Genomic DNA, 56,318 nt, shown 5'->3' on the forward strand with positions numbered 1-56,318 from the left:
TACATTGCCATTAATAAAGATACACCAGATGAAGTTGTGAATAAGATGCAGCGTGCGTTTGATGAGCTGATTGAAGAAGGTGTGCGTAAAAGGATTGTGGATTCCTATCTGGGAAGATGATGGCAGCTTGTATGATTTGCGGCTTTTATTTTGATTTGATGCTGTGTTTCTGGTGAATGATTCGAAACGTATTTTTAGGGATGTTTATTGACGCAACTGGGCAATCTGGGCAAGATGTTGTAATTTTGGGGTTCAGGTCTATTTACCGTATGTCTATTTTTGCCGGAGTTCTTGTTCATGAAAGCCATTTTATGCAGAAGGTCCACCACCTGGATTGTATTGCTTTTGATTGCCCTTCTTCCGCTTCCTTCCATTGTCAGTTATATGCAGCGTTTTGTGGTCAGAAACGGTGTGGTAACGGCTTATCGCTATGATGTCCGTGCACCTATTGACGGTGTAGTGGATGCTATTTCCATTGTACCGGGCATGGTTTCGCAGGGCGGACCTGTGTTGCGCATCGGTAACCGCAGAACTTCCGGGCAATACGAGACTCTTGAAAAGGAACTGCTTGCCCTTGAGGAAAGCCTTGTTGTGAGCCGCAGAAAACTTGACGGTTATATGGACAGGCTTATCAGGGATATTGATCAGAGTCTGGCAATCCTTTCCGCCCGCATTAAAGGGGAGAAGGCCGCGCTCAAGGAGGCCAAACACCGTCGTGACCGTATTGCAAAGCTTGTCAAAGCTTCGGTCGCAACCAGTGAAGACGAGGATAAGGCGGAGTCGGAATTTCTTAAGGCTGATGCTAAGGTTAAGTCTACTAAACTTGAAATCGGTCAGCTGAAGCATCGGCGGGGGATGCTAAGTCAGGGAATGCTGCCTAACGATCTTTCTGACGGGGCGTTGCAGGTTCAGAAACGCATTAATGATCTTGAGCAGAATATTCTGGCCTGCAAAAGGCGGATGAGTGAGACGGAAAACGCAGGCGGAGCCGATGATGTGTTGAATACCCGCCATACACGTGCTGCGGTTACACTCCCTGAGACTGCTGTGGTCTGGGAAATGGATGTTCAGGACGGTATGGAGGTCACCAAGGGTGACAGGCTGCTTTCATATATAGATAGAAGCAGGCTTATGGTGGAGGTGGCCGTAGATGACGCTACTCTTGAATTGATTGTTCCGGGGCAGCCGGTAAAAATCAGACTTTACGGCAGGACTGATTTTATTGAAGGCAAGGTCAGCCGGGTTATGGGTTCCGGCGGAATATGGCACTCCAATCTTTTTGCCGCCGGGATCAAGGATCGTTCCGCACGTGACGGGCGGGTGCTGGTGCTTATTGATGATCCGCTGCTTTACAAGCGGGTGGAAAAGTTTTGCGGGGTGGGGCGTACCGCCTATGCTGAATTCGAGGGAATAGGACTCATGGAGCAGTATTTCGGAGTATTCCTGCGATGAGCGGTTCTTCTGTCAATTTGACTCCTGATCAGCTGGCCAAGGAAAAGGCGGTGTTCTGGGCTGTTGTGCTTGATGCTGCTATTCTGGCTTTTTTCGCCGTGGCAGGTTTGCTTTCCGGTTCCATGACGGCTCTGTCCGAAGTGATCAGGATTCTGCTGCTGCTGACCATCGAGGTGGTTTCTTACGTTGTGCTCAAACGGGCCCACCGGGGCAGGTTTATGGAGTTTGAGTACGGTATCGGCAAGATTGAGCGTATTACCAATCTGTTGGTGGCTTTTGGACTGCTTTTAAGCGGTCTGTATATCCTTTCCAAGGTTTTCACCATGGATGACGGGGCACCAATCTCTACCAATATAATGATGCTGGCCATTATCAGTGCTGCGGCCAACCTTATGGTCAACTATTACTTTTCCGTTGCATTTATCCGTTCCAATGAAAAAGAAAGCTCGGTGATTATCTCTTCGCAGATTGCCGCGCGTATAGCCAAGACTGTGGCTTCGATAATAGTACTGGCTATCCTGATGATTACCCTCTGGCTGCCTGATCCGAAGTCTGCGCGTATGGTGGATCTGTTCGGTTCATTGTTTATGGTCGGCTATATGGTGGTCATTGCTGTGGGGTTGATCCGGGAAAGCCTGCCGGAGATCCTTGACCGTACAATTCCAGAACCGGAGCATTACCAGTTGTTGCGCATATTGGCCCGCTATTTTGACAATTATGACGGGTTCAACGGCTACAAGGCCCGTCGATCAGGCAAGGATTTGTTTATTTTGATCAATCTCGGATTTAATTCTGATCGAACAATTGGTCAGATTGAAGAGCGTCTGGCCCCAATTCGCAAGGCCGTGGAATCGGAATTGCCCGGTTCTTCAGTAAGTATTGAGCCGCAGATTATCCCATCCAGGTAGTAAAGTTTAGACTTTTTGCGAAATTGATTGTGCTCTATTCCTGTATATTGGTATAAATAAAGAGGTGCTTTTACGAGTGAATCTCTTTGACGGGGGCAATCTATTTATGCGCTTTTTCGTTATCTTATTTATTGTCGTTTCTGCTGTTTTCAGCACTTCTTCTGTGCAGGCATCCAAAGGATTGTCATTCTATACCCACTTTATCAAGCCGTTCGCTTATGAGGAAGAAGGCAGGATTTGCGGTTTTGCTGTGGAAGTTGTCCGGGAGATGATGAAATTGACCGGACAATCCTGTGAAATTGAGATGCTTCCGTTCGCACGCGGGCTTAAGCTGGTGCAGTCCTTTCCGGAAAAGGCTTTTTTCATTGTTGCTAAAAGACCGGAAAGATTGGGCTCTGTAAAATGGGTCGGTCCATTGGTGACCAGCGGCGTATATTTCTACAAGGCTAAGGGGAAGCAGTTTGAGGCTGATTCTCTGGAAGAGATGAAACAGCTTGAATCTGTTTGCGTGGGGCGGGGAAATGCGGATCACACTTATCTTGAATCATTGGGATTCGAAAACCTTGTGCCGGTGAATAACCAGATGGTTTCCCTGCAGTTGCTGGTTAAAGGACGGGTGGATGTGACTCCGGTCAGCGAGATGGTTATGCCTGCCATGGCCCAGCAGGCCGGGATAGATGTTTCCAAAATTGAATCTACCGGAGTGAAGTTGTATGATTCTGAATTGTTTTTGGTTTTTTCAAAGGAAACCCCGGAGTGGACCGTTGCCAAATGGCAGGCGGCACTGGATGAGTTGAAAAGAAACGGGACCTACAGGGGTATTTATTCAAAATATATTTTGCAGCAGTAGCTATTTTTACGTCTAATATTTTAATTAGCGGGGTGTTCCAGTCGGGAATACCCTTTTTTTGTGAAAAAAGCCGATGGTTCAACGCTTATTTTGTATTGGTGTACAATAATGTAAAATTTGTGTGAGGTGGCTTCGTTTTTATGGGGTGTAAAACGTATAAAATTTAAAAAAATAGCAAAAAATAAGAATTAAATTTAACTAATAACGTTTTTGTCGAATGTAATCTTTGTTAAAACTTTTCCTTAGACAATTTTATGCATTTGTGTGTGTTTTTTGAGCGCACTATTTTTGAGGGATTTGGTTCTGTGTTTTGTAACTTGCCGTTATTTTGAGGTTTTTAAGTTTGTTGCCGACAGATGGCATGCAAATTGATAAATCCGCAGAACCAAATAAAAAGACTATAAGATAAAGGGGTAGTAACAATGTTTGAAGCACCATATTTACTTTTTCTCGGAGATGCTCCTGATGCGCTGGGCGCGAAAATGGCTCAGGGTATTTATGACTGGAGACCTGAAGCTGTTGCCGGACAGTTTCGCATGGAAGGCTGCAAGGCCGATCTGGGTATCAAAGACCTTTCTATTAAAGAAGCTGTTGAAGCCGGGGCCAAGACTCTGGTTGTGGGCGTTGTGAACCGTGGCGGTATTATTTCCGACAGCTGGAAGACCGTGCTGGTGGAAGCCCTCGAAGCCGGAATGGACATTGCCTCCGGTCTGCACACCCTGCTGCGTGATCAGCCGGAGCTGGTTGAAGCAGCGGAAAAGAGCGGCAGCAAACTGCACGATGTACGTATTCCCACTGTAAATTATCCCATTGCCAACGGTAAGAAACGTACTGGCAAACGCTGTCTTGCCGTTGGTACCGATTGCTCCGTGGGTAAGATGTACACCGCGCTGGCAATTGACCGCGAAATGAAAAAGCAGGGGCTCAAATCTACCTTCCGTCCCACCGGACAGACCGGAATCCTTATTGAAGGTAACGGCGTTCCTCTTGATGCTGTTATCGCCGACTTCATGGCCGGCTCCATCGAATACCTCACCCCGGACAATGATGCCGACCACTGGGATATCATCGAAGGGCAGGGCAGCCTGTATCATGCTTCCTACTCCGGTGTGACCATGGCACTGGTTCATGGCGGACAGCCCGATGCCCTGATTCTCTGCCACGAACCCACCCGCGAACATATGCGCGGCCTGCCCGATTACCAGCAGCCCACTCTTGAAGAGCTGCGCGATACCGCACTGACTCTCGCCAAGGTTGTAAACCCTGAGTGCAAGGCCGTGGCTGTTTCCGTAAATACCCAGCACATGGCTGAAGACGAAGCCCTGGCTTATCTTGCTGAAGTTGAAAAGCAGCTGGGACTGCCCGCTGTTGATCCTTTCCGTCAGGGTGCTGGCCGTCTGGTTGAGGCGCTGGTATAATGAAAATCTCGGTTGTAAAAGATGTTTTCCCGCTGGCGCAGGTTTTCACCATTGCGCGCGGGTCGCGGACCGAAGCTGTTGTGCTGCGGGTCGAGATTGAAGAAGACGGTTTTATCGGGCGTGGGGAATGCGTTCCCTACGCCCGCTACAATGAGACTGTTGAGTCCGTTACCGCTCAGATTGAGAGCCTTAAAACTCCGCTGAGCCGTGAAGATCTGCAGTCCGCACTGCCCGCAGGAGCGGCACGCAACGCCGTGGACTGCGCTCTCTGGGATCTTGAAGCCAAGAAAGCCGGGACTCCAGCATGGCAGTTGGCAGGAATAAGTGAACCCACCCCGGAAGTTACTGCTTACACCCTCTCTCTTGCCACTCCGGAGGAGATGGAAAAGCAGGCAGCGGAAAATGCTGCCCGTCCTCTGCTCAAAACCAAGCTTGGCGGCGGTGTCGAGGATATTGCCCGTATTGAGGCTGTGCGCCGGGGTGCTCCTGATTCCCGCATAATAGTTGATGCCAACGAGGGCTGGACTGCTGATGTTTATCGTGAAGTGGCTCCGGTACTGGTTCGTCTCGGCGTGGAAATGGTTGAGCAGCCCCTTCCCGCCGGCGATGATGACGCTCTGCTGGAGATTGAAAGGGTTCTTCCTGTCTGTGCCGACGAATCATGTCACGATCGTGAATCCCTGCCCGGACTCAAGGGTAAGTATGACATGGTCAATATCAAGCTGGATAAGACTGGAGGTTTGACCGAAGCACTCAAGCTCCGTGAGGCTGCTTTGGCAGAGGGCTTTAAAGTTATGGTCGGCTGCATGGTCGGTTCTTCGCTGGCCATGGCACCTGCCGTGCTGGTTGCCAGTGGTGCGGCTGTTGTGGATCTTGACGGGCCTTTGCTTTTGGCCGAAGACAGGGCACATCCTTTGGAATACGATGATAAATTTGTTTTTCCCCCGCAGAGTGAATTGTGGGGCTAGTTGTTAATCTTACATATTGGAATAAGTGAATAAAATGAGCCGTACTGTATATGTAAATGGTGCTTACGTGCCTGAAGAAGAGGCTAGTGTTTCTGTATTTGACCGCGGTTTCCTGTTTGCGGATGCAATCTACGAAGTTACCGCTGTTGTGGATGGTAAAATCTGTGAGTGGGATGGGCATATTGCCCGCCTTGAGCGTTCCCTTGGTGAAATCGGCATGGGCATGCCCATGAGCGCAGAAGAATTGCTTGAAGTTCACCGTGAGCTGGTCAAGCGCAACGACCTTGAAGAAGGCGCAATCTATCTGCAGGTTACCCGCGGTGCTGTTGACCGTGATTTTATCATGCCCAAAGGTCTGGAGCAGACCGTAGTGCTTTTTACTCAGGCCAAGAAGCTGACCGGTGAAAAATCCGGCCTGCGTGTAATTTCTGTCCCTGACATCCGCTGGGGCCGCCGTGATATCAAAACCGTACAGTTGCTGGCTGCTTCCATGGTCAAAACCGAAGCCAAGAAGCAGGGCAAGGATGATGCATGGATGGTTGAAGAGGGATTTGTTACCGAAGGTTCTTCCAACAACACCTATATTGTGACCAGTGAAGGAAAGATCATTACCCGCAACCTTACCAACTCCATCCTGCCGGGCATTACCCGCAAATCCGTGCTCCGTCTTGCGGATGAGCTGGATATGGAGATTGAAGAGCGTCCTTTTACTATTGAAGAAGCCCAGAATGCAGTGGAAGCTTTCATGACTGCCGCAACTTCCTTTGTTACCCCGGTAATTGAAGTGGACGGCGTTGAGCTTGGCGACGGCACTCCCGGTCCGGTGACCAGACGTCTCGGTGAAGTGTACATAGAGGAAAGCCGCAAGGCTTCCTGCTAGATATTTGCGCAGCTTGGGGAAGCTGCGCGCTCCTGAACAGACTTCAGTCTGTGTTAATTGCTTAAAAGGCGGTCCGTTTCAATTGAAGCGGACCGCCTGTTTTTATGGCAGGTCTGCTAGTGGGAGCGGGCGGCTTAAAAGTAGGTTGTGAAGGTAGGGAATGCTATGTTACAAATTCATCAATGCATGTATCAAATTTAAAACATAATGGCCGTGCGTTTGCGGATCATTTTAGAAAAAGTGCCGTTTTAATTTGCGCTTTATGTTTTGTGTTTTTTTTGAATTCCCCTGTTTCTGCACTGGATAAAAAGGTTGTAGTCGTTAACAGCTACAATAAAGATTTCAAGTGGGTGGAAGAGCATAACGGTGTATTAAAAAGGGGCGTGGCCGGCAAAGCCGAGATCTCATTTTATTATCTTGATTTCAAAAGACTCAACAAAAAGGACTGTGACCGCAGGGTAGCAGAAGCAAAAGCTGCAATTGAACGGGACAAGCCGGAAGTAGTGGTTGTAACTGACGATTACGCACTCAAGTCGCTTGGGCAGTTTCTTGTTGACCGTGATATTCCGGTTGTTTTTTTGGGAATAAACGGCAATGCCCGCAAATATGTGGATAATGTCCGCAAGATTACCGGGGTGTTTGAGCGTCCGCTTGTGAAACGGTCCATTGCCTATCTGAAGGAAATCGTTGGGCCGGGTAAATTTCTGGTACTTATGGATGACAGCTTGAGCTCAAGGGTTTTTGTGCGCGAATCATTAAATGACCAAACTACTCTGGATGTGTCGGGTGCCCATGCTGATATTGAGCTGGTCAGAACTTTCAGCGATTGGAAGGCGAAGGTGAAAAATGCCCTGAATGCCGGGTATTCATGTCTGGTTATCGGGACCTATCACATTTTTAGAGACGAGCAGGGAAAACATATTTCCAGTGAAGAAGTTATCCGTTGGACGTCCATGCACTCACCGGTTCCTATTTTCGGCCTTTGGGATTTTTCCGTGGGCAAAGGCAAGGCTGTAGGCGGGTACGTTCTTTCCGGTATTGATCAGGGCCGTGAAGCCTTGAAGATGGTCAAAAAGATATTAGCCGGGGAAAACATAGAAAGTATCCATCCGGTCATCGGCAAAAAAGGGCTGCTTCTGTTCAGCGGTCCAGAAATGAAACGCTGGGATATCCAAATACCAGATTCGTTGACCTCAAAAGGGTATCAGATCAAGGTGATCCGCTGATTATCCCAGCATCCGCGCTGCTGCCAAGGCGCATTTCTCTCCGTCCATGGCTGCGGAAATGATTCCACCTGCATAGCCAGCTCCCTCTCCGCAGGGAAAAAGTCCTTTAATCTGCACATGCTCAAGAGTCTCGCGGTCACGCGGGATGCGTACCGGGGAACTGGTGCGTGATTCCACTGCCAGTACCTTGGCTTCATTTGAATCGAACCCCTTGAATTTTTTGCCTAATGCCTCAATGCCGTTGCGTAATGCTTCTGCTTGAATAAAGGGCAGCAGTTCGTGTACCGGGGCGGAGTATGCTCCGGGTATGTACGATGTCTTGGGGATGGATTTTGATACGCGTCCGGCAATGAAGTCGTTGACGCGCTGGGCCGGGGCCTGCTGGGTTTTGTTGTCTCCGGCTGCAAATATCTTTTTCTCTGCTGCTGCCTGATATTCCAAAGCGCAAAGCGGGTTGTCAGGGTTTTCCAGATCTTCAAGCTTAACTTCCGCCACCAGCCCGGCGTTGGCGAAAGGGGCGTTGCGTGCGGCAAGACTCATGCCGTTTAGCACAAGTTCCCCCGGTGCGGTGGAGGCCGGAACAATATAGCCACCCGGACACATGCAGAAGGAGAATACCCCGCGCCCCATGGCCTGCGTTGAAATGCGGTAGCTGGCCGCGGGCAGGTTTTCGTGGCGCGGTGACTGGTGGTAGAAAATCTTATCTATCAGCGGCTGGGGATGTTCGATGCGTACTCCCAGCGCGAAAGGTTTGGCTTCGATTTTAATGTTCTGATTGTTGAGGGCATGGAAAATATCCCGTGCAGAATGTCCGGTGGCGAGGATTACCGCATCCGCCTTTATTTCATTGCCTGCGGCAACGACTCCGGTCATGCGGTCTCCATCAAGAATGAAAGAATCAACGCGGGTGTTGAAATGGATTTCGCCTCCGCAGGAAATTATGTCTTCACGCATTCTGCCGACAATGCGCGGCAGTACGTTGGAGCCGAGGTGCGGGTGGGCGTCAATACGGATATCACCCGGTGCGCCGTTGGCAATGAGCAGATCAAGGATGCGGCCCATATTTCCGCGTTTGGTGGCCCGGGTGTAGAGTTTTCCGTCAGAATAGGTTCCGGCACCGCCTTCTCCGAAACAGTAGTTGGAGTCGGGGTTGATCAAACCTTCGGTGTAGATTTTTTTCAGGTCCTTGCGGCGGTCATTTACCATGCGTCCGCGTTCAAGGATGATCGGCTTGATGCCCTGTTCCAGCAGGGTCAGGGCGGCAAAATATCCGGCAGGTCCGGCCCCGGCAATGACGACCTGCCTGCCGTTCAGGGGCAGGGGGGTGAAAACGGATTCCTGCGGTTCCACGGATTCCGGGTCACCGATGCCGACCTGCAGTACAAAGTGAGGTTTGCGGGAACGGGCATCGATAGAGCGGCGCAGCACACGGGTGGAAATGTTTTTATCGTCCGGCATTCCGGCGGCCTTCAGGGCTTCCTTGCGGATCGTGCCGGGGTTATTGATCTGGCCGGGATTGATTTTAATCTGTACTTTTACCTGCTTCATTGCTGCGTCCTCATTAATTATAGAAGTCCGCCTACCTCTACTGACTGGCCTGCTAAAGTCAACGATAAATTATGTTCTGCGGGAGCAGTACATATTTTCATCCTTTTGTCTGATTTCCAAGTTTCCTGCTTCGGTTAATTTCTTTTCACGAGTTGTGCGGAAAACCAGATTTAAATTTGTATGTACACATTCGCGGTCTTGGTGATCCCATTGCTTTTCCCGATGCCCACCGTATGGAAGAAGCCCTTGAGCAGGCCCGTGAACTGGGTAAAAAATTGAGCAGCTAAAAAAGAATGTAGGCTAAATATGAATATAAAAGTAATTTCAGCTGTATTTTTTGTCCTTTGTCTTTGTGTCGGAACAGTCTTTTATCCTCTTCCGGCAAGGAGTGGTGATGCCATCCACAAGGTCGCTTACAAAGGGCAGGTCGAGAAGATGAAGAGCCTTATTGCCGGAGGAGTGGATGCTTACTTTGTTAAAACCCGCACAATAGTTGTCTTTTGAGATTGAATAACGAAGCCGTCACTCTAATAGTGGCGGCTTTTTTCTGTTCTTGTTTCGGAAAAAGGATTTTTTAAAGGTAAAATTTTAGTGATTGTGAAAAATGGTGTAAAGTTTGGCTGAATGTGAAAAAAAGAATTAATAAAAAACTGTTGACGAGGTGTTTTTTCGGCGTATGGTTTGAATAAAGTCTTACAAAAAGGAGTTAAGAAGTGGTTTTAGAATTGTACTTCGCACTTACCCTATTGTTTTTTATTTCTGTGAATGCTGTAGCTGAGGTAGAGCAGTATGTTGAGGATAGTGGTTTGCTAAGGTTTAAGTTTTTTGATGATTTAGTTGGTTCGGTAAAAAGCAGGGTAAATAGATTTTATCATTGTGATGATGAGTTTTATTGTTTTTTTAAGAAAGATGCATTTGACTTGAATTAATATGACTTGAAATTGCTTCATGTCAAATTCAGAAACCCCGCTTCAGTTTAGGAGCGGGGTTTTTGTTTGGCAGGTTGCCCCGCCCGGTTCTGGATTGCTTGAGAGAAGAATGGAAGAAATACAGGTGAGAGTTGATTTTGCAGGAGTGAATAGTGTTATTTTGAATAAAATTGAATCTGCGCTCAATTTTAATATCTACGTGATTCAAGGGTTTTGTCGCGGAGAAGTGGATGGCGATATAAATGTGAAAAAAAGAATTAATCAAATCTCATTGACGAGGTACTTTTTGTGCGTACACTGAAATTAAGTTCTTAAAAAGAAATCTTAAAAATGATTTTTGGTTGTATTCTTAAGTTGTAGGAGCGATTTTATGTTTATGTGCTGGTTGTGCGGAATTGCAAGGTTTGTTGAAGATGCTTTTTTTGCCAATGCTGAAAAGGCAGTCGTTGTTGTTGAAAAGACCAGTCGTGAAGATAAACTATCCAATCGTTACAACGATAAGTATTAACATATTTTAATAGTATCTCCTCCTAAGATTAAAGGCCGTGGTTCTGGTGAATCACGGCCTTTGCTTTTGATAGGTGGTGAAACTAATCGCAGCCGTGGGCCAGCCGGATAACTTCGGCGCGCATGCGGGCCTTGGAGTAGAGGGCAATGGCTGCCACTGCGCGGTCGCAGACCGGAAAGGTGGGGACCCCGTTTGCGAGCAGCATATCGCGCAGAGGATCGTAGAGTCTGCCTCCGTCCACTACTGCAAGCACCGGTTTGGCACTATTTTCGACGATTTTGATGAGCAGATTCCCCAGCGAATCTTCATCTTCCATGGAAAATGCGGGGATTGTCGGTTCAGCCAGAGTGTGCATGGACGGAGAGAGCGGGTCCAGACCGATAACAATGGAATCCACAGCCGGATCTTTTACAAGAATTTCAGCCATGGACGCATGCACCGCATCGTTCGAACCGGGAGTAAGGTCCAGCGGGTTCTGGATGGTGACCAGACTTTTCAGTTTTCTTTCTATAAGAATTTTATCAATGGATTTAATTGATTTTTCACTGAATTTAGCCAGTTCAATATCATAGTCGTCGGACTGGATGGAATCGGCCATTCCTACGGCTTCAAATCCGGCTCCGCTCACTGCGGCCAGCCTGTCACCGCCAATGGTCTTGCTGCTTAGTTTTTCGGCCAGCATGAACAGATCCTGAAACTCTTGAAAGGTGCGGGCAACAATGGCTCCGGCTTGTTGCACGCAGCTTTCGCAGACCATGTAATCCCCGGCCAGCGAAGCTGTGTGCCCGCTGGTGGCGGTTTTGCCTTCCGGGGTTCTTCCGGCCTTGTAGAAGACTACTTCCTTGCCGTTCATCACCGCCTGCCGTACTGCGCGGCAGAATTCCAGCCCGTCGAGGTCGTTGAATCCTTCGGCATAGACGGCGATGACATCCACTTCCGGGGAATCCTTGAAATAATGGACCATGTCACCAAGGGTCAGGTCGGTCTGGTTGCCCATGGAAATCATATAGGCCGGGTTCAGTTCCGGGCACTGGCTGGTCCGGAAAACCATGAACGCGCCGCTCTGACTGATCAGGGCTGCCCGCTGGTAAGGTGCGTTGCGGTCTTTGGGCAGCTTTTCATCGGGGATGAACCATGTATCGTAGCCGCCGGGCCGGGAAACCACGCCCATGCAGTTGGCACCGATGAATACCGGGCCGCCGTCATCTTCGGCATGCTTGTCATTGATGCTGGCAATGACAAGCTCCGCCCGCTCCTTGCTGTCCTCGGTTTCGCCCATGCCTCCGGGAATGAGCATTACGCTTTTGGCGCAGTTCAGTTCAATGATCTGATCCACCAGATCAGGTACATGAGGGGCAGCAATGGCGACCACAAACAGGTCGAGCTGGTGGTCCAGCCCATCAAGGGAGGGCACGCAGCGAACTCCGTCAATTTCATCGCAACCCTCGCGGATGATGACCACATCTTCCTCGGCGTACCCTTCGGCCAGCACATTATCGAGGATGATGCGTCCGAAATTGCGTCTGGTGGAGGATACACCGATGATGCCGATTTTTTTCGGGTGCAGCAGGTTGTGGATTTTCTGTACCGGGCGGGCCAGCGGCTTCTGGCCTGTTTTTGAAAAACGGCACATGCCGTCCAGCGGAACCATCAGGTATTCGGTGAAGGCAAAGGGGTTGATTTCCAGTTCATCAATGACGAATCCGCTATCCTTATTAGATGGGGAAAAATATTTGCCCATCTCAATAAACGAATCAAAGCATTCAATAAGCTGTTCATCAGTAACGATGCGCCGTTGTCCACGGGTCAGCCCGGCCAGCTTTTTATATGAGATGGTGTTTTTAAAGAGCTGGAAGAAAGATTGTCCGTCCACCATATGTACGGATGCGGCAACAATGGCCTGCCCTTTGCGGAACCTTTCGGCGTAAAGTTCAGTATCCGTTCCGCCCAGACCGGCACTGATGATGGTCCCGAATTCTCTGGTCCGGCGCAGTCCCACGATAAGTTCATTGCCGAAGGAATCGGAATCCGGGGGCATGAACTGGACCTGCAGCACTCCTTTAAGATCGCGGCTGATGGCCTTGACCAGCGCATCACCGTGCAGCCCTTTGTATTCCTCAGGGCCATGGTCCGGGTTGCGTTCAATATATGCGGCGTAGTTTTCCGGTACTTCGTACATCATGCCGCGCACGGCGGAGCGGATTTTGGACGGCTCTTTTTTTACAATGCGTACCCCGCCGACCTCGGTCTTGTGGATGATGGTCGGAGAGACGATTTTCAGCACTGCCTTATCGCCCGGTATGGCGGTCAGTTCTTCGTCGGAAAAACGCGCCCCGCGCGGCAGCAGATTGGCAGCCGGGGGAGTTTCCGCTCCGGAATTGGCCAGCAGGTTGTATACTTCATATTCAAATAGAAAGTCGCGACCTTCATTGTCTGCATTGCTGAACAGGTCGCTGATTGCTTTAAAACTGATTTCATTTTCAATAAACATGAGCACTCGCTTGGGTTGGATTAGTGACTGAGTAACATATGCCATATCTTTGTTGGAAGGTACAAGTTAGGATTATTAATACTGGCTATCAGGGATTCTAAAGACCCATTTTAAAATTTTTTTAAAAAAAACACAGGGCGGACCTGAGTCACCTGATTCAGGTCCGCCCTGCTGCTTATTATGCATTTTGAAGGGGGGCGGAAGAGCTCACGAAGTGGCCGCATAATTCGTTGATTCGTTAATACCGGATTGCTTCAGACTGTTTACTCCCTCTTTCTCCTTGATTCAAATTTTGCACAACATCCAACGTAAGGGGAGGTAAAATTCAAATGACAACGGACTCCGGTTTTCTGGAGGATGAACAGCGTGAAGCTGAAAAGGTCCGTAATGAACAGCGCAGGATTAATGAGCAGTTTCTTTCCGATGTACGGGCCACATTCGGCACTGCGCAGGGCAAAAGGGTGTTCACTTTTTTGCTGGAACAGGGCGGAGTTAATGCGACCCTGTTTTCAAAAGAAAGCGACATCTACCGCAACGTGGCTGTTCATGATTTTGTGATTGAAAACGTACTCGGTCCGGTTATTACCGCAGATGAGGAGATTTATCTTTCCATCATCCGTGAACGGGCTGAAAAAATCAGACAGGAAGAGGAGGAGCGCAAATGATGGATTTCCCGGTGGGTAATGATTCGCAGCCGGACCATTATTCCCCGCAGGCAAAGATGAAAGATGTGGCTGAACCTGTTCTTGGCGGGGATACTCTTGCCGAAGAAGAGGAGCTTGAAGCTCAGCCCGGATCTGAAGTGGAAGAGGCCGAGCAGCTGACTGATAATCCCGTACCCAACGTGCCCGAGGCTTACGAACTGGATTACGGCCTGCCGGACGGTATTGACCCCCATGTGGACCGCCAGTTCCGGCAGTTCGCCCATGAGAACGGGGTCAGCGGGGAAATGGCCCAGAAACTGGTGGATTTTCATAATTCCCTTGAAACGGCCCGGTTTCAGGACCACCAGACCCAGACCGGGGAGTGGGAGCGTGAGACTCGTTCTCTGCCCGGCTGGCACGGCAATAATTACCGCAAGAATATGGGGGTGGCCAACAAGGCTTTGCAGGCATTTGCTTCACCGGCCCTTGCAAAAATGATCCGGGAGTCAGGATATTCCTGTCATCCTGAAGTAGTTAAAACCTTTTACAATGTCGGCAGGCGGCTCACCGAAGATTCCTACGTTGACAGCAACAGGAATACCGGCCGCCAGAAGACAATCGGTGAGATTTTGTATCCCAACCAGCCGATATAAAATGATGACGGTTTGCGAATTATGTTGCGAAGCAGAGTAAAAGTTTTTGGGATTCTTAAGACCTTTTTTCAAAAAGGTCTTAAGCCGCCGGAGGCGAAATCCCATATAAAAAGCGCGTAGCGCAACAAGTCCAGAACGCTAAAAGCGTCATTAAATTCAGAGCTCCCAAGAGGGCCGAATCTCGTAAGGAGAATTAATTATGGCAACTCTTGGAATGAACGCACTTACTCTTGCTGACTGGGGCGGACGTCTCGATCCTAACGGTGATGTGGCTAAAGTCGCTGAAGTACTGACCCACAGCAACGAAATTCTTGATGACGCCGCATGGGTGGAGGGCAACCTGCCCACCGGTCACCGCACCACCGTGCGTACCGACCTGCCCACCGTGAGCTGGCGTAAACTCAACTACGGAATCAAGCCCAGTAAATCCCGCACCAAGCAGATTGACGATACCTGCGGCATGCTCGAATCCTATGCGGAAATGGACAAGGCCCTTTCCGATCTCAACGGTCATTCCTCCAATTTCCGTACTTCCGAGGAACGCGCTTTCCTTGAAGCCATGAATAAGGAGTTCGCCGACACCTTTGTTTATGGCGATACCGCGCTGGAGCCTGAAAAATTCCTCGGCCTTGCGCCCCGCTTCAATTCACTTGAGCACAAGAACGTCGTTAACTTCGGCGGCTCCGGCAACAACTGCACTTCCATCTGGATTGTCTGTTGGTCCGATCAGACTGTACACTTCACCTTCCCCCGAGGCAGCGCAAACGGTCTCGCCCACAATGATCTCGGTGAAGTTACCCTCGAAGACGGCAATGGCGGCAAGTATCAGGGACTGCGCACCCACTACAAGTGGACTCCCGGTCTCGTGGTCCGCGACTGGCGTTATGTGGTGCGTATCGCGTCCATCGATCCCAAGAACCTCGGTTCCAATTCCCTGCGCCATGCACTGATCGAAGGTCTGAACATGATCCCCAATACCAACATGGGCAGAACCGCTATCTATTGCAACCAGACCGTTAAAACCCTGCTTGATATTGAAGCTTCCGACAAAAACAACGTCATGCTCAAGACCGAGAACTGGGAAGGCAAGCCCGTAACCACTTTCTGGGGCTGCCCGGTTCGTCGCGTGGATTCCATCCTGAACACTGAAGCTGCAATTACTGCGTAACCTTTAAATTAAAAGGATTAATAATATGTATCTCGATAAAGAACTTTGTTTTTGTGAGGAACAGGCCGTAACTGCCAGCGCGGTTTCCCAGAATGTAATCAATGCCGGTGAAGATTGCGGTTCCAGCGGTAAAGTGAAGCTGAAGGTGCTGGTGGATGGCGAGGATTTCTCCACCCTGACCAGTCTGCGTGTGGGCGTTCAGGCTTCCGAAACTGAAGACTTCGCGCTCTTTGATACCCTCTTCGAGTCCGGTTCCATTCCCGTGGCGGATCTCAAGCAGGGGTACAGCTTTCCGCTGCCTTCTCTGCCTGTGCAGCACAAGGGGTTCCTGAGGCTTTCTTTTACCGTGACCGGAAGCAACGCCACAGCCGGTAAAATCAGTGCTTATCTGGTCATGGACGATCAGACTAACGTGTAAGGTTGGTGGGTAGTGAAATACGTTTGTAAAAAAGATTGTTATGTGAAGAATCCGCAGGGCAGACTGCAGCTTTTCAAAGTCGGCATGAGCGTTGATTATGCTGCAGGAGCCGAAGTGGCAGAGCATTTTGAGCTTGCGGACGGTGAAAAGGGCAAGGCTGAAGCAAAGAAAAAAACTGTTCGCAGCAGGAAAAAGGAGGCTGAGGATAAGTAGTTATTAATATTTAACAGACCTACTTGATTGAAGATTTCATTCCTCTCCGGTTAACACCTCCGGTCCGTTTGGGCCGGGGGTGTTTTTGTCATAGTATTGTAACATCTTAAACGGAGTGACGGTTGAAAAGTGATTGCACTTAGTTTAGATATCATTCTCTGGAGGGGAGATGATAAAAAAACTTTCAGTGGTGTTAATTCTTTTCGGTGCCTTTGTCGGAACTGCGACTTATCTGACAGAGCAATATATGGATTCTTCTTCTTTTGCTTCATATCATCACTACATACATATTTTTGCAGGGTGTCTGATCAGTGCTGTGGCCTGTTTGTGCTATTACCTGCTGGACAGAAACAGTAAAATCTATTCCGATTTTGAGTTCAATTCTATTTTGCTTAATTCAATATCTGAAATTTCTCCCATAGGTTTTGGTGTGGGAGAAGGTGGAAGGTGTCGCTATGCCAATGAAATATTATGTTGCATGACCGGATATGAGCAGGATGAGTTGCTTGGAATTGAGGTTGGCCGCCTGTGTCCTGACGAAGATGTATTGAAAGAAGTTGGGGAGTTCAGGGACAACTCGAAGCCCGGTGATGTCCGTTCATTGGAGACCAGACTGCTTTGTAAGGATGGCAGCGTTAAGTATATCCTGTTTAAGTTGATATTTCCGGAAAGCAGAAAATGGCGGGGCAAAAGTGTTTTTGCTGTGATGGACATAACTGAACGGAAAAGAATGGAAGATGAGCTTGTAAGGTCTTTACAGGAACTGGAGCGCAGAAAGGATGCTTACAAAGAGGCTCATCGTCTGGAGCAGCAGGTTATTTTGGAAAAGAACAGTTTTCAGGCAAATATGTGCCACGAAATCCGTACTCCTTTGAACGGCATGCAGGGGATGTTACAGATCCTTCAGGAGAACCTTCAGCGGGAGGAAAATCTGGAAGTGGTGCAGCTCGCTCTCGGTTCGTGCCGGCGGCTTTCAAATTTATTGAATGATGTCCTGCATGTTTCCAGGCTTGAAGCCGGTAAGGATGTTGTCATGAACAACCCCTTTGATGTTTGTTCTGTTCTGGAAGAAGTGGGGGAGCTGTTCCGGCCTGCAGCAGAACAGAGCGGGTTGTCTTTTGATATTGAAATTGGGAAGAGTATACCCCATATTTTTATTGGCGATAACCGTAAACTTGTGCAAATTCTTAATAATCTTGCGGGGAATGCGGTTAAATTTACCAGTAAGGGCGGAGTAAGGATCACCGCAGACTTTATCCCCCAGTCGCAAGGGCGCGGTCGGCTTTTATTTACAATAGCCGATACAGGAATCGGCATATCTGATGATGATCTGGAGCGTATATTCAATTCATATTCGCAGGTTGACGGGAGTATTACCCGTAAATACGAAGGGGCCGGACTGGGGCTGACCATCGTAAAAAGGTTGATTCTGGCCATGGGGGGCGGGCTTGCCGTTGTTTCCGAACCTGATAAAGGGACCACGATGTATCTTTCTCTTGGGTTCAGGGTGCCCAGTCCGGGGATTGATTATTAGTTTTTATAGAATAGATTTAGACCGCAAACTGTGCTAGCTGTATATTATGGTTAAAGTCATATGTAAAAATGCATCAGCAAAAGTTTTGCGAATCTGTTTATTTTTTTTGTTGGCTCTGCTTTTTACTTTGCCTGTCCGGGCGGCTGAGGTCCGGCATGTGCTGGTGCTTCATTCCTATCATTCAGGCATGTCGTGGATCACCAATATTGAAAAAGGAATCCGCGATACTCTGCTGGTTCCGCCGTATAAAGATCTTGTCCTTCATATCGAGTATATGGATACCAAACGGTATCATTCACCGGAGCACTACGCACGGATCAAGGGGCTTCTCAAAGCAAAATTTGAGAAAATCGACCTGTCTTTGGTTCTGTCTTCTGATAATAATGCTTTTGATTTTTTATTGGAGAACCGGGATGACTTGTTTCCCGGTGCCCCGGTGGTTTTTTGCGGGGTAAATAATTTTTCCAACAGGCAGATCAGGGATGTCCGTAATTTTACAGGTGTGGCTGAAGTAATGTCTTCGCGGGATACCGTGGCTGAAATTTTACAGCAATTACCAGATACAAAAGAAATATATGTCATCAATGACTACCTGAAAACAGGCCGTGCATGGGAGGCGACCCTGCGCAGGAATCTGGCTCCTTTTGCTGAAAATGTCCGCATAAAATATAACGAAAATTTAACCATTTCCCAATTGCGGGACAAAATACAATCCATGAAACCGGGCAGCGTGGTTCTGCTTGGGGTGTACTATTCAGACCGGGACGGAACATATGTGACTTATGAGAAGCTGGGTAGCATGTTGACCCAGAACAGTCCGGTTCCGGTTTATTGTCTTTTGCGTTTTAATCTTCGCGACGGTGTGATCGGCGGTAAAGTTGTCAGCGGTTATCATCAGGGTGTGATGATGAGTGAGGTGGCCCGCAAGGTACTTGCCGGTGAAAAAGCTGACGATATCCCGGTAGTAAAGGTCGGAGCCAATGCGTTTATTTTTGATTGGCAGGCCCTTGATAAGTACGGCATTCCCGCTTCCAGTATTCCTGAAGAAAGTGTTGTATTAAATGAACCTTTTTCTTTTTACGAAGAATATATTTATCTGGTCTGGAGCACAATTTTTGTTTTTGCGGCAATGGGCATATTGGTGGTTGTTCTGGTCAGAAATGTTGTGACTTTGCGTAAGGTGCGCAGTGATCTTGAGCACTCTGAGCTGAAGTACCGCTCCATATTTGATAATGCTCAGGAGGGAATTTATCAGACCAGCGTCGATGGTCGGGTGCTGGCCGTCAACGATGCCTTTGCGCACATGTTCGGGTATGATTCTCCAGAAGAAGTTCTTCAGGTTTTGGATAGTGTGAGCAAGAAGCTTTATTTGAACGAATCTGACCGGAATGTTCTGCTTACTGCAATGCAAAATGAAGGGACTCTTACAGGTTTTGAGGTGAAGATGAAACGCAAGGACGGCGAAGTAGTCTGGATTACCATGAACGCCCGCAAAACCAAGGCTCAGGATGGAACGGTTATTTTTGAAGGGTCTGTGGTGGATATTACTCAGCGCAAGCGCAATGAACAGCGTATGATCCAGTCCGAAAAAATGATGTCGGTTGGCGGCCTTGCAGCCGGTATGGCCCATGAAATCAACAATCCTCTCGCTGCAATTGTGAGTTCTGTGCAGAACCTGCAAAGGCGGCTGAACCGTGATACTGCGCGGAATGTTAAAATCGCAGAAGAGTGCGGAGTACCCTATTCGGCTGTAATGGAATATATTGAACGCCGGGGCTGCGCGAAAATACTGAACGGGATGTATGAGGCGGGCATGCGCGCCGCAACTATCGTTCGCGGCATGCTCAGCTTCAGCCGGAAGAGTGATTCGGATTTTGAGCCGCGGAATCTGTGTTCGCTTATGGAGGGGGCCCTGAATCTGGTAATGAATGATTACGATTTTAGACGAAATTATGATTTCAGAAAGATCAGCATAGTTAAAGACTTCGGATCTGAAAGATTGCTGGTGGCTTGCGATGCAAACGAGATTCAGCAGGTGTTTTTAAATTTGTTGAAGAACGGTGCTGAAGCCATGGGCGATAAATCCTATTCTCCGGATGATAACCCCGGTTTTGTTCTTCGCTGCTACGAACTCGCTGATATGGCGGTCATGGAGATTGAGGACAATGGCCCCGGTATGGATGAAGGTGTCCGTAACCGGATTATGGAACCCTTTTTCACCACCAAGAATGTAGGCAAAGGAACCGGACTGGGCCTTTCCATTTCATATTTTATTATTACTGATCGCCATAAAGGAATCATGGAAGTTGTTTCTGACCCCGGAAAAGGCACTCGTTTTGTCGTCAAGTTGCCTCTTTATAAGGAATAATTAATAGCTGTATTTTCCATAAAGGCGGACCTGAATCACCTGATTCAGGTCCGTCTTTATATTTATCCTGATTATGGAATGGAGGGCGAAATTAATCGTATCTCCGAAACATATCAGGAGAAATAATGGCTGTTTCAGAAGTTAAAATCTGCAACCTCGCCCTGAGAAAGCTGGGTGCGAGACTCATTGAATCACTAAGTGACAGTTCGCAGGAAGCTGTAACCTGCAACCTTTTTTACGATCAGGTCCGTGATGCGGTGCTGCGTGAGCATCCATGGAACTTTGCGGCTGCGCGGACACGGCTGGCCCGTCTGGCTGATGATCCGGCATTCGGTTACAGGTGTCAGTACCAGCTTCCCGCTGATTGCCTGCATTTGCGCCAGTTGAACAGTGCGGATGATGAATTTGTTGTCGAAGGAGATAAGGTTCTGACTGACCGCGAAGGTGCTTCAGCTGTCTACACCATGAAAGTGACCAACCCGGTCCTTTTTGATCCTTCATTTGTGATGGCTTTTGCCGCCCGGCTGGCTGCGGAGATGGCTGATGATATCACCGGGTCCACCACCAAGGCCCGTGAAATGTGGACCCTGTACCTGAATGCCATGCAGTCGGCTCGGCTGGCTGATTCCGCAGAAGGGCGCGAGGATAGTATCCTCAATGATCCGTGGCTGGAAGCAAGAGGGATTCATGGTCTGGATTCCCCGGTCTGGAGGGCGTAGCTATGTCCGTATCCATGATTATGACCAACTTCAGTGCCGGGGAGCTTTCCCCCCGGCTGGGCGGCAGGGTGGATCTTGCCAAATATGCCAACGGATTGGCCGAGCTGGAAAATATGTTCACCCATCCCCACGGCGGGGCTTCGAGGCGGCCCGGATTTCGTTTTATCCGGGAGGTTCTGGGATGTAATCGACTGCCTGCCGCAAGTCTTGATTCAGCAATTGACTGGACTGTGGGCAGCGGCTGGTCCGTTGCTGCTGCAAAGGCCGCTTGCGCCGGAAGCCAGACGGCACAATCAGTTTTGAGTCGCGATTTGAAACTTGTTGCGGACCGTATTTATGAGATCAGCTTCAAGGTTAGCGGCTATCAGTCCGGGGCGGTCTGCGTCAGTGCCGGGAGCGGGAGCTTGAGTGAATTCGTATCCGCAGACGGCAGCTATGCTTTTCGGTCAAGGGCGGATGAAAACGGCCTGCTTTCGATTATTGCCGATGCGGATTTTACCGGAGCTGTCGAAGCCGTGCAGGTTCGCGAAGCCAATCCGGCAGCGCGGTTGATCCCTTTTGAATTCTCTACAGAACAGGCTTATGTGCTGGAATTTACCGACCGCAATATTCGTATCTTCAAGAATGGCGGAATTGTGGTCACCGAAGAAGGTGATCCGGTAGAAATTGAAAGTCCATATACAGAGTCGGACCTGCCGGGAATCCGCCACACCCAGTCTGCGGATGTGATGTATCTGGTTCATCCTGAAGTTCAGCCCTATAAACTTTCCCGCACATCCCACGTGGACTGGAAGATGGAACTGGTGCCTTTCAGTTCACCGCCTGAGGAATGGACCAGCGAAAAAGGTTTTCCCTCCTGTGTGACCTTTTTTGAAGAACGGCTTTGCTTTGCGGCCAGCCCGACAAATCCCCAGACTGTCTGGATGAGCAAGGCCGGGTCTTATGAGGATTTCGGGATTTCTGATCCGGTGGTGGACGACGATGCCTGTACCTACACCCTCTCCGCCGATCAGGTGAACGCCATCCGCTGGATGATCAGTGCCAAGAAACTGATCATGGGCACTTCCGGTGGTGAATGGTGGCTTTCCGGGGGCAGCAGTGCCGATGCGGTTACACCTAACGCGGTTATGGTCCGCCGTGAAACCACCCATGGTTCGGCGGCTATCCCGCCGGTAGTTGTGGGCGGGGTGATGATTTTTCTGCAGCGTGAAGGTCGGACCATCCGTGAGCTTGCGTATTCTTTTGAGGCGGACGGTTACGTGGCCCCGGACCTGACCATTCTGGCCGAGCACCTGACCCGCGCTAATTCCATCACTGAATGGGCCTACCAGCAGTCCCCTGATTCCGTTGTCTGGATGGTCCGTGACGACGGGGCCATGCTCGGTCTCACTTATCAGCGAGAACATGACGTTGTCGGATTCCACCGTCATTCTACGGATGGGAAATTCCGTTCCGTGTGCACCATTCCCGGCCCTACTCAGGAGGAGGTCTGGTCTGTGGTGGAGCGGGAGGTTGACGGCACACCCCGTAAATATGTGGAGCGCATGGAAAACCAGTTTACCGGTGAGAGCTCTGAATATGCCTTTTTTGTGGATTCAGGGCTCAGCTATGATCAGGGCGAGAGCGACACTGTTTTTACCGGGCTTGAACATCTGGAAGGCAAGACTGTTTCGGTGCTGGCAGACGGTGCAGTGCGCCCGGATGTGCAGGTCAAGAACGGCAGTATTACGCTGGCTGCCCCGGCAAAAATAGTCCATGCCGGGCTTCCTTACGTATCAAACATGAAAACTCTACGTATTGAGGGCGGGGCCATGTCCGGCGGCACAGCGCAAGGGCGCAAGAAACGCATTTCCCACGTGACTGTGCGTTTGTTCCAGTCCCTCGGCTTGCAGGTCGGTTATGACGGTGATCATCTGGAACGTGCCCCGTTTCGAACTTCGGCGGATAAAGCAGGCGGTCCTCCGGCTCTGTATAGCGGTGATTATGAGGTGAAATTCAACCGGGGCTATGATCGCGACGGACAGGTTTATATTCGGCAGGATCAGCCGCTGCCTCTTTCTGTGTTGGCATTAATACCGGAAGTCTCGGTGTATTCATGAGCCGTTTAAACAGAAGTTCACTTCTCAAGCTTGGAATCCCCACTCTTGAAGATGTTGATCTGGTAGCCGCTAATATCCGTGAATCAGACCGTCATGATCTTGAAGGGTTGCATCCCGGAAAGGCCATACGCGAGATAATCATGGGTGATGTGGAGTATTCACAGCTTGTTTACGGTCTATACAGCAATGATCGGATGCAGTGTGTTTTCGGGGTCATTCCCGTTGCGCCCGGAGTCGGCACCCCGTGGGTGGTCGGTACTGCGGAAGTGGATGAAGCACCGCTCCTCTTTGCCCGTTCTTCACGAAGATTGCTGGATATGCTGCAGCGCAACTTTCCGGTGTTGGATACATGGGTTTGCGCAGAGAACAGCAAAAGTGTGCTCTGGCATAAGTGGTGCGGTTTTGAATTTGAACAGGAAAAAGTCCGGCTGGGCAGGGATGAATATTACCGTGCTCTGCGCCGGGCAGATACAAATATGATGGAGGTTGGTTAGTATGGTGATGGGGCTTGCTTATAATTATGGTTCACAAATGGTCACGAGTGCTTTGGGCAATATGGCCATGGGAGCTGTTTCTCAGGGGGGATCCGGTCAGGGGGCTTCATTGGGTAATGTGGGAAATCTTGTCGGCAGTATTTCCAGCTTGACCGGAAGTTCCGGGAGTTTAATGTCGGGCATGATGGGCAACTCCGGTGTGGGGTCCAGTTTGTTGAGTAGCGGCGGGACCGGGAGTTCTGCCGGAACAGCTTCAGGAAGTTCCGGTGGTACAGGAACAAGTCTTCTCAGCAGCGGAGGCGGAATGAACTATCTGGGCATGATGACCCAGTTCGGGCAGTCCGTACTCGGCGGGAGTCAGGAACGCAGTGAGGTGGAATATAATTCCCAGATGGCAGAACTGAACAACTACCACCTCATGCAGCAGGGCATATATAACCGTCAGGTCAGCTACAAGGAAGCCCGTCTAATCAAGCAGGATGCGGAGATCAAACTGGCCGCTTTGCGCCGGGAGTTGTACCGCCGTAATCATTCAGTTTCCGGATATAAAGGAGTGCGGCTGGATTCCGGTTCTATTGTGGATGTGCGGGAGGATACCATCAAGCAGGCTGCTTATGATGCGGAAATCGTGAAATATCAGGCTGAGGTGAATTCCAACAGGCATATTGAACGCGGTGATATGTCGGTCTGGTCCGCGCACAGTCAGACCGTAATGAATTACAACAAGACGCAGGAAGCGACCAACGCGGGTAATTCGGCAATCAATTCCTCGCTTCTTTCACAGGGAACCGAGCTGGCCGGATCAATGCTCAGCTCGAAAATGGGCGGATAATTACAGCGAAGAAATAATATGCAGGGCGGACCTGAGTCATATGGCTCAGGTCCGCCTTTGTTTTTACACTTTAAATATAAGGCAGGTAATTTAATGGGTTATTAACTTTAACAGGAGTAGTTTATGACTGTGGTTTCAAGTGGCAGCACCATCACTTTTGCCGGGGATGGTGTGCAGACCCTCTTTGATTTTAATTTCCGCATTTTTAAAGCGGAAGACCTTTGCGCGGTTGTACGAAGCAGTGAAGGTGCAGAAACAAAATTGATTCAGGGCACAGATTTTAAAATTGTTTCCGGTGTCGGGGCTGATTCAGGAAAAATTCAATATCCCGTGTCCGGTGATCCGTTGCCGTCCGGGGACAGCATCACCCTTTATCGGGAAATTCCCTACACTCAGGAATTGGAGCTGGTGGAAAATGATGCTTTTTCGGTCCAGCTTTTAAATGAAGCGTTCGACCGAGGTGTAATGCGGGATCAGCAGTTGCAGGAGCAGGTGGATAGGGCCTTAAAATACGATATTTCAACTCCGGGAGAAGACCGCCTTTCTCCGCAGGAAATGGTCCGGACCATCACTACAGCAAAAGATGAAGCTGTCGCAGCCCGCAGCGGAGCAATTAAGGCAGAGGACAACGCCCGCGGAATGCTTGGTGATGCGCAGGCCGCTCAAACTGGAGCGGAAGCGGCCCGTGATGCCGCGCAGGCAGCCCGTTCGGCAGCGGAAGAGGCAAGGGATTCGGCAATAAAAATTGCTGTGGGTGATATCACAGCCTTGCGCAGTCCGGTTCCGGTTCTTTCCGGTCCTGCTGAGGCTGCAGAAGGTACGACGGTTTCCATTACCATTTCGGATCATACGGAAGACGGGGTGACTTCATATGAAGTCACTACTCTTGGTTTCGGCACGGCTTCCATCTCGGGCAATAATCTCAGCTGGACACTCGAAACAACGGGCGTTGATATTTCCAAAAGTATTGAAGTGGGCAGAAGACGCAGGGGAGAGCTTTATTCCGACACAGCAATTTATCAGCTGCTGGTAAAACATGTTCCCATTCAGGACGGGCCGACCATGGCTTTTGCTGATACCGTCGCAGGTTATCCCGGCGCAACCGTGGAAGCTGACGGTGCACATGCTCCTGCCCACTCCGTAGGAGCGGAGAACGCAAAGCAAATTGTTGCCGCCAAGCCGGAGGTTACAGCCCTCGGTGTTGCCGAAATCCCCGCCGGGTTCGGTCTCAGGATAGGAGCAGGTGCAGCCGGGGAATATCTGGGGCCGGAGATCGGGTTGGATTTTGCAATTACTTCCTTCACAGCTGGGGCCAACATACTTCCTGTAATGACCGGATACGTTCAGGACGGCTGGACTGCATCGGCCAGTAAAGAGGTTACTGATCGCTGGGCTTGGGAAGCATCCAACGGGAACCCTAGTATGGGCAGTCCTAACTGGTTGGCCAAAGGGACGTCCGGCTGGGTAAGATTCAGCCATGAATCGAAACAGGCTATATCAGGCTATAGTATTTCTACAGAGAACATAGCTCCTTCCAATGCTGATCGAATGGTGACAGAATTTAAGCTGCAGGGCAGTAATGACGGTGCTGGATGGGTGGATTTGGATAGTCAGAGCGGTGTGGTCTGGGCAACATCGGGGGCGCAGGAAAAAACTTACATGTTGTCAGAAATGGCGAACTACAAGGAATACCAACTCCTTGCTCTCAATAATGGTGGGGGAACATATGTCACAGTTCCTCTGTTGAAGTTATTTGGAGTTACAGATGTCGTGTACCCCTCAACTGCATCCGATCTTGTTTTCACCTCTTCGGATTCCATCAAGGGTAAAGTGTTTATCCTTGATGGCGAACATAACGATATTGAAATTGACGGTGTTAAACATAAGGTTGTCTCAGTGATTGAATCTGAATCGGGCGGCACCTACACCACCACCGTCACCCTCGAAACCCCGCTGAATCGGGCTCCCGCAGGACGCGAAGTTGTGAAAATTCCCGACCGCTGCATACTGGCTCCTGCCAGCTACAGCGCAGTGATTGACGGTGATGGACTCAAAATTACCGGGGCGGAAATTACGCTTGAGGATAATCCGAACCTGAAGCGGCTGGCTATGGCGGTGAGCGGTGACGGGGTGACGTTTAAGTCCGGTAAAATTTACATCAAGGAGAAACCGTAATGGGTGAAATGATACATAAAGTAGAAGAGCAGGCCGGGGTTTCCATTCACCGCGAAATTCCGGCAAAACGGAGCCATGAGGATTTTGATATCAGCCAGATGAGTGCTGAAACGCGCGATTCATTTAAACGGGTCTGCCGGGACGGGAATGCTGTTCCGGCAGATTACAGACATGTTTTCGAGTCTGTGCTGGGGCGCGGTGTGGTTAATAATATTTTGCAGTAGAATATAAATAAACAAGGGGTTGATGAGATTTTCATCAACCCCTTTCTAGTTATCTGTGTTCTTTCAGGTAGGCATTGCAGCGTTGTTTCACATTTTCCTGTACGTTGTAGAAGAAGAAATCATAATCGTAACGGTGGTAAACTTCTTTGCCAAGGGACATGTTCAGTTGTTCCAGCACTCCTTGTGTTGGAGTCGGTATTTCCAAAGCCCCATCACCATTAATGCGGGCGGCGGTGAAGTTTTTGATGAGCAGTTTTTTGCCGGGGGAGAGGAATATTTTGGCCTTGATATTCATGGATGCCGGGAATTCGCTGGTTTCAGTATTCCATGAAAGAGGATTGACGCAGCGCGCGCCTTCCTTGACTGTGGGTGATACTCCTCCGGGACCGATGGTATTCCATGTTATGATACATCCGGTCTGGTCTGCTTTTTCACTCAGCTTGAGGCCGAGGTCCGAGATATCCTTGTCGGTGAATGTCCAGCCGGGCAGGTAGGCTGCTACCAGTTTATTCTTATCCAGCAGTCCGGGATTTTTGCGTAGCAGGGTCTGCATGACATACGATCCCTGACTGTGGGCGGCAAGTATGAAAGGGCGTCCATTATTAAGGTTGTTGAGGTAATATTTGAAGGCAGCTTCAATGTCCGAGACCGGAATCTTCAGATATTCTTCAACCTTTAAGTCTTCACCTTTCAGCACTTCAATATTCATCTGCCGGTAGCGCGGCGCGAACACATTGCAGGAATCTGCGAAAGCGGCAGTTATCCACTGAATCGTATCCCGGTCGGTTACGTGGTTCAGTTCCTGATCATCTAGATCGGCGATAAAATGGCCGTTAGCAGGCGGACCGTAGGTGGTGGGGTGAACAAAGAATACGTCAATGGCGTGGGTGGGGTTTTCGTCTTTGATGGACCAGAATTTACCCTGAGAGTAGTCCGGTCCGGCTGGAAGTTCATTGCTCTGCTTGAGATTGCAGGCACAGATGATAAAAATCAGTCCAAGTAAAAGGAGGTTTCTCAAAAGGTGGCTATGTCTCATATGTGCTCCGGTTTGCAGTTCTTTCGATTGCTGATGTTATCTGTCTGTCAGGCTGAATAACAGAAAAGCCACCCGCATATCCATCAAATTTTCCTTATCTTAAAAAACATGGTTGCTATTCTCGCCCATGAGTCTTATTTTTCCCGTTCACCATTTAGATTTTCCTGTTTATTTATGACCGCCGGATTTTATTTTTTATGACTCCAAAAAGTTTTTACCGCCGTATTGAGGGCGAACTTGCCGATCTGGAGAATTCTTCCCTGCTCCGGGAAGTGCCTGATATGGATCATGGCGCAGCAAAGGAAATTGTCTTCAAAGGCAGGGACCTGCTCAATCTCGCCTCCAACGATTATCTCGGTCTGGCCATGGATGAGCGTCTTATCCAGGCCTCTGCCGAAGCCGTGCGTGAGTACGGTTGCGGCGCGGCTGCTTCACGGCTGGTGACCGGTAATTTCCGGATTTATGATGAGCTTGAACGTGAACTGGCTTCATTCAAAGAGCAGGAAGATTCCATGCTTTTTACTTCCGGTTATGCTGCCAATCTTGCCATTATGGACAGTTTTGCCGGACGGCGAACAATTGTTTTTTCCGATAAACTTAATCATGCCAGTATATTGGACGGCATCAGGATGTCCGGGGCGCGGCATGTGCGTTACCGCCACAATGACATCAAGCATCTGAAGAAGAGGATGGAATCCGCAAAGGATGCGCAGTCCAGAATCCTGATTACCGATACTATTTTCAGCATGGACGGCGATCTTGCCAACCTTGAAGAGATCGCCGATATCTGCGATTTTTACGACACCATGCTGGTTCTGGACGAGGCTCATGCCGAGGGCGTTTTCGGGGGCGGGAAGGGCATTGCCCATGAACGGGGAATTGTCGACCGAGTTGATCTGCATATGGGAGCTTTTTCAAAAGGATTCGGTTCCCTCGGCGGTGCTGTGTCCGGGCGTAAGGAGCTGATTTCCTACCTGCGAAATAAAGGACGTTCTTTTATTTTTACCACAGCCTTGCCGCCTGCGGTCATCGGGGCTAATCTTGCTGCTTTGCGTATTGTAGCCGATGATTCTTCCCGTGGTGCCAAACTTCTGGAGATGAGTCGCGGGTTAAAAAATTATCTCGAATTCTGCGGCTTTGATTGCGGGCAGTCGGAAAGTCAGATCATCCCGGTGATTCTGGGGGACAATGAAACCGCTCTTGCCGCTCGTGACAGGCTTATTGAAGAGGGGATTTACGCTGCCGCCATCAGGCCACCGACAGTACCGGAGGGAACCGCACGCTTACGGCTTTCCCTGCGGGCAGATCTGACCGAAGAGGACCTGCAGAAAATCAGGAACGGTTTTGCCGGACTGAAGGCGGGGCAGGAATAATGAAAGTTGTTTTTGTCGGCGGCTGGGCAACTTCGGAGCAGCAATATCCGCAACTGGCCGAGTCCGCCCGTTTTCTGGTTCCGTTTACCGGATTTGATTCTGCGGAACTTCCGGATCTGATTGCTGAAGGCGGAGATGTTTTAATCGGTTGGTCTACCGGGGCGCACATGCTGCTGAAAGAGTGTCGCCACTTATTTGCGCGCTATGGCAGGGTTGTCTTGATTGCCCCGTTTTTATCGTTTACGGATTCTTTTCCCAAGCGGTTGGTCAAGGGCATGATTGCCGGGATGGAAAATGATCCTGCCGCTGTGGTCCGTTCATTCCATGAAAATTGCGGTGAATCGGATATTCCTCCATATGCTCCTGATGATGCAGCGCAACTTGTCGCCGGGCTTGAATACCTTGTTTCTTCAAAGATAGAGATCGACGGCAAAATATTTTCTTCGAATTTAACCCTCGTGCACGCTGACGGGGACCGTATTGTGCGCCGCAAGGCTTTTGATAAAGTTGCGGCAGCTGCCGGGGACGTGCAGATCATGGAAATTGCCGGTGGGCATAAAATTTCAGAAGTTGAATTAATGAATATTATCAAGGGATAGCGACTAAGTGAAAAAGAGAATTCGTCAGTGTTTCGGCAAGGCCGCCGCAAGCTACAGCGAGGCCGCTTCTGTGCAGCGTATCGTTGCCGGAAATTGTGCCGGGTTTTGTCCGCAGGGGAACTATAACCGAGTTCTGGATATCGGTTCCGGTGTCGGCTTTCTGCATGACGAACTTTGTGGGCGCATTACCTGCGGTGATTATATCTCACTTGATCTGGTCCGCCCCATGCTCATGGAACAGCAGGGGGCCGGGGCTTTGCTCGTGGCTGCTGACGGGGAGGAACTGCCTTTTGCGGATGAATGTTTTGATCTTCTGGTCAGTTCATCGGCAATGCAGTGGTATGGCGAACCGGAAAAATCCATTCCGCAGAGTTTTAATGTTTTGAAATCCGGGGGCAGGTTTGCCATCGCCATTTTTACGCAAGGAACCCTTTCTGAATTGGCCGATGTAAGTTCAAGGACCGGGTTCGGTTCGGTCAAGCAGTTGCGGCCCTGTTCGTTTTATGAAGAATTGTTTGGAAACATACCGGGAATAAAGGTGGATTACGCAAGAGAGGAGCATGAGCAGTTCTTCCCTTCCGTAAAACACTTCCTGAAAAAGCATAAGCAGACCGGAGCCGTTGCTTCCAGTGAAGATATTTCCTGGGGCAAGGATAAATACCGCCGGTTTGTTGAAGAGTATGAAAAGTTATATAGGGGAGGATCAGGAATAAAAGCCAGCTACAGGGTTTTCTTTGCCTACGGGGAGAAATTATAACTGCCCGTTTCTTGGAGAAGGCAGTTTCCCTTTGACTTTTTTGCTGATCAATATGAACTTCTTTGAAAGATTAATGATGATGAGATTCAGGAGTTAAGAAATGTTAGTAGGGGATTGGATGACAGAAGAGGTGCTGACAATTCAACCGGGAGCACCCATATTTGATGCCATGGAAATGATGCGTGACGCCGGGATCAGACAGATTCCGGTAACAGAGGCTTCCGGGCTGGTGGCCGGGATTGTTTCCGACAGGGACATCCGTGATGCCATGCCTTCCAAGTTCCTGCCCGGCGATAATGCCTCTGGAAATGGTGAGGGATTGATGGGGCTTAAGATCAAGGATATCATGACCCATGATCCATACATTGTTTCACCGGATACCTGCATGGAAGTTGCGGCTGAAATTCTTCTGGAAAAGAAAATCGGCGGTCTGCCCGTAGTGGATGAATTCGGTCTTGTGGGTATTGTTACTGAAGTGGATGTTTACCGTTTTCTGACCACTGTAACCGGGGTCAGCAAGGGAAGTTCCCAGTTTGCTTTTGTTCTGGAAGACACAGCTTCGGCCCTTGAAGAACTGCTCAATGATCTTTGGGCCAGAGGGGTAAGGCTTTCCACTGTATTCACTTCCTATGAAGGAGTGAAGCAGGGCTCTCGCCGTGTGTTTGTCTGGGTGCAGAAACTGGATGATGACACTGTTGAATCTTTGGTCATGCACTTGAAAAAGACCTATGATCTCAGCTACCATGTCCATCGGGGCGAGACGCACAAGAACGAGTTTTAGGTTTTTAGTGTACTGGTAATAAAAAAACCGCACTGAACTTTCAGTGCGGTTTTTTGCGTCTATTAACTTAAATAAGTTTTAGCTTTTTGACTTCTTCATACACTTCTATTGAAATCATATTCAAGGTCAGCAGGGCTCCGATTATATCAATGTTTTTTTCTATTCCATATATCTCTGCTGACAGGTATTGGGCTTCCGTTAAAATCTGTTTCTGAAGCAGCCACCCCTTCAGGTCGGTAGGGTCTTCTGCGGGTTTGGATTCCGCTTCGGATTGTATTCCTGCTTTTAAAAGAGTCTTCAGATTTTCCAGCCTTTGCGAAAGCTCTTTACGGTTTTTGCGCAGGTCCTGCAATTCTTCGTTCAGCTTTTTTTCCTTGTCCGCCAAATCCATTGATTTGATTTCAAAACTACCGTTGATGGCTTTGCAGATAAAGACTGTGGCTAATAGGCCTATTGTGACAAAGGTGATGGAAAAAATCATGGCTGTGTCTTTTGGGTAAAGCTATCCCGGCGGTTAAACGTCTTCCGTGCTATTATCCAGATCTTTTAATCTTACTTCTGTTTCTGTCACTTCTTTTTCTATTAAACTGATTTCCGAACGCACTTTATCCATGGAATTTTCCATGTGTCCTTTTTTCAGCTCAAAGGCTTTCTGCTTCTGCGCAAATTTTGAACTCTGCGCTGAATGCGTTGAGTATATAATGAAGGCAAAAATGATCAGTGCGATTGATGCTACAAGCATTTCTGTCATGTCAATTCATCCCTGTATGAATGTAATACCGAAACCTTAGTTTATATGGCCCTTATGTTCAAGAGGAAATAGCTATCTGTTTAAAATAATGTGTAATGTAAGTGACAAAATTAAAGAAATAATCGATTGGATGTAGAATACTGTTTGAATTTTCAGCCAAGTGAGGTAATCTGTAAAGTAGGTTTGCCTTCATAATTAATCTGGATTTTCGATGAGGACGTGCATGCACTCTGATAATTTGTTCGCAGATGATGAATTGCTCTTTTCCGGGGAGGAAGCAGAAGAGTCACGGTCGCGGCAGGCTGAGCCGTGGCGGGTGCTTATTGTCGATGATGAACCGGACGTGCATTCCATGACCAGAATGGTTCTCGGTGACTTTGAATTCGAGGCCAGGCCCCTTGATTTTACCAGTGCTCATTCAGGGGAGGAATCAATAGAAATATTGAAGGGAAATCCAGATTACGCGGTGGTTCTGCTTGATGTGGTAATGGAGACCAATACTGCAGGTCTGGACGTGGCCCGCCGGATCAGGAACGAGCTCAACAACCAGTTTATAAGAATTATCTTAAGGACCGGGCAGCCCGGTTTCGCCCCGGAACACACGGTTATCACTGAGCTTGATATAAATGATTACTGGCAGAAGGCCGAGCTTACTTCTCGCAGGCTGACCACCTCAATGACCACTGCCCTGCGTTCTTACCGGGATCTGCACAAGATTGAGCTTAACCGGGAGAGTCTGGCTCAGATGGCCAAATCTGTGGCACACCAGATACGTAACCGGACCATGACCATAAACGGTTTTGCTGGTCTTGCTTCGCGAAAGCTCGGACCGGATTCCGAAGTTTCGGAATATCTTGAAACCATTGCCCATGAAACAGCCCGGCTGGAAGAGATCGTAAAAAGTGTTTCCTCTTTTGCGTCTATAGATCATTGTGATCATTGTAGTTCAGAAATTTCAGATGTAGCGGAGAAGTCCATAGAGCTGTGCCGGGAGTATGCAAAAGAGTTGGGTAGGGATGTTTTTTTTGACATCGCTCTTACAGAGCAGACCATTGACGCCCGTCCGGATCTGCTGACCAAGGTCATAGTTGAGCTGTTGTCCAATGCGGTTTTTTTTGCAGATGAGCAGCAGCCTCGCGTAAAGATCAGTGCCAGGGTGGATGGCGATTTTTGCATGCTGGTGGTGGCGGATAACGGGGACTGCGTTGCAGAATCAGATTTGCCTTATATTTTCGACCCTTTCTATACAACCAGACCGGAGGCTGTAGGAATGGGATTAAGTATTGTAAATAGAATTACCAGCGGTTATAACTGGAGTGTGGACGTTTCCTGTTCGGATGAGGGGGGAGCTGTTTTTTCGGTGGCAATCCCTTTATGATATTCAAGTGAGGTCAATGTATGGTTGTGAGTTCGAATTCCGTTGATTGTGATGAGCTCCTTTTTGCGGATGAAACACCTGATGAAGGAATTGTACGGAAAAGCAAAAATTGGAAAATTCTCATAGTTGATGACGAAGAGGACGTTCACAGCACGACTCGGCTTGTTCTGAGCGACTTTTCCTTTGAAGGTGCAGGGCTGGAGTTTTTGAGTGCCTATTCAGCTGAACAGGCTGTCTCTATTCTGAAAGAACACCCGGATGTGGCGGTTATCCTCCTTGATGTGGTCATGGAAACCAACCATGCCGGCCTTGAACTCGTGCGGACTATCCGTGAAGAGATGAAAAACAATATGGTCCGCATCATTCTGCGTACCGGGCAGCCGGGACAGGCACCGGAACGGCAGGTGATTATCGAATATGATATCAATGATTACAAGCACAAGGCGGAACTTACCGCCCAGCGACTTTTCACCTCGGTGCTTTCCGCGTTGCGTTCATACAGGGATCTGCAGGTAATTGAGCAGAACCGTAAAGGGCTCAAGCATATCATTGAAGCCTCAGGCAGTCTTTTTCAGCAGCAATCTGTCAGCCGACTTGCCCAAGGGGTGCTTACACAGGTCATTTCTCTTATAGGGTTGCGCGATTCAGTTTATATAGAAGGTGACGGGGTTGCTGTTACCAGTCCCGATCATGATGATATGCGAATTATTGCTTCCACGGGAAAATATTCCCAGTGCAGTGCCTCCGTTGAAGATTGTCCGGTTATTTCCCAGCAGACAAAAGAACAATTGAATACCGTGCGTGAAAAAGGGTGCGGATGTTTTACAGATAATGATTACATTGGCTATCTGCCCACGCATCAACATGGTTCCCATCTTCTGTATGTGGAGAATTGCGGTAATGAATTCAACGAGCAGGATGAAGACCTGTTGCGGATTTTTTCCGATAACGTCGGCGTAGCCTTTGATAATATTTACCTGAATCAGGAGATTCTGGACACCCAGAAGGAAATAGTGCGCATGCTCGGCGAGGTGGTGGAGTTCCGGTCCAAGGAAACAGCCTTTCATGTCATCCGGGTTTCGGAAATTGCCCGTATTCTGGGTATGGCTGTCGGCCTTGATCCGGTAAAGGTCGATGAGCTTTATTATGCGTCTCCAATGCATGATGTGGGTAAAATCGGCATCCCGGATTCCATACTGCTTAAGCCGGGAAAGCTGACTGATAATGAAATGGAGATAATGCGTACCCACACTGAAATCGGGTACAATATTCTGCGCGCCAGCAACCGTAAACTTCTTAAAGCAGCGGCAACAATCGCCCATGAGCACCATGAGTACTGGGACGGCTCCGGTTATCCGCAGGGGTTGAAGGGTAATGAGATCAGTATGGCCGGGCGCATCATCTGCATCACCGATGTTTTTGATGCCTTGTGCAGTGACCGGGTCTATAAAGAAGCGTGGGAAGTTGATCGGGCACTGGAATTTTTAAAGTCCAACAGGGAAACAATGTTCGACCCTGATCTGGTGGACCTTTTCTTCGATAATCTGGAGAAGATTATGGAGGTCAGGGATAAGTATCGAGATGTTTTTTAAGTAAAAAGGGGAGCCGAGCGGCTCCCCTTTTTTATTGCATTCTTTTATTTCTTTTTCTTCCAGGAATTTTCTTCGCCTTTGGCGAGGCGTCTGATGTTTTCCCGGTGGGTCCAAAAGAGAAGCACGGTCATGCCGCAGGCCAGCGGGACCATGCCGATGGAGCCTGTTACCAGAGTAAAGAAGGGCAGGGCCACGGCAAAGGTGAGGGAACCCATGGAAACAAATCCGGAAAGTCCGATTACGGCCAGCAGGAAGATGATGGAGTAGAGTGTTGCTACTGGAGCCAGCGCAAAGAATACACCGATGGTAGTGGCAACTGCTTTGCCGCCTTTCATATCAAGAAAGATGGAGAAGACATGTCCGAGAACTGCCGCAGCGGCCACGAGGGAGATGAAAATCCAGTTGTGGCTGTACTGGCAGGCCATGAGTACCGGAATGAAGCCCTTGGCTACATCCAGAACCAGCGCGGCTACGCCGTACTTGAATCCACAGAGGCGGGCCACATTGGTGGCACCGGTGCTTTTGCTGCCCTCGGTGCGAATGTCGCAGTTGCAGCAGATCTTGCCGATGAAAAGTCCGAAGGGGATTGATCCCAGAAAATAAGCGAAAACCAGCCAGAATATCCAGAGCATGCGCTAACTCCTTAAAGTCTTTTTTTCGTTTTAAAAACCGAAATTACATATATGCTAATTCCCGGCAAAATAACAGCCGGAAATAAGCATCTCCTCTCCTTGAAAATTATTCTTCCATGGCTTCCACAACCCGCAGTTCATTGGTCAGGGGGTCGATTTTGTTGAAGCGAATCTGGAATCCCTGTCCGGGGTACAGTTTATCTCCCAGCATGGGGCGGGGGACACGTACGTTGATCTGGATTTCGGGCATAGCCAGTGTTGCCAGCGGGCCGTTATCATCTACAACAACAGCATGGTGCCAGCTTTTCCTGTTCTGGGCCAGATAGAGCAGCTTCCAGTAACGCGGTCTGAAGCGTTGAATTTTTATTACCGACTGCAAACGTAATTGCAGGCTGTCGGCAATTGCCTTCAGTTCATCCGCATCCCACTTGGGTTGTTCTTCCACAAGATAATGGCAGAGTTGGGCCATGTTCAGGAAATCCGCATAACGGCGCAGAGGCGAAGTTATAGGGCTGTATCCGGTCACCGCCAGTGTGGCGTGTTTTTTCGGGGTGGTATCCATCTGCGGGGGAACCATCTGGCGGACCCGCATGAAAATTTCGTGCGGCTCGGTTACTATTCCGCTCAGGTCCGAGGGCAGGGCAATGTCCTGCGTGCGGTAAAGCAGTGGAAATCCGCGGTCTTCCGCAAACTTACCCAGACCGGAGTTGGCGAGGATCATGAATTCGCTGATGATCTGGTCCGCGCGGGTTGTGTTTTCCTTGGAAGACATGATCACCTTGGTCTGCTGCGGCCAGCCTTCAAGTGAAAGTTCCGGTTCCGGTCTGCGGATGACAATTGCCCCGTGTTTGATGCGTTCCTGCAGCAGTTTTTCTGAAAGCTCGTAAGCAAGAGCCATTTCGTCGTCACTGCCTTCTTCAAGCATCTGCTCCACTGCCAGATAGGTGGAGTTGTCGGTGATTTTTACCCAGCCGTTGTGGGGAGTGACCGATTGCAGGATTCCATGCTCGTCAAGCTCGAAAGTTGTGAGCAGTGCCGGACGAATCTCCCCGGCAAAAAGACTGAGTGAGCCGATACCGAGGGCTTCCGGCAGCATATGGCTGGTGCCTTCGGGCAGGTAAACGCTTGTGCCGCGATTCATGACCGCCTGATCAAGTTCGGATCCGAAATTCCAGTCCATGCAGGGCCGGGCAAGGGCTATGGTCAGGGTGTAACCGCCGTCCTCACGCTTTTTGAGGTTGAAGGCATCGTCAATATCTTTGGTGGTGGCGGCGTCAATGGAGCGCATGGGCAGGGGGCAGGGATCGCCCGCTTTGGTTTCCACCGCCTCGGTAATACGTTCAATTTCCGCTTTGTGTTTTGCTGCCCAGCTGTCATCAAAGGCATACTCAGCTTCATCCAGCAGATAGTTGTGATGCGGATGCACAATGCCCCAGCCCTGTGCCAGCAGGAGTGGCAGGTGAGGGTGATCGGGCAGACCTTTGCGTAGGGCGGACCACATTTTGTTGGATTTATCTTCATTCAGACCGGAAATACGGTCCATGAGGAAAGATCTCAATCCGTGTGCTATTTCATCGGACATGTCCGGAATCTGGTCCGGTCTGATTTTTCCGCCGGATTCCCGGGCGGTCCATATCTTTTTGAATAACTCCTGCCCGGTACTCATGATTTCTTCATGGGCCTTTTCTTCGGCCTGTTGCTGCAGGCGGAGTTCGACTTTTTCCTGAGTGTAGATGGTGAATTCGGGCGGCTGAAATTTGAAATGGGTCTTGGCTGCGATCATGGCCCGGCCAAGGGCGGAAATCTGGTCGGCATCGGGATTTTCCCAAAGCAGCCCTGCAAACCAGTCCAGCGGTGCTTTTTCCACTTCTCCCTGCGCCAGTTCCCATATTTCCATGGTATCCAGCCCGGCCTGCAGTTCGCCCCGTTTTTCCTGATGGGCAACCATATGGTCGAGCATTTCCTGCCGGGAGGCGGAAGCGGAATACTGCGGTCCGATCCACGGAAGAACCCGTGCCGCAGGCATCTTGGTTTCGCGTTTGTTGATGGTGTAAAGTTTCAGCTTTCCGGACTGTTCTTCCATGACAAAAGCCAGCTGCGGCTGGTTGCCGTGCATGAATTCTACAATATTTCCGGGCGCTACGTAACGTCCATCCTTGAATAGGGACATGTAAATCCTTCCGGGAACACCTGTGTTTGCCGATACAGTAAACGTTTCCCGCAATCCGTCCGCTCGCAATCAGACGGAGAAATGTTCAAACTTGCTTAGTCTTAAAAAAATAAACCCCGAATGTCTTTCGTCCAGACATCCGGGCATTCTTAACATAAATGTTTAATTATTGAAATGGCAGGCCTGCGCTAAAATTTTGTCAATTTAATATACGAAGCGGCGAAGCCAACTAAAAGGTTTTGATTCGCCACGTCCTGTGGCTCACCCATGCGGGGCGTTGTCTTTTAGTCACCGTCCAAATCTGCTTTCCTGCAGATTTGTGAAAGGGGGAGTCCAGAGGGGGAAAACTTTTGCAAAAGTTTTCCCCCTCTGGCCGCCGGAGGCAAATTTTAATGCTTAAAAGAACGCTGTCCGGTGAAGACCATGGCGACCTGCGGGGAGGCTTCGTTGGTAGCCTGAATCACTTCGTGGTCGCGGATGGAACCGCCGGGCTGGGCGATGGCGGTGATACCCTGCGCCATGCACAGGTCCACGCCGTCGCGGAAGGGGAAGAAACCGTCGGAAACCAGCACGGAACCTTTGAGTCCGCCTTTGGCTTCCACTGCGGCCTGTTCGATCTCGGCGAGATCCTTGGCAGCCTGTTCGTCCTTGAGGGCTTTCAGCTTCAGCTCGAAAAGGGACATCTGGAATTTTTCAAAGCAGAGTCCGTCAGCGTACTTGATGCGTGCCTTGGTTACTGCCAGCTCAACGCAGCCAACGCGGTCCTGCTCACCTGTGCCGATGGCGGTTGTTACGCCGTCTTTGGCAAAAATCACAGAGTTTGAGGTAACACCTGCTTCAACTGCCCATGCGAAAAGCATGTCGTCCGTTTCCTGCTTGGAAGGAGCACGGGAGGAGAAGGTGGAGCCGTCTTTTTCAGCTGTTGCGGGGATGAAATCTTCAGCATCGAGAATGCGGTTGCGGAAAGAGAACTGCACAACCATGCCGCCGTCCATGAGAGATTTAACGTCGAGGAAAGGCTGACCGAGCATCTTTTCCAGATCGGCAATGCCGGGAATCTGGAGAATTCGCAGGTTCTTGCGTTTCTGGAGAACTTCGAGAGTTCCTTTTTCAAAAGAGGGAGCCGCAACAACTTCAAAATATGCACTGTCTACAACTTCAGCCGCTTCCATGGTGAAGGGGCGGTTTACTACGATGGCTCCGCCGAAAGCTGCGATACGGTCAGCCTGAAAAGCGTTACGCAGGGCTACTCCCACGCCTTCTTCGGACCATGCCGCGCCGCAGGGGTTGTTGTGCTTGAGGATAACAGCCGCAGGCTTGGCGGTAAGGTACTGCAGGATGTTCAGAGCGTTGTCCACATCGGTCAGGTTGGTCTTGCCGGGATGTTTACCCGCCTGAATCATGTGTTCTTCGGTGAGTGCGGAAACAAGTCCCTGCCCTTCACCGCGAAATTTGATGCCGTCGTATTCGAGGCCGCCGGAAACCAGCTCGTAAAGTGCTGCGGGCTGATCGGGGTTTTCACCGTAGCGAAGGCCCTTTGTTTCGCCGTCGATTTCCCAGGTGCGTTTTTTGAAGGTCAGCTTCTGGTCGCCGAGGGTAACGGTCATGTCAGCGGGAAAAGGGTCCTGCTGCAGGGTTTTGTACATCTTTTTAAGATCACTCATAGTTGTTCTCCGTGAGTTGTTGCCTTGTGGTACGCCGCTCATAGCACACCCTTTTGCGGCGGGCAATTTTGAATTGCGGTCCCAGCAATCTTTTTGTAGGTTGATTTTGATCAAGTGCGCGGGAAAAGCACAATTTTTTGTCTAAGTTCCGTCGCCATCAGTTTATCGGGAGAATATATGTCAGAAGGTTATATGGAAAAGGCCCTGTTGAAATTGGCCAAGCAGCTTAATGCCTATGATGAGGCATCACTTACGGAATTATGGAACAAGTATGAAGCTGAAGTGGCCGAATTCGAACCCACCCGCAAGTGGGAGGAAGCCGCAGTTGTATTCGGAATGATACAGGCTGTGAGGCTTAAAAACCAGCTTTTTAATTATCACTGGGCCCAGACAGCAGGACCGGAATCCATGTCCCCGCGCCCGGACTTCATCCCCGGTAAGGGAGAGGATGAGCTCTTCGGAGGAAAGCCGCAAGGCTCCGGCGGCGGATCAATCGGGAGTGGTTCCGGTGGTTCTTCCGGCAAGGGGAGCAAGGTAATTCGCCTCCAGCCCCGGAAGGATAGCTAGCCCGTTCATAATATAATAGTAATAGCGAATGCTATCTACGTAATCCACGGCTTCATACCCACGTGTGTAGCCGTGTTTTGTTTTTGAATGGTATTTGGGCCGGGTCAGCAGCGGGAAAACCTGCTTGAGTGAACGCCATGTTCCCGGATGCTTGCTGGTGTACTTGGCAATATCAATGGCATCGTAAACATGCCCCAGGCCCTGATTGTAGGCCGCAAGGGTGAAAAGCCAGCGATCCCAGCCGTCCACATCCCGACTTTCCAGTTTATCCCAGAGAAATCTTAAATAACGCGCACCGCCGTTAATGGCCTGCCGCGGGTCCAGCCTGCTTGTTAATCCTAAAAGTTGCGCGGTATCGTTGGTCAGCTGCATCAGCCCGCGAACCCCGGTTTTGCTGCGTGCAAAAGGATCAAAGCGTGATTCCTGATACATGACCGCAGTCAGGAGCAGCGGATCAATGTTGTATTTCCCGGCAGACTTGATGATGTAGTTGTGGTAAATGGGCAGCTTTTCACGGATATCCTTACGCAGGGAGTAGAGATCGTAAAAATCAGTTTCTTCAGGGATGAAACCGAAATATTTTTCCTGCAGGTCCTCCAGCGTTCCATTGGTCGTCACCAGATGCCAGTAATCTTCAACGGCCTGACCTAGACCGTGTACATCTTCGCGCATGTACCACCTGTATTCAAGGTCATCCCCGAAATGGTCCGTAATCCTGAGTTTATGCAGAAATGGCCGGACAGGTTTGAACGTACCGGATTCCACCAGATGGAAGCGCATGGTTTTATTGTTGTTGTATTGCAGCAGCGGTTCCAGATGGCTGGAGTTTTCACCGCTGATAATTGTGGGAGTACATCCCAGCTGTTCGCTCAGGCTGTTGAAAGTTTTTTTCAGACCTGAATGCTCAGGAATAAATACATTCTGGTCACAGAGCTCGAAGGGGGTGCGCAGTTCAAATTTGCGGATATGATGCAGCATGGCTGCCGGGTTTTGCTCATAGACCGGTCCTTTGATTAACGGGGTGCTGGTCGAATTCAGGTCCGGGTTAAATCCCGTGGCCAGCATGATATCAGCTTTCCCTTTGGTCAGGGCTTCAAATGCCAGAGCGTGGGTCGGGTAAGCCTTGATATCCAGTTCAGTCCCGGCGTAATCTACGAATTCATCCACCAGTTCCCGCTCAAATCCTGGACCCCAAGGAGACAGCTTTGGAAAAACCCGTTCAATGTCTACAGCAGCCACTCTGATGGTGGCGGGCAGGGGAATGTGGTGTTTTACCGAATAAATGTAATAAAAAAAGGAGAATAACGCCAAGTACACAACAATATTGAAAATATGTTGTGAAAAAAGTATCAAAATACCCGTTTTTGGGTCATTTAATTTACTTTGATGTATTGACATTTCCCCAAAAGATTTTTTACGCATTAAAACCCGTCTGCCGTGCTTATTGCTGGCGTGCACCTTTTAAAAGGGGTATTAACAGCAGGTAAGCGGACCTTCTTGAGCGGCCCTTACGGATTTTTATTCAGCGACAGGCCCCGTTCCTGTCATTATACGTCAGACGCAGTGCCGCTATCAAGTAATCAAATTACAGCAAGAATTCCATGCCTTAAGTCAAGGCATGCGTAAATACTGTAGAAGGAGCACATTAGTAATGGCTAATACCGTAATCGTGGGAACCCAGTGGGGGGACGAAGGCAAGGGCAAAATCGTTGATATGCTCGCCGAACAAGCAGGTGCGATTGTACGTTTCCAGGGCGGAAACAATGCAGGTCACACTCTTGTTGTGGAAGGAGAGCAGTGTATCCTGCATCTCATCCCGTCCGGGGTTCTCCATCAGGGTAAAAAGTGCCTCATCGGTAACGGTGTCGTACTCGACCCCGAGGTTTTTCTCAAGGAGATTGACGGACTTGCCGAAAAAGGCGTGGATGTCTCTCCCGAGCGTCTGATGATCAGCAAGAAGACCCAGATCATTATGCCTTACCACAGGCAGATGGATAACTGCCGTGAATCCCTCAAGTCCGCTGATAACAAGATCGGTACCACCGGTCGCGGCATCGGCCCCTGCTACGAAGATAAAATGAACCGCTGCGGCATCCGTGCTGCGGATCTCGCTGATCCTGAACTGCTGCGTACCAAGATTGTAGCAGGTCTTCAGGAGAAAAACGTTCTTTTTGAAAAACTTTTCAACGTTGAGCCCCTTGATGCTGAAAAGGTATATCAGGAAATCCTGCCCATCGCTGAAAGGGTAGCACCTTACCTCGCTGATGTTTCTTCCGTTATTCAGGATGTTAACAAAGCCGGTCAGGACGTGCTTTTCGAAGGCGCGCAGGGCGTACATCTCGATATCGATCACGGAACCTATCCTTTCGTGACCTCTTCCAACGTTGTATCCGGTAACGCTGCTGCGGGTTCCGGATGCGGTCCCAAACAGCTGGAACGCATTATCGGTATCTGTAAGGCGTACACCACCCGCGTCGGTGCCGGTCCTTTCGCTACCGAGCTGTTTGACGAAATCGGCGACACCCTGCAGAAGAACGGTCACGAGTTCGGTGCAACCACCGGACGTAAACGTCGTTGCGGCTGGCTGGATATGGTTGTCCTGCGCGAAACCGCGCGTCTTTGCGACCTTACCGAGTTCGCCCTGACCAAGCTGGATGTCCTTTCCGGTCTCAAAGAAATTAAAATCTGCGTTGCCTACGAGTATCGCGGTGAAAAAGTCGACTATCCCCCGCAGGAACAGAACGGCATGGCTCACGTCAAGCCCGTTTACGAATCCATGCCCGGCTGGGATGAAGACATCACCAAGGCAGCTTCCTACGACGAACTGCCCGAAGCCGCGCGTAACTACATCGCACGCATTGAAGAACTCTCCGGCGTAAAAGTCGGCATAGTCTCTGTCGGTCCCGACCGCGCTCAGACTATTGTAAGATAGTGATGCCTCCGGCGGCAGGGGAAGGGGAAACTCTTGCAAGAGTTTCCCCTTCCCCAGACCCCATCCCCTTCAGAACCTTTTATTAGGGCTTCGCCGCAGGGGATGTTACGGAGTACGCAGTATTTAAATATTTTTTCCCACGTATGACTTTGCGTGGGATTTGGTGTTTTTAAGCTGGTGCGTTTTTTGAATTTAAAAGACGCGAAGCATACTAAAACTTTTTGGGATTCTTAAACCCTTTTGGAAAAGGGTTTAAGGCCCCCGGCAGGGTCGCCGAAGGCTTTCTACATGTTCACATCTATTCAAGAAACTGCTTCGAGGCAGAATTTAGTTCTTCCCAGATTTGCGAAGCTGGCGCAGAAACCTCCGCAATGCCTTTTGATTGAAGGCGGCAGTGCTGACGAGCGTATGGACATGGCCCGTTACTGGGCTTGTGTGCTGAACTGCGAAAACGGTCAGGAACCGTGCGGCACCTGCCAGTCCTGCCGGCAGATTGCGGGGGATGCTTTTAACGATTTTCTGCTCATCGACCGTGAAGAAAATGACAGCGGCACCGGGCTGAAGCAGGATATCTCAGTAGATTCCATCCGTGAACTGCTTCCGGTCTGGGGCCAGCCTCCCAATGGCGGCGGTACTCGCGTTACGGTGGTCCGTGAAGCGCAGCACCTCAACGGCAACTCTGCCAACGCGCTGCTCAAGACTCTTGAAGAACCCCGCCCCGGTAATGTTTTTGTGCTTACTGCACCGCAACGTGAACGGTTGCTCGAAACCCTTGTCTCCCGCAGCTGGGTAATCACCCTTGCATGGCCTACTGATCAGCAGAATTCCCCGGAAGTTGCGCAGTGGGTCAATGCCATGCTGAAGTTCTGGCGTTCCGGTCAGGGCTGGTTTGCCCGTACCTCCGCTAAAGGTGCGCTGGATAAGGAGATGGGCTTGCAGGTGGTCATGGGCTGTCAGCGGGAACTCAAGAACGCGCTCGTAAATCCTCAATATACCCCTGCTGCCGATGCGCTTTCAGGCCTGTTCGATCCGAAAGGCTTACGCAGGCTCGATCTCGTGCTCGGCAAGGCGCAGGAATCCCTCAACTACAACGTAAACCCGCCCCTCGTTCTGGACTGGGTCTGCACTGCTGCCATGCCTAAAAGACGGCGGTAGGGGGGGGCTGTCGCTGTCTTATTCAGTTCGCAATCCAACGTTCGTTCTTTATCTCAACAATAGCAGCATTGATTTCTTGTATGGTCGCATCTGAGACATCACGTGAAAAAATCAGATGACGTTTATTTCCGTTAATTATATCTGCCAGTGACATGAAATAAAAGTAATCTTCTTTGTAGCCGGATTGTTTGATAATTGTAGAAATTTCTTCCGGGGCCAGCAGGCAGAAATCAATTTTTCCGTTATGCAGCATTTTGATCAATTGCTGTGTTGTGCCGGATAGTGAGTGTACTGATTGAGGGTGCTGCCTCAGCAGTCTGTCCACATATTCGCCCATGGAATGTCCGGCAACATACCCTGTCTTGAATTGGTCCTGAGCAAGAACATCTTTCAGTGTTCTGAATTTATAGAATTTTTTGTGATCTTCAGTTCTTAGTAATAAGCCGAATGGCTCATTTTCGTATATCGGCAGTGAGAATTTCGCATATTCTTTGCGTTCTCTGGTTTTAAACCAGCCAATGGATGCAAAATTACCGCCCTTTTTGATGGTATGAAGAATCCTTTTGGACGGCATGCTTTTATAGGTGCATTTATGCCCTGCCTTCTCCATTATTTGTTTGGTAAGATGAAGTAGAAAACCTTCCGGCTTGTTGTCTGCGGTAGTGAAGTAGTAGGGCGGAAGTTCAATATAGCCGACTGTTATCTGTTCAGCGTAGGACGGCACATAGAATAAACACAAAAAAGAAAGCGCGATTATGGTGGATGCGATGGATTTATGAAAATATTTTTTCATGCTTTCTTTGTTTGGTGCTTTGATATTGAAGCTGCAACTGAATTTAAGGTATTGAATTCTAATATGACTTATCGCGCATAATATGCCACATACAGCGAGTGCTGTCTATAATACTGTGAATAAAAGGCAAAAGAAAACCCCGGATGGAACATAAGTTCCGTCCGGGGGGCTTTACGTACATGTTGCACAGATTACAATGTAACGTGTCCTGACCACATGTTAACGGTTTGCTTTTAGTTTTACCTAAATTACGCGTATCAACCAAGATTAGCGGTTGTTGTGAAGTTTTATTTTCAACGCGTCTAAACCGATTTGATGGTTGGTTACAAAGTTTCAATAAATCCGTTTTGCCGTAGAAGAGGGGTTCCGTTTTCGCATTTGCCGGGATAACCGGCGATTTCCAATCTCTCCGTGGGCCCGTTGGAGGTCTTAAAAGAACTCTCGCGGTAGGCTCCCCTCGAATTGAGCCTCGTCGTGAGACTCGCTTTTAGAAAGTGACATCAAGTTGATTTCACTCCCGTCTTGAGGGTTGGTTGCGAGTTGCGTTATGAACAACTACCTCTGCCTTTGATTAAAAGATAACTCCGCTTAAGCTACGCGTCAACACTAAAATATATTTTTTGTGTTTAATTCTTTTTGCCCAGCTGTTGGATGATGTTCCCGCCCACAATAAAAAGCAGGCCGACCAGTGTTGAGGGCAGGATTTCCTCCCCCAGAATGAAATGGATCAGGATCAGCGAAAGGAAAGGGGAAAGGAAGATCAGGTTGCTGACCCTTGATGCTTTCTCCGTAAGTTTCAGAGCATTCAGCCAGAGGGCGAATGTTATACCCATTTCAAAGAATCCCACATAAGCTGCGGAAAGGATGGCCGGGACTGCCAGCGGCGGCGGTCCGGAAAATATAAGCATGGCTACGGTCACAAAGGGCAGTCCGAAACAGAAATTCAGGAACAGTCCTATGAGCGGATCGGATTTACTTTTGGCGTTTATGATCCAGTACAGGGACCAGAGGATGGTGCTGAAAAGGGCCAGAAATACCCCGTAGCCATTGCTGAACTGGATATCGAGCAGGTTGCCGTGGGTGGAGATAACCACCACACCCATATAGCTGGTCAGTATTGCCAGCAGTTCACGCATGGTCATCTTCTGGCCCAGCAGGGGGATGGAAAGCAGGGAAAGGGTTATCGCCCATGTGTAATTGAGGGGCTGGGCTTCCTGTGCAGGAAGCAGGGCATAAGCTTTGAAGAGTACGATGTAATACAGGAACGGATTGAGCAGGCCGGGCAGACCGCATTTGAGCATTTCTTTTTTGCTCATCTGCTTTATCTGTGCGGTTTTATTTTGTATCTTTAAAATGGTGAAGAGTGACACGGTAGAGAAGATAGTCGCGTAAAAGAGCAGGTGCAACGGGGTCATGTAGCCCAGTGCTATCTTGAATGCCGAGGCCACCGTGGACCAGATGAGTACGGCGGATATACCGTACAGATACGCTTTTTTCTGGTTATGCTGCTGCAATTTCTAGTCGCTCCGCTGTTGCTTGAATCTGATTAATGGTGCATGTAACTGTGCATTCGAATTATCAAAAAAAGCATGGCTAGCATAGTTGGAAATGATTTCAGGTTAAGATTCGGGAGGATGAATGAAAATTACTTTTATGGGTGCCGCCAAGACTGTTACCGGTTCCTGCTATATAATTGAGACTGAAAATGCCAGATTCGCCGTTGATTGCGGCCTGCATCAAGGTAACGCCGAGATTGAGAAGCGTAACAAAGGGATCGCTGACTATGATCCCAAGAAGCTTGATTTCATTCTGATCACCCATGCCCATATCGATCATACCGGGCTGCTGCCCGCTGCGGTGCGGGCCGGGTTTGACGGTCCCATTTATATGACCACCCCCACCCGCGACCTGCTGGATATCATGCTGCTGGACAGTGCCTACATTCAGGAAATGGAAGCCGAGTGGAGCAACCGCAAAAGATTGCGTAAAGGCCAGCCGCCCCTCAAGCCTATTTACGAGCAGGAAGATGCTATCAAGACCGTGCCGCTCATGCGTACCATACAATACGGCGCAAGTTTTGACCCTGCCGAAGGTGTGACCGTAAATTTCAAGGATGCCGGACATATTCTCGGCTCGGCCTTTATTGAGCTGTGGATAAAAGAAGCGGGAGAGACCACCAAGATCGTTTTTTCCGGGGATCTCGGACACAAGGACCAGCTCATTGTGCGCAACCCCAGTATCATTGAGAAAGCTGATTACCTGCTCATGGAATCCACCTACGGCGACCGTAACCACAAGGATTCCTCCAACAGCCTTGATGAACTGGCCCAGGCCATTGCCTATAGCTATGAGCGCGGGGGCAAAGTCGTAATCCCGGCTTTTGCAGTGGAGCGTTCACAGCAGCTTATTTATACCCTGTACCTGCTTTACAAGGATGGAAGGCTCCCGGCGGATATGCCTGTTTATCTGGACAGCCCCCTTGCCATCAAGGCTACGGAAATTTTCAGGAACCATCCGGAGTTTTTTGATCTTGATACCAAGGAACTCATGCATAACGGGGATGATCCTCTTTCCCTGCCCAACCTGAAATTTACCCTGAGCACCGAAGAATCTCAGGCCATCAACAACACTTCCGGCCCGGCCATTGTGATTTCCGCCAGCGGCATGGCCAATGCGGGGCGCATCAAGCACCATCTGCGTCATAATATCTGGCGTAAAGAATCAAGTGTGGTATTTGTAGGTTATCAGGGCGTGGGTACTCCGGGCCGTAGACTGGTCAACGGTGCTGACAACATTTCCATTTTCGGCGAAAAACTAACTGTGGAGGCGAAAATCTTCACAATCAACGGTTTTTCGGGTCACGCCGGGCAGGATGAGATGATTGACTGGCTGAAACACTTTGACAGTCCGGCCATGAAAGTCATATTGACCCACGGCGAACCAAAAGGACAGAAAGTGCTGGCCGGACTCATCAAGCAGGAGCTCGGCTACAAGGTGCATATCGCCGATTACCGTGAAGAGCTTATGCTGGTACCCGGCGGCGAGATCCAGCCTGTGGTCAAATCCAGGGTTGCCGTTACTGAGCCTGAAATTGATTGGGAATTCCTGCTTAAGGATTCGGAGAAACTTTTCAGCGAATTCAGGGGTAGATTGGATAAAGTTAAGGCCCAGTCCTTTTTGAGCCAGACCGAGCTGCGCGACAGGCTGCTTGAAATCAACCGTCAGGTTGTGGAACTTATTTCGGAATTATAAAATTATGAGACTTATCAGCGGTAAATACGGCGGGCGGGTGATCAAGACCGCCAGCGGTCCCGGCTACCGTCCGGCAACTTCCAAGGTCCGGCAGGCTATTTTTTCCATGCTCGAATCAAGGGGCGTGGACTGGGAGGGCTTACGCGTGGCGGATATGTTCGCCGGGTCCGGCAGCCTTGCCATCGAAGCACTCAGCCGGGGGGCGGAGTTCGCCCTGTTTGTGGAAAAGAACGGGCGCGCCGCGAATCTGATCAATACCAATCTCAAGGATCTGGGCGCATCCCCCAAAGAGTACAAGGTTTTTAAAACCGACCTTTTCAAGGTGCTTGGTAAGTCTCCGGATAAACCGTACGACCTTATTTTTATCGATCCGCCATATGGATACGACCTGCTGCCGGGGGCCCTTGATGCGGCCCTTGAAAACGGCTGGCTTTCCGAAGACGGATTTGTGCTGGCGGAAGTGGAGGATAAGGTTGAGCCTCCCCAGTCGGAACATGTGGATCGCCTCGACCTGCTGGTCAACAAACTCTACGGTCAAACAAGGATTTTATTATGGCAGAAGTAAAACCGGTAACTGCAGTATTCCCCGGAACCTTTGATCCTTTCACCCGTGGTCATTTCTCATTGGTCATGCGCGGGATCAAGACTTTTCATAAAGTAATCGTCGCCGTGGCCGGCAGCACCTCCAAGAATACTAAATTCTCTCTTGAGGAGCGGGTGGACATGGCAAAACGCATTTTTGAGCACCATCCGCAGGTGGAGGTTGATTCTTTTGACGGACTGCTGGTCCATTATGTGGAGCAGAGTCCGGCCAATGTGATCATGCGCGGTTTGCGCGCGGTTTCCGATTTTGAGTACGAGTTCCAGATGGCCCTTATGAACCGCCGTCTTGATAACGACATCCAGACCGTCTTCCTTATGACCGATTACAAATGGATGTATCTCAGCTCAACCATCATCAAGGATGTGGCCGTAAACGGCGGAGACATCAAAGGTCTGGTTCCGCGTCAGATCTACGATGAAGTAATCGAAAGGCTTGTTCCCGGAAAATAAGTCATGGAAGAGCGCAGACCTGTTGTATGCATCCTCGGTCCCACCGGGGCCGGGAAGACTGCCACTTCACTGGGCATGGCCCGTAAATTTCCGGTGCGGGTGATCAATTTTGATTCCCGGCAGGTTTATACGGATTTCCCGGTGATCACTGCCCAGCCCAGCCCGGAAGAACGGGCAGTCTGTCCTCACGAGCTGTACGGTTTTCTGTCCACCACCGAGACCATCAATGCTTCCGGTTTTGTCGATCTTGCCAAGGAGCGCATCGATGCTTCCGTAGCGGACGAACTCCCGGTACTGGTGGGCGGTACGGGCATGTATCTGCAAAGCCTTATTTCCGGTCTTGCGCCCATTCCCGACATCCCGGACGAAATCCGCGAGCGCATCCGCAAGCGCGCGGAAGAAGAGGGCGGTCCGGCCCTTTATGCCGAGCTGGAAAAGGTGGACCCGGAATACTGCACCCGTACCCATCCTAACAATCGCCAGCGCAACGCCCGCGCTCTTGAAGTATACGAAGCCACGGGCAAACCTTTTACATGGTGGCATAACCGTGAGGTTCCGCCGTCCCCGTACAAATTTCTGAAGATCGGCATCAAGGTCGATCTTGATGAACTGACTCCGTTGCTCAAGCTGCGTATCGAAAAGATGCTCGAAGCCGGGGCAGTGGAAGAAGCGCGCAGGGCTTGGGAAAAATGCCCGGATGAAAACGCGCCCGGCTGGACCGGAATCGGTTGTATTGAGCTTATGCGTTTCATCAAAGGCGAAATCGACATGGATGAGACCGTTCGGCTCTGGGCCAAGAATACCCGTGCCTATGCCAAGCGGCAGCTGACATGGTTCAAGCGGGAGCAGGATATCCACTGGTTCGCGCCTGAGGAACATGACAAGGCTGTTAATTTTGTAGAGCAGTGGCTTGCGGATTAAAGCTTGGAAGGGTAGGACGTTTTAGTTATGCTTCGCATGTAGCTTTCTATGACGAATTTCGAATACAAAGACGGCGAAGTCCTACTAAAAGTTTTTGGGATTCTTAAACCCTTTTTTTAAAAAGAGTTTAAGGCCCCCGGCGGGGTCGCCGAAGGCAATACAGGTACATAATGAAAAAATTTATATTCTTTACAATATTTATTCTGCTCGTAGCTTCTTTTGCTCATGCCCAAGAGCAAACCATAGATAAAAGTAACGGCTTCGGCGGTCTGATCGAAAAAACAGACGGCTCCGTTATCAACTGGGCGGACGGTTTTATTTCTGCTTCTTCGGAAATCAAACTCATGGCGGACAGCATCGACCCGGTTCGCAGCAAGGCTCTTGCTGTGCGGCAGGGCGGTGTTCAGTCCCGTAAGGGACTGCTGGATGTGGTGCTCGGTCTGCCTGTGGATGGTAAGCGCAAGGTTTCCAGACTGTTGAAAAATGATCTCAAATCTTTGAATTCCCTGCGTGGGTACGTGCAGAATTCATTGTTTAATACCGCGCTTGGCAACGGGACAGTGGAAGTTACTTCGTCCCTGAATCTGCGTAACGGTCTTTCTTCCATAATTATTCCGCCGACCCTTTCTTTCCAGACAGGTATCCCGCCGACCATCTCCGGTGAGCGCGGTGAAACCGGGGTGGAATTGCAGGCCCTTGAAAGCGGCGAGAACGGCTATATTGACAGCACCGTGTACAGCGGCGTGGTTGTTGATGCCAGAGGGCTGCCTTGTAATCCCGTCCTGCTGCCTCTTATTTATGATGGCAAAGGTGTGGGTGTGTACGGCAGTTTTGCAGTCAGCAGGGGAGCGGTTCTCAAGCAGGGACTGGTAGCCTACATGGTTGATGATAAATCAGAAACCATGCGTGCCCGGGTGGGGAATTTTCCCCTGACTGTAAAGGCGGTTAATACCCACGGTCCTTCACGCAGTGATTTTATTCTTTCCTTGGAAGACGCCGCAAAAGTACGGGCAGTACTTAAACGTAAAACAGTGCTTGAGAATTGTGCTGTGGTTGTTCTTGTGGATGGCCCTGATGCGGCTGTGAAAAATGACGAATCCGCTGAATTTGTTGAAGAGGGCCGGTCGCAGGAAGAACCTGCCCTGAATAACGACGGCATACAGGAAGATTCCCTTGATGAAACTCCCGCAACTCAGAATCCACAGCGTTAATTAAGAATACAGACCGGAGCGATAAAGTGAAATTTTCCTATCAGATAAAGTCTTTTGTTTTGGCGGCCTGTGTTGCTGTGCTTTGTTCGGCACTTCCCGCCCATGCAGTGAAGGTTCAGATTTTTAAAGCAGTGGACCCGGACCCGGAAAAGCAGGTTGCCCAGCGGACCCTGCGGCAGGAAGCGGTTACTGAAGCCTTTGCTCAGGCACTGTTTGCCGAAGCTTCACGCATGATTCCCGGAACTCTTTCTGCTACAAGGACAGAGGCGGTTAAAAAATCTTTCGGCAAGCATTACGAAGAATACATCAGCGGCTACAAGGATATGAATGTCAAAGTGGCTGAGGACGGTGTTTCCGTTTCCATTGATGTAAACGTTAACCGCAAAAGCCTGCGGGGGGCGTTGAAAAAGATGGGCCTGTTTTCAAGTGTTGAAGTTCCCGCGCAGATCAATGTGGATAATGGCAAGTATGTCTTGAATGAAGAACGCCAGCTTAAGCAGAATGAAGAAATAAGCGAATTTATAGCACTTTACGGACTCACTAACTCCACCGTTGCTGATAGCAATGGTACTGCCGCTGTCTTCTCCGTGCGCCATGCTTCCAAGAAACGCTGGGCCGGTGAACTGCAGTCCTCCCGTGGTAAATGGTATGCTTCCGGCAGCAGCATGGAAAGTGTCTGGCGTGAACTCTGGGGTAAGTATTTCGGTTCTGAGAATATTGATGCGCTCATGAATCCCAAAGCCGTGCTGGTCGTTAACGGCTGGTTCAACCCCGATGGCGTGCGCGAATTCGGCCGCAAGCTGAAATCATGGGATTCTGCCGTGCAGGAAGTGAAGCTGCTGGATGTGCAGATGCAGCCCACCGCTGTGTCGGCAAGCTGGGCCATTGAAATTTCCGACCAGTGGGTTCTGCGTGGCTATCTGAATGATTACCTGCCTCCCCGCGGGCTGACTTTCAGTCTGGAAGGGCTTGAGGAGAAAAAAGAATAAGGAAGGATTGTGCCGAGCGGGAAAATCTGGACCATACCCAACCTGATCACTATTTTCAGGATACTGCTCACGCCGGGATTTGTGATTGCCTACCTCGACAGCAACTTCCTTGCGGCGTGGCTTCTTTTTATGGTGGCCGGGTTTTCGGATGGTCTGGACGGCTTTTTGGCCCGGGTAATGAAGCAGCGCACCGAATTCGGGGCCATGATTGACCCGCTGGCTGATAAGATTCTGCTCGTAACTTCTTTTATCTGTCTTTCCGCACAAGGTTTTATTCCGGTCTGGCTGACCGTGCTTGTTGTTTCACGCGACCTGATAATCGTGGGCGGGCTGTTTCTGCTTAAATTTTACGGCGTGGAAGTGGAAAAGAGGATTCAGCCACTCTGGACCAGCAAGATTACTACAGCGTTGCAGTTGCTGGTGGTATTTTCTGTTTTAACCGGGCTGGCTTTTAGACTGGACGTAAGCTTTATGTCTCCCGCAGTGGAGATAGTCACTGCGGTGTTTACCTTTGTTTCCGGTTCTATTTACCTCAGGCGGGGGCTGGTCATGTTTGCTGAAGAGGTTGGGGACGGGGCAAAATAAAACCCCGGCTCGCAACGCAAACCGGGGTTTTGCAGGGTGAACCTGCAAAAAATCAAGCTGACAGCAGAAGCTTAAGCTTCTTTATCTTTGTCTTTTGACGGAGTTACGTCAATTTCTTCAGATTCGCTGCTTGCCTTTTTAAAATTCTGAATTGCACGGCCCAGTCCGCTGCCCACTTCGGGAAGCTTTTTAGCTCCGAAAATCAGGATGATAATACCCAAAATTAAAAGAATTTCTGTGATTCCTAAACCGAACATTTTAATCCTCCAATGCTAGACGGTAATGAACTTTTACACGGGCCTTGTGCTTTGGTCAAGAATGTCTTCTTATCCCGGAACGGCACGGAAAATTTATATTTTTAATCTTTACAAAGACGCGATGCGTACATAATTCATCCTGTGTAAGTTTAACCCTTTCAGGCCGTTGGCCGGGGTGTCCCGGAGGAATGTTTTTGGTGAAGGTAACTAAAATGCCGGGCCGCATGTGCCGGTTCTACATGAATGGAAGGTGTCTCTATGAAGAGATGCTTAATCCCGGATATAACCGGGAATGGCGTTGCCGGGTCCTGAAGGATCTGGAAGGGGAGTACGATAAACTCCTGCTGCAGGCCGATAATTTCCATCTGGATGAGCAGGCTTTTCGCGATCTCTGGGAAAGAAGGATCGAAGAACACTTGAAATCCACTGTAGTGTGTCGCAAGATGGTCCCGCGTGAAGAGGAGGGCTTTCCCTTCTGCGGAGCACTGCACGAAGAAATATGTCTTTTTGAGCAGCCTGAATGCGAAGGTGTGTGTAATCTCTTCAAACCACGTAAGGATTAGAATTTTATATTGCCGGATTAGGATTATTAATGGCGAAGCCCAAATAAAAGGTTTTGGGATTCTTAAACCCTTTTGCAAAAGGGTTTAAGCCGCCGGAGGCAACATCTTTCAATAAAAAGCGCGAAGCGCATCATATCCGTAAAGGAGCAGGTCATGTTAATATATTTTCCGCAAATGCATGAGGAACTGGTCGGGGAAAAGGTCGAGGGTGCGTTGATTTTTGATCCGGGCATCGACCGTGATGTGACCGGCGAAGTGCCTGTTTTCCGTCCTGAAGATCTGCCCGTGGAGCCGCAAACATGCGCACGCATGGTTGCTGACTTCGTCAGTTATGGTGAATCCCTCGGCGAGATGTTTAAATTCATCGCCAACCCCCAGTCCAATGATAAGGACCAGTTCGGGGAGCGTACTTCAGCCATCCATAATGAACTGACTGCCCGTATTTCTCCTGATGCTGAAGATAAGGGGCGTGAAGAAGCGCGTATCCAGAATCAGGTCGTGCTGGCCCTTTGCTATGCTTATGAAGAAAAACATCTGGAACTGGGCTCCCTTGAACAGAACCTGACCGATAAATGGGCCGGGTTCGGGGAAAGCCTCGGTCTTGATGTTGAAGACGAGGATGACCGCAAGGCCATGGCTCTCGGCGGGCTGATGGCCAACCTGCCCGGAACAGGCGGCGGCGATGTGCAGCTGCCGTGGCAGAAGGTGCTGGAAGGTTTTAGCCTGCTGCTGCCGGACAATTGCGTACTGGTCACATCTGATGTTGATGCGGTTTCCTTCTGGCGGGATCGTGATTTTGAATTTTATGAAAAAGAAGGACTGCTGGCGGAAAAGGCTCTTGTTCTGCGCGAAAAAGCGTGGAAACTGCTGGGCTTGTCTTCTCTTCCCGAAGAAAGGCAGTGGCTTGAGCGGGAAATGACCGTGGTCCTTAATGTCCAAGAAGAAAATTAAAAGGGAGTCCTGACATGGAATCCATACATATCAGTCCGGTCACACCTCCTCAGGTGGTAAAAGAAATCAAGGGTATAATCTTTGATTGCGACGGGGTGCTGATTAATTCGTTTCAGGCCAATAAATGGTACTACAACAGGTTTAAGGAAAAGTTCGGCCTTGAGCTCATGAACGCTGAAGAGGAAAAGCAGGTGCATGCGCTGACCCATGCCGATGCACTGAAGTATATCCTGCCTGAAGAATTCCACGAAGAAGCTTTTGTTTACAGCACTGATCACTCGCATAAGGAAGGGATCAATTATATTGAGGTGGAAGAGGGCTTGACCCGGCTCTTGGAATGGTTGAGAACCCACAACATCCGTATGGGGATCAATACCAACCGCACTGACACTCTTCCCATGGTCCTGCAGAAATTCGACATTGAGAGTTTTTTCTCGCCCATGGTCACCTCGCAGACTCTTCCTAACAGCAAGCCGCATCCCGAAGGCGTTCATTATATTCTGCAGAAGTGGAATATGAAGCCGGAGGACGTGGTCTACATCGGTGATACATGGGTGGATGAGCGTTGTGCCGAGCGTGCCGGGGTCGAATTCTGGGCCTATCGCAGCACAGGGCTTAATGCCCGTTTTCATATCGACAGCTACTGGACGCTTTGCAACCTGCTGGAAAAGGCCCGCAATGATGTCTGGTCCGGTTGCGGTTGCGGTCAGCAGAAGTTTATTTAATTCAGTATGAAAGGTTAGGACAGGGCGTCCGGGGCTTGATTTTGCGCCCCTTCTTTCGTGACCCGTGTTCTTATATTTAATAGAATTAAGGTAAATTTGGAAAAACAGTTGATTCTTGAATCCTGCTGTGCCAATTTATAGTCAAGATCGGAAGCGGCTGCTTCTGATCCAGCCCGTTAGGAGTATGTTAAATGGATTACGTGATTCTTGCCGTGGCGAAGGTCCTTTCGCTTGTTCTTAATCTCTATATGTGGGTGGTTATCATTTCCGCTCTGATTACTTGGGTCAATCCTGATCCCTACAATCCCATTGTCAGATTTTTACGCAGTGTGACCGAGCCTGTCTTCGCCAAAGTGCGGCAGTATCTTCCCTTTGTGAATATCGGTGGATTTGATCTTTCCCCCATTGTCGTTCTTCTGGCAATCCAGATGATCGACATCGCTCTGGTGGGCAATCTCACCAGACTTGCTTATGGTATGTAAATACCGGAGGTGGGTATGAGTCTTTCTAAAATAGACTTGCTTAATAAGAAGTTTTCAAAATCCCTGTTCGGGTATTCCAAGAGCGAAGTTGACCAGCTCATGGTCGAGCTTGCGGATGTTCTGGGTGCTTCTGCCGATGAAAAGAAGCAGCTACAGAAAATGGTTTCCCGCCGGGAAAGCACCATTACCGAGTTCCGCCAGCGTGAGGAAACCCTGCGCGACACCCTGATGACCACCCAGAAGATGGTGGACGACCTTAAGGCTACCGCAAGGAAGGAGGCTGAGGTCATCATCAATGAAGCCCACTCAAGGGCGGAGGTGATCCTGCAGCAGGCCCATAACAGGCTGGCCCAGATTCATGAAGACATCAACGAATTGAAGCGGCAGAGAACCCGTTTTGAGGTTGAGCTCAAGGCTCTTCTTGAATCTC

At 49.7% G+C, this 56,318-nt stretch carries 57 protein-coding genes (2 of these 57 cut by a window edge); 45 read left to right on the plus strand and 12 right to left on the minus strand.

Going from position 1 to position 56,318, the window contains the following annotated elements:
- The 8 genes from FMR86_RS16195 to FMR86_RS16230 form a co-directional block, all read left to right on the plus strand.
- On the plus strand, nucleotides 1-120 hold the 3' portion of the coding sequence (locus FMR86_RS16195) for an ABC transporter substrate-binding protein (RefSeq protein WP_163352447.1). It extends 627 nt beyond the left edge of the window; only the last 120 of its 747 coding nucleotides appear in the window; its start codon lies off the left edge, out of view; it ends in the stop codon at nucleotides 118-120.
- Between the two features lie 177 nt (nucleotides 121-297).
- Complete coding sequence (locus FMR86_RS16200) at nucleotides 298-1,452, plus strand: HlyD family secretion protein (protein WP_163352448.1); 1,155 nt, start codon at nucleotides 298-300, stop codon at nucleotides 1,450-1,452.
- Nucleotides 1,449-2,360 carry a cation diffusion facilitator family transporter gene (locus tag FMR86_RS16205; protein ID WP_163352449.1) on the plus strand — a complete coding sequence of 304 codons (912 nt, stop codon included), beginning with the start codon at nucleotides 1,449-1,451 and terminating at the stop codon, nucleotides 2,358-2,360. Before FMR86_RS16200 ends, FMR86_RS16205 begins: the two co-directional genes overlap by 4 nt.
- A gap of 106 nt (nucleotides 2,361-2,466) precedes the next feature.
- A complete protein-coding gene (locus tag FMR86_RS16210) occupies nucleotides 2,467-3,210 on the plus strand; it encodes an ABC transporter substrate-binding protein (protein ID WP_163352450.1) in 744 nt (247 codons plus the stop codon).
- Between the two features lie 422 nt (nucleotides 3,211-3,632).
- Complete coding sequence (dgcN, locus tag FMR86_RS16215; protein WP_163352451.1) at nucleotides 3,633-4,628, plus strand: N-acetyltransferase DgcN; 996 nt, start codon at nucleotides 3,633-3,635, stop codon at nucleotides 4,626-4,628.
- Nucleotides 4,628-5,596, plus strand: a complete 969-nt coding sequence (dgcA, locus tag FMR86_RS16220; RefSeq protein WP_163352452.1) for an N-acetyl-D-Glu racemase DgcA — start codon at nucleotides 4,628-4,630, stop codon at nucleotides 5,594-5,596. The genes dgcN and dgcA overlap by 1 nt, the downstream gene beginning before the upstream one ends.
- A gap of 34 nt (nucleotides 5,597-5,630) precedes the next feature.
- Nucleotides 5,631-6,476: a D-amino-acid transaminase gene (locus tag FMR86_RS16225; RefSeq protein ID WP_163352453.1), complete on the plus strand. Its 846-nt coding sequence runs from the start codon at nucleotides 5,631-5,633 to the stop codon at nucleotides 6,474-6,476.
- 278 nt (nucleotides 6,477-6,754) lie between these two features.
- Complete coding sequence (locus FMR86_RS16230; RefSeq protein ID WP_163352454.1) at nucleotides 6,755-7,702, plus strand: ABC transporter substrate-binding protein; 948 nt, start codon at nucleotides 6,755-6,757, stop codon at nucleotides 7,700-7,702.
- Here the strand turns inward: FMR86_RS16230 and FMR86_RS16235 are convergent, their stop codons facing one another.
- The gene (locus FMR86_RS16235) at nucleotides 7,703-9,250 is read right to left on the minus strand and encodes an NAD(P)/FAD-dependent oxidoreductase (RefSeq protein ID WP_163352455.1); all 1,548 of its coding nucleotides are present in this window, start codon (nucleotides 9,248-9,250) and stop codon (nucleotides 7,703-7,705) included.
- Between the two features lie 306 nt (nucleotides 9,251-9,556).
- Here FMR86_RS16235 and FMR86_RS16240 point away from each other — a divergent pair, with 306 nt between their 5' ends.
- The 3 genes from FMR86_RS16240 to FMR86_RS16250 all read left to right on the plus strand — a co-directional run bounded on the left by FMR86_RS16240 (nucleotide 9,557) and on the right by FMR86_RS16250 (nucleotide 10,687).
- Nucleotides 9,557-9,754 (plus strand): hypothetical protein, encoded by a 198-nt coding sequence (locus FMR86_RS16240; RefSeq protein ID WP_163352456.1) that lies wholly within the window; start codon nucleotides 9,557-9,559, stop codon nucleotides 9,752-9,754.
- A gap of 209 nt (nucleotides 9,755-9,963) precedes the next feature.
- Nucleotides 9,964-10,179, plus strand: a complete 216-nt coding sequence (locus FMR86_RS16245) for a hypothetical protein (RefSeq protein WP_163352457.1) — start codon at nucleotides 9,964-9,966, stop codon at nucleotides 10,177-10,179.
- Nucleotides 10,180-10,549: 370 nt separating this feature from the next.
- Complete coding sequence (locus FMR86_RS16250; RefSeq protein WP_163352458.1) at nucleotides 10,550-10,687, plus strand: hypothetical protein; 138 nt, start codon at nucleotides 10,550-10,552, stop codon at nucleotides 10,685-10,687.
- 82 nt (nucleotides 10,688-10,769) lie between these two features.
- On the opposite strand, the gene FMR86_RS16255 is transcribed toward FMR86_RS16250, so the two are convergent.
- On the minus strand, nucleotides 10,770-13,178 hold the full coding sequence (locus FMR86_RS16255) for an acetate--CoA ligase family protein (protein WP_163352459.1): 2,409 nt from the start codon (nucleotides 13,176-13,178) through the stop codon (nucleotides 10,770-10,772).
- A gap of 329 nt (nucleotides 13,179-13,507) precedes the next feature.
- Here FMR86_RS16255 and FMR86_RS16260 point away from each other — a divergent pair, with 329 nt between their 5' ends.
- From FMR86_RS16260 to FMR86_RS16320, 13 genes are all read left to right on the plus strand, one after another.
- On the plus strand, nucleotides 13,508-13,843 hold the full coding sequence (locus FMR86_RS16260; RefSeq protein WP_163352460.1) for a hypothetical protein: 336 nt from the start codon (nucleotides 13,508-13,510) through the stop codon (nucleotides 13,841-13,843).
- Nucleotides 13,840-14,475, plus strand: coding sequence for an endoprotease (locus tag FMR86_RS16265; protein ID WP_163352461.1), 636 nt, complete (start codon nucleotides 13,840-13,842; stop codon nucleotides 14,473-14,475). The genes FMR86_RS16260 and FMR86_RS16265 overlap by 4 nt, the downstream gene beginning before the upstream one ends.
- A gap of 199 nt (nucleotides 14,476-14,674) precedes the next feature.
- Complete coding sequence (locus FMR86_RS16270; RefSeq protein ID WP_163352462.1) at nucleotides 14,675-15,643, plus strand: major capsid protein; 969 nt, start codon at nucleotides 14,675-14,677, stop codon at nucleotides 15,641-15,643.
- 25 nt (nucleotides 15,644-15,668) lie between these two features.
- Nucleotides 15,669-16,061: a Bbp16 family capsid cement protein gene (locus FMR86_RS16275; RefSeq protein ID WP_163352463.1), complete on the plus strand. Its 393-nt coding sequence runs from the start codon at nucleotides 15,669-15,671 to the stop codon at nucleotides 16,059-16,061.
- Between the two features lie 12 nt (nucleotides 16,062-16,073).
- On the plus strand, nucleotides 16,074-16,274 hold the full coding sequence (locus tag FMR86_RS16280) for a hypothetical protein (RefSeq protein WP_163352464.1): 201 nt from the start codon (nucleotides 16,074-16,076) through the stop codon (nucleotides 16,272-16,274).
- Nucleotides 16,275-16,443: 169 nt separating this feature from the next.
- The gene (locus tag FMR86_RS16285; protein ID WP_163352465.1) at nucleotides 16,444-17,808 is read left to right on the plus strand and encodes an ATP-binding protein; all 1,365 of its coding nucleotides are present in this window, start codon (nucleotides 16,444-16,446) and stop codon (nucleotides 17,806-17,808) included.
- Nucleotides 17,809-17,965: 157 nt separating this feature from the next.
- Nucleotides 17,966-20,176, plus strand: a complete 2,211-nt coding sequence (locus tag FMR86_RS16290) for an ABC transporter substrate binding protein (protein ID WP_373682493.1) — start codon at nucleotides 17,966-17,968, stop codon at nucleotides 20,174-20,176.
- A 125-nt stretch (nucleotides 20,177-20,301) separates the two neighbouring features.
- Nucleotides 20,302-20,895 (plus strand): hypothetical protein, encoded by a 594-nt coding sequence (locus FMR86_RS16295; protein WP_163352467.1) that lies wholly within the window; start codon nucleotides 20,302-20,304, stop codon nucleotides 20,893-20,895.
- Nucleotides 20,896-20,897: 2 nt separating this feature from the next.
- Nucleotides 20,898-22,994 (plus strand): hypothetical protein, encoded by a 2,097-nt coding sequence (locus tag FMR86_RS16300; protein WP_163352468.1) that lies wholly within the window; start codon nucleotides 20,898-20,900, stop codon nucleotides 22,992-22,994.
- Nucleotides 22,991-23,488, plus strand: coding sequence for a hypothetical protein (locus FMR86_RS16305; RefSeq protein ID WP_163352469.1), 498 nt, complete (start codon nucleotides 22,991-22,993; stop codon nucleotides 23,486-23,488). The genes FMR86_RS16300 and FMR86_RS16305 overlap by 4 nt, the downstream gene beginning before the upstream one ends.
- Nucleotide 23,489: 1 nt before the next feature.
- Nucleotides 23,490-24,320, plus strand: a complete 831-nt coding sequence (locus FMR86_RS16310) for a hypothetical protein (protein WP_163352470.1) — start codon at nucleotides 23,490-23,492, stop codon at nucleotides 24,318-24,320.
- A gap of 123 nt (nucleotides 24,321-24,443) precedes the next feature.
- Nucleotides 24,444-26,495: a hypothetical protein gene (locus FMR86_RS16315; protein ID WP_163352471.1), complete on the plus strand. Its 2,052-nt coding sequence runs from the start codon at nucleotides 24,444-24,446 to the stop codon at nucleotides 26,493-26,495.
- Nucleotides 26,495-26,719: a hypothetical protein gene (locus FMR86_RS16320; protein ID WP_163352472.1), complete on the plus strand. Its 225-nt coding sequence runs from the start codon at nucleotides 26,495-26,497 to the stop codon at nucleotides 26,717-26,719. Before FMR86_RS16315 ends, FMR86_RS16320 begins: the two co-directional genes overlap by 1 nt.
- 49 nt (nucleotides 26,720-26,768) lie before the next feature.
- On the opposite strand, the gene FMR86_RS16325 is transcribed toward FMR86_RS16320, so the two are convergent.
- The gene (locus FMR86_RS16325; RefSeq protein ID WP_163352473.1) at nucleotides 26,769-27,755 is read right to left on the minus strand and encodes a DUF3089 domain-containing protein; all 987 of its coding nucleotides are present in this window, start codon (nucleotides 27,753-27,755) and stop codon (nucleotides 26,769-26,771) included.
- 197 nt (nucleotides 27,756-27,952) lie between these two features.
- On the opposite strand from FMR86_RS16325, the gene bioF reads away from it, so the two are divergent.
- The 4 genes from bioF (at nucleotide 27,953) to FMR86_RS16345 (ending at nucleotide 31,265) form a co-directional block, all read left to right on the plus strand.
- On the plus strand, nucleotides 27,953-29,128 hold the full coding sequence (gene bioF / locus FMR86_RS16330) for an 8-amino-7-oxononanoate synthase (protein ID WP_163352474.1): 1,176 nt from the start codon (nucleotides 27,953-27,955) through the stop codon (nucleotides 29,126-29,128).
- On the plus strand, nucleotides 29,128-29,727 hold the full coding sequence (locus tag FMR86_RS16335; protein ID WP_163352475.1) for an alpha/beta hydrolase: 600 nt from the start codon (nucleotides 29,128-29,130) through the stop codon (nucleotides 29,725-29,727). Before bioF ends, FMR86_RS16335 begins: the two co-directional genes overlap by 1 nt.
- A gap of 7 nt (nucleotides 29,728-29,734) precedes the next feature.
- Nucleotides 29,735-30,484, plus strand: a complete 750-nt coding sequence (locus tag FMR86_RS16340) for a methyltransferase domain-containing protein (RefSeq protein WP_163352476.1) — start codon at nucleotides 29,735-29,737, stop codon at nucleotides 30,482-30,484.
- Nucleotides 30,485-30,584: 100 nt separating this feature from the next.
- The gene (locus FMR86_RS16345) at nucleotides 30,585-31,265 is read left to right on the plus strand and encodes a CBS and ACT domain-containing protein (RefSeq protein ID WP_163352477.1); all 681 of its coding nucleotides are present in this window, start codon (nucleotides 30,585-30,587) and stop codon (nucleotides 31,263-31,265) included.
- A 67-nt stretch (nucleotides 31,266-31,332) separates the two neighbouring features.
- Here FMR86_RS16345 and FMR86_RS16350 read toward each other — a convergent pair whose 3' ends face one another.
- Complete coding sequence (locus FMR86_RS16350; protein WP_163352478.1) at nucleotides 31,333-31,746, minus strand: hypothetical protein; 414 nt, start codon at nucleotides 31,744-31,746, stop codon at nucleotides 31,333-31,335.
- A gap of 33 nt (nucleotides 31,747-31,779) precedes the next feature.
- A complete protein-coding gene (locus FMR86_RS16355) occupies nucleotides 31,780-32,016 on the minus strand; it encodes a hypothetical protein (protein WP_163352479.1) in 237 nt (78 codons plus the stop codon).
- A 223-nt stretch (nucleotides 32,017-32,239) separates the two neighbouring features.
- On the opposite strand from FMR86_RS16355, the gene FMR86_RS16360 reads away from it, so the two are divergent.
- Entirely contained in the window at nucleotides 32,240-33,394 is a 1,155-nt protein-coding gene (locus tag FMR86_RS16360) for a hybrid sensor histidine kinase/response regulator (RefSeq protein ID WP_163352480.1), read from the plus strand.
- A 20-nt stretch (nucleotides 33,395-33,414) separates the two neighbouring features.
- Nucleotides 33,415-34,986, plus strand: a complete 1,572-nt coding sequence (locus FMR86_RS16365; protein ID WP_163352481.1) for a response regulator — start codon at nucleotides 33,415-33,417, stop codon at nucleotides 34,984-34,986.
- A 44-nt stretch (nucleotides 34,987-35,030) separates the two neighbouring features.
- Here the strand turns inward: FMR86_RS16365 and plsY are convergent, their stop codons facing one another.
- From plsY to FMR86_RS16380, 3 genes are all read right to left on the minus strand, one after another.
- Nucleotides 35,031-35,618: a glycerol-3-phosphate 1-O-acyltransferase PlsY gene (plsY, locus tag FMR86_RS16370; protein ID WP_163352482.1), complete on the minus strand. Its 588-nt coding sequence runs from the start codon at nucleotides 35,616-35,618 to the stop codon at nucleotides 35,031-35,033.
- A 106-nt stretch (nucleotides 35,619-35,724) separates the two neighbouring features.
- Nucleotides 35,725-37,788: a ribonuclease catalytic domain-containing protein gene (locus tag FMR86_RS16375; protein WP_163352483.1), complete on the minus strand. Its 2,064-nt coding sequence runs from the start codon at nucleotides 37,786-37,788 to the stop codon at nucleotides 35,725-35,727.
- A gap of 389 nt (nucleotides 37,789-38,177) precedes the next feature.
- Complete coding sequence (locus FMR86_RS16380) at nucleotides 38,178-39,452, minus strand: IMP cyclohydrolase (protein WP_163352484.1); 1,275 nt, start codon at nucleotides 39,450-39,452, stop codon at nucleotides 38,178-38,180.
- 177 nt (nucleotides 39,453-39,629) lie between these two features.
- Between FMR86_RS16380 and FMR86_RS16385 the strand changes: the two genes are divergently transcribed.
- Complete coding sequence (locus FMR86_RS16385; protein ID WP_163352485.1) at nucleotides 39,630-40,019, plus strand: hypothetical protein; 390 nt, start codon at nucleotides 39,630-39,632, stop codon at nucleotides 40,017-40,019.
- Here the strand turns inward: FMR86_RS16385 and FMR86_RS16390 are convergent.
- A complete protein-coding gene (locus tag FMR86_RS16390; protein ID WP_373682494.1) occupies nucleotides 39,942-41,186 on the minus strand; it encodes a transglycosylase SLT domain-containing protein in 1,245 nt (414 codons plus the stop codon). The two genes, FMR86_RS16385 and FMR86_RS16390, sit on opposite strands and share 78 nt — an antisense overlap.
- 484 nt (nucleotides 41,187-41,670) lie before the next feature.
- Here FMR86_RS16390 and FMR86_RS16395 point away from each other — a divergent pair, with 484 nt between their 5' ends.
- A complete protein-coding gene (locus FMR86_RS16395) occupies nucleotides 41,671-42,951 on the plus strand; it encodes an adenylosuccinate synthase (protein ID WP_163352487.1) in 1,281 nt (426 codons plus the stop codon).
- A gap of 288 nt (nucleotides 42,952-43,239) precedes the next feature.
- Nucleotides 43,240-44,106, plus strand: coding sequence for a DNA polymerase III subunit delta' (locus FMR86_RS16400; protein WP_163352488.1), 867 nt, complete (start codon nucleotides 43,240-43,242; stop codon nucleotides 44,104-44,106).
- A 22-nt stretch (nucleotides 44,107-44,128) separates the two neighbouring features.
- Here FMR86_RS16400 and FMR86_RS16405 read toward each other — a convergent pair whose 3' ends face one another.
- Complete coding sequence (locus FMR86_RS16405) at nucleotides 44,129-44,899, minus strand: ABC transporter substrate-binding protein (RefSeq protein ID WP_163352489.1); 771 nt, start codon at nucleotides 44,897-44,899, stop codon at nucleotides 44,129-44,131.
- A gap of 626 nt (nucleotides 44,900-45,525) precedes the next feature.
- A complete protein-coding gene (locus FMR86_RS16410; RefSeq protein ID WP_163352490.1) occupies nucleotides 45,526-46,413 on the minus strand; it encodes a DMT family transporter in 888 nt (295 codons plus the stop codon).
- A gap of 124 nt (nucleotides 46,414-46,537) precedes the next feature.
- On the opposite strand from FMR86_RS16410, the gene FMR86_RS16415 reads away from it, so the two are divergent.
- The 7 genes from FMR86_RS16415 to pgsA all read left to right on the plus strand — a co-directional run bounded on the left by FMR86_RS16415 (nucleotide 46,538) and on the right by pgsA (nucleotide 52,910).
- Nucleotides 46,538-48,151 (plus strand): MBL fold metallo-hydrolase RNA specificity domain-containing protein, encoded by a 1,614-nt coding sequence (locus tag FMR86_RS16415; protein WP_163352491.1) that lies wholly within the window; start codon nucleotides 46,538-46,540, stop codon nucleotides 48,149-48,151.
- Between the two features lie 4 nt (nucleotides 48,152-48,155).
- Nucleotides 48,156-48,716, plus strand: coding sequence for a 16S rRNA (guanine(966)-N(2))-methyltransferase RsmD (gene rsmD / locus FMR86_RS16420; protein WP_163352492.1), 561 nt, complete (start codon nucleotides 48,156-48,158; stop codon nucleotides 48,714-48,716).
- The gene (gene coaD / locus FMR86_RS16425) at nucleotides 48,704-49,204 is read left to right on the plus strand and encodes a pantetheine-phosphate adenylyltransferase (protein WP_163352493.1); all 501 of its coding nucleotides are present in this window, start codon (nucleotides 48,704-48,706) and stop codon (nucleotides 49,202-49,204) included. Before rsmD ends, coaD begins: the two co-directional genes overlap by 13 nt.
- A gap of 3 nt (nucleotides 49,205-49,207) precedes the next feature.
- On the plus strand, nucleotides 49,208-50,125 hold the full coding sequence (gene miaA, locus FMR86_RS16430; RefSeq protein WP_163352494.1) for a tRNA (adenosine(37)-N6)-dimethylallyltransferase MiaA: 918 nt from the start codon (nucleotides 49,208-49,210) through the stop codon (nucleotides 50,123-50,125).
- A gap of 170 nt (nucleotides 50,126-50,295) precedes the next feature.
- Nucleotides 50,296-51,336, plus strand: a complete 1,041-nt coding sequence (locus tag FMR86_RS16435) for a hypothetical protein (RefSeq protein ID WP_163352495.1) — start codon at nucleotides 50,296-50,298, stop codon at nucleotides 51,334-51,336.
- Between the two features lie 26 nt (nucleotides 51,337-51,362).
- Nucleotides 51,363-52,325 (plus strand): hypothetical protein, encoded by a 963-nt coding sequence (locus FMR86_RS16440; RefSeq protein ID WP_163352496.1) that lies wholly within the window; start codon nucleotides 51,363-51,365, stop codon nucleotides 52,323-52,325.
- Between the two features lie 9 nt (nucleotides 52,326-52,334).
- The gene (gene pgsA / locus FMR86_RS16445; protein ID WP_163352497.1) at nucleotides 52,335-52,910 is read left to right on the plus strand and encodes a CDP-diacylglycerol--glycerol-3-phosphate 3-phosphatidyltransferase; all 576 of its coding nucleotides are present in this window, start codon (nucleotides 52,335-52,337) and stop codon (nucleotides 52,908-52,910) included.
- Between the two features lie 71 nt (nucleotides 52,911-52,981).
- Here the strand turns inward: pgsA and FMR86_RS16450 are convergent, their stop codons facing one another.
- Entirely contained in the window at nucleotides 52,982-53,167 is a 186-nt protein-coding gene (locus FMR86_RS16450) for a twin-arginine translocase TatA/TatE family subunit (protein WP_163352498.1), read from the minus strand.
- A gap of 188 nt (nucleotides 53,168-53,355) precedes the next feature.
- Between FMR86_RS16450 and FMR86_RS16455 the strand changes: the two genes are divergently transcribed.
- The 5 genes from FMR86_RS16455 to FMR86_RS16475 all read left to right on the plus strand — a co-directional run.
- Nucleotides 53,356-53,730, plus strand: coding sequence for a hypothetical protein (locus FMR86_RS16455; protein ID WP_239057267.1), 375 nt, complete (start codon nucleotides 53,356-53,358; stop codon nucleotides 53,728-53,730).
- A 153-nt stretch (nucleotides 53,731-53,883) separates the two neighbouring features.
- Nucleotides 53,884-54,681 (plus strand): hypothetical protein, encoded by a 798-nt coding sequence (locus FMR86_RS16460; RefSeq protein WP_163352500.1) that lies wholly within the window; start codon nucleotides 53,884-53,886, stop codon nucleotides 54,679-54,681.
- Between the two features lie 14 nt (nucleotides 54,682-54,695).
- Nucleotides 54,696-55,406: an HAD family hydrolase gene (locus FMR86_RS16465; protein ID WP_163352501.1), complete on the plus strand. Its 711-nt coding sequence runs from the start codon at nucleotides 54,696-54,698 to the stop codon at nucleotides 55,404-55,406.
- A 191-nt stretch (nucleotides 55,407-55,597) separates the two neighbouring features.
- Nucleotides 55,598-55,888 carry a YggT family protein gene (locus FMR86_RS16470; RefSeq protein WP_163352502.1) on the plus strand — a complete coding sequence of 97 codons (291 nt, stop codon included), beginning with the start codon at nucleotides 55,598-55,600 and terminating at the stop codon, nucleotides 55,886-55,888.
- 15 nt (nucleotides 55,889-55,903) lie between these two features.
- Nucleotides 55,904-56,318 carry the 5' portion of a DivIVA domain-containing protein gene (locus tag FMR86_RS16475; protein ID WP_163352503.1) on the plus strand. The gene runs 89 nt beyond the window's last position, so 415 of the gene's 504 nt are visible here — the first part of the coding sequence; it begins with the start codon at nucleotides 55,904-55,906; the stop codon falls past the right edge of the window.

Source organism: Desulfovibrio sp. JC010 (genome assembly GCF_010470675.1).
Taxonomy (GTDB): domain Bacteria; phylum Desulfobacterota; class Desulfovibrionia; order Desulfovibrionales; family Desulfovibrionaceae; genus Maridesulfovibrio.

What these genes read in the sequence shown, in the direction of transcription:
- FMR86_RS16460 (WP_163352500.1), top strand. Translation starts at nt 53,884, where the DNA reads ATGTTAATATATTTTCCGCAAATGCATGAGGAACTGGTCGGGGAAAAG.
- FMR86_RS16305 (WP_163352469.1), top strand. Translation starts at nt 22,991, where the DNA reads ATGAGCCGTTTAAACAGAAGTTCACTTCTCAAGCTTGGAATCCCCACT.
- FMR86_RS16385 (WP_163352485.1), top strand. Translation starts at nt 39,630, where the DNA reads ATGTCAGAAGGTTATATGGAAAAGGCCCTGTTGAAATTGGCCAAGCAG.
- FMR86_RS16300 (WP_163352468.1), top strand. Translation starts at nt 20,898, where the DNA reads ATGTCCGTATCCATGATTATGACCAACTTCAGTGCCGGGGAGCTTTCC.
- FMR86_RS16360 (WP_163352480.1), top strand. Translation starts at nt 32,240, where the DNA reads ATGCACTCTGATAATTTGTTCGCAGATGATGAATTGCTCTTTTCCGGG.
- FMR86_RS16285 (WP_163352465.1), top strand. Translation starts at nt 16,444, where the DNA reads ATGATAAAAAAACTTTCAGTGGTGTTAATTCTTTTCGGTGCCTTTGTC.
- FMR86_RS16295 (WP_163352467.1), top strand. Translation starts at nt 20,302, where the DNA reads ATGGCTGTTTCAGAAGTTAAAATCTGCAACCTCGCCCTGAGAAAGCTG.
- FMR86_RS16345 (WP_163352477.1), top strand. Translation starts at nt 30,585, where the DNA reads ATGTTAGTAGGGGATTGGATGACAGAAGAGGTGCTGACAATTCAACCG.
- FMR86_RS16265 (WP_163352461.1), top strand. Translation starts at nt 13,840, where the DNA reads ATGATGGATTTCCCGGTGGGTAATGATTCGCAGCCGGACCATTATTCC.
- FMR86_RS16335 (WP_163352475.1), top strand. Translation starts at nt 29,128, where the DNA reads ATGAAAGTTGTTTTTGTCGGCGGCTGGGCAACTTCGGAGCAGCAATAT.
- FMR86_RS16470 (WP_163352502.1), top strand. Translation starts at nt 55,598, where the DNA reads ATGGATTACGTGATTCTTGCCGTGGCGAAGGTCCTTTCGCTTGTTCTT.
- miaA (WP_163352494.1), top strand. Translation starts at nt 49,208, where the DNA reads ATGGAAGAGCGCAGACCTGTTGTATGCATCCTCGGTCCCACCGGGGCC.
- FMR86_RS16240 (WP_163352456.1), top strand. Translation starts at nt 9,557, where the DNA reads ATGAATATAAAAGTAATTTCAGCTGTATTTTTTGTCCTTTGTCTTTGT.
- FMR86_RS16210 (WP_163352450.1), top strand. Translation starts at nt 2,467, where the DNA reads ATGCGCTTTTTCGTTATCTTATTTATTGTCGTTTCTGCTGTTTTCAGC.
- FMR86_RS16310 (WP_163352470.1), top strand. Translation starts at nt 23,490, where the DNA reads ATGGTGATGGGGCTTGCTTATAATTATGGTTCACAAATGGTCACGAGT.
- FMR86_RS16395 (WP_163352487.1), top strand. Translation starts at nt 41,671, where the DNA reads ATGGCTAATACCGTAATCGTGGGAACCCAGTGGGGGGACGAAGGCAAG.
- FMR86_RS16270 (WP_163352462.1), top strand. Translation starts at nt 14,675, where the DNA reads ATGGCAACTCTTGGAATGAACGCACTTACTCTTGCTGACTGGGGCGGA.
- FMR86_RS16250 (WP_163352458.1), top strand. Translation starts at nt 10,550, where the DNA reads ATGTTTATGTGCTGGTTGTGCGGAATTGCAAGGTTTGTTGAAGATGCT.
- FMR86_RS16205 (WP_163352449.1), top strand. Translation starts at nt 1,449, where the DNA reads ATGAGCGGTTCTTCTGTCAATTTGACTCCTGATCAGCTGGCCAAGGAA.
- dgcA (WP_163352452.1), top strand. Translation starts at nt 4,628, where the DNA reads ATGAAAATCTCGGTTGTAAAAGATGTTTTCCCGCTGGCGCAGGTTTTC.
- FMR86_RS16365 (WP_163352481.1), top strand. Translation starts at nt 33,415, where the DNA reads ATGGTTGTGAGTTCGAATTCCGTTGATTGTGATGAGCTCCTTTTTGCG.
- FMR86_RS16465 (WP_163352501.1), top strand. Translation starts at nt 54,696, where the DNA reads ATGGAATCCATACATATCAGTCCGGTCACACCTCCTCAGGTGGTAAAA.
- FMR86_RS16315 (WP_163352471.1), top strand. Translation starts at nt 24,444, where the DNA reads ATGACTGTGGTTTCAAGTGGCAGCACCATCACTTTTGCCGGGGATGGT.
- FMR86_RS16350 (WP_163352478.1), bottom strand. Translation starts at nt 31,746, where the DNA reads ATGATTTTTTCCATCACCTTTGTCACAATAGGCCTATTAGCCACAGTC.
- FMR86_RS16380 (WP_163352484.1), bottom strand. Translation starts at nt 39,452, where the DNA reads ATGAGTGATCTTAAAAAGATGTACAAAACCCTGCAGCAGGACCCTTTT.
- FMR86_RS16355 (WP_163352479.1), bottom strand. Translation starts at nt 32,016, where the DNA reads ATGACAGAAATGCTTGTAGCATCAATCGCACTGATCATTTTTGCCTTC.
- rsmD (WP_163352492.1), top strand. Translation starts at nt 48,156, where the DNA reads ATGAGACTTATCAGCGGTAAATACGGCGGGCGGGTGATCAAGACCGCC.
- dgcN (WP_163352451.1), top strand. Translation starts at nt 3,633, where the DNA reads ATGTTTGAAGCACCATATTTACTTTTTCTCGGAGATGCTCCTGATGCG.
- FMR86_RS16200 (WP_163352448.1), top strand. Translation starts at nt 298, where the DNA reads ATGAAAGCCATTTTATGCAGAAGGTCCACCACCTGGATTGTATTGCTT.
- FMR86_RS16450 (WP_163352498.1), bottom strand. Translation starts at nt 53,167, where the DNA reads ATGTTCGGTTTAGGAATCACAGAAATTCTTTTAATTTTGGGTATTATC.
- plsY (WP_163352482.1), bottom strand. Translation starts at nt 35,618, where the DNA reads ATGCTCTGGATATTCTGGCTGGTTTTCGCTTATTTTCTGGGATCAATC.
- FMR86_RS16375 (WP_163352483.1), bottom strand. Translation starts at nt 37,788, where the DNA reads ATGTCCCTATTCAAGGATGGACGTTACGTAGCGCCCGGAAATATTGTA.
- FMR86_RS16275 (WP_163352463.1), top strand. Translation starts at nt 15,669, where the DNA reads ATGTATCTCGATAAAGAACTTTGTTTTTGTGAGGAACAGGCCGTAACT.
- FMR86_RS16320 (WP_163352472.1), top strand. Translation starts at nt 26,495, where the DNA reads ATGGGTGAAATGATACATAAAGTAGAAGAGCAGGCCGGGGTTTCCATT.
- FMR86_RS16225 (WP_163352453.1), top strand. Translation starts at nt 5,631, where the DNA reads ATGAGCCGTACTGTATATGTAAATGGTGCTTACGTGCCTGAAGAAGAG.
- FMR86_RS16325 (WP_163352473.1), bottom strand. Translation starts at nt 27,755, where the DNA reads ATGAGACATAGCCACCTTTTGAGAAACCTCCTTTTACTTGGACTGATT.
- FMR86_RS16405 (WP_163352489.1), bottom strand. Translation starts at nt 44,899, where the DNA reads ATGAAAAAATATTTTCATAAATCCATCGCATCCACCATAATCGCGCTT.
- FMR86_RS16435 (WP_163352495.1), top strand. Translation starts at nt 50,296, where the DNA reads ATGAAAAAATTTATATTCTTTACAATATTTATTCTGCTCGTAGCTTCT.
- bioF (WP_163352474.1), top strand. Translation starts at nt 27,953, where the DNA reads ATGACTCCAAAAAGTTTTTACCGCCGTATTGAGGGCGAACTTGCCGAT.
- coaD (WP_163352493.1), top strand. Translation starts at nt 48,704, where the DNA reads ATGGCAGAAGTAAAACCGGTAACTGCAGTATTCCCCGGAACCTTTGAT.
- FMR86_RS16235 (WP_163352455.1), bottom strand. Translation starts at nt 9,250, where the DNA reads ATGAAGCAGGTAAAAGTACAGATTAAAATCAATCCCGGCCAGATCAAT.
- FMR86_RS16260 (WP_163352460.1), top strand. Translation starts at nt 13,508, where the DNA reads ATGACAACGGACTCCGGTTTTCTGGAGGATGAACAGCGTGAAGCTGAA.
- FMR86_RS16455 (WP_239057267.1), top strand. Translation starts at nt 53,356, where the DNA reads ATGTTTTTGGTGAAGGTAACTAAAATGCCGGGCCGCATGTGCCGGTTC.
- FMR86_RS16415 (WP_163352491.1), top strand. Translation starts at nt 46,538, where the DNA reads ATGAAAATTACTTTTATGGGTGCCGCCAAGACTGTTACCGGTTCCTGC.
- FMR86_RS16255 (WP_163352459.1), bottom strand. Translation starts at nt 13,178, where the DNA reads ATGTTTATTGAAAATGAAATCAGTTTTAAAGCAATCAGCGACCTGTTC.
- FMR86_RS16400 (WP_163352488.1), top strand. Translation starts at nt 43,240, where the DNA reads ATGTTCACATCTATTCAAGAAACTGCTTCGAGGCAGAATTTAGTTCTT.